At 27.2% G+C, this 57,671-nt stretch carries 70 protein-coding genes and 3 tRNA genes (2 of these 73 only partly in view); 15 read left to right on the forward strand and 58 right to left on the reverse strand.

Translation table 4 applies throughout. The features are described 5' to 3' along the window. A protein-coding gene (locus AXW82_RS02605) for an IS30 family transposase (RefSeq protein ID WP_052746216.1) crosses the window boundary here: on the reverse strand, positions 1-456 show its start. Its footprint begins 717 nt before the window's first position; 456 of the gene's 1,173 nt are visible here — the first part of the coding sequence; it begins with the start codon at positions 454-456; the stop codon falls past the left edge of the window. Positions 457-665: 209 nt separating this feature from the next. On the opposite strand from AXW82_RS02605, the gene AXW82_RS03640 reads away from it, so the two are divergent. The 3 genes from AXW82_RS03640 to AXW82_RS03755 all read left to right on the forward strand — a co-directional run bounded on the left by AXW82_RS03640 (position 666) and on the right by AXW82_RS03755 (position 4,246). Continuing rightward, a complete protein-coding gene (locus tag AXW82_RS03640) occupies positions 666-2,195 on the forward strand; it encodes a DDE-type integrase/transposase/recombinase (RefSeq protein WP_060913339.1) in 1,530 nt (509 codons plus the stop codon). Between the two features lie 362 nt (positions 2,196-2,557). After that, on the forward strand, positions 2,558-3,784 hold the full coding sequence (locus AXW82_RS02615; RefSeq protein ID WP_004795437.1) for a hypothetical protein: 1,227 nt from the start codon (positions 2,558-2,560) through the stop codon (positions 3,782-3,784). Between the two features lie 165 nt (positions 3,785-3,949). Then, entirely contained in the window at positions 3,950-4,246 is a 297-nt protein-coding gene (locus AXW82_RS03755) for a hypothetical protein (protein ID WP_044084316.1), read from the forward strand. Between the two features lie 28 nt (positions 4,247-4,274). Here the strand turns inward: AXW82_RS03755 and rpmB are convergent, their stop codons facing one another. The 5 genes from rpmB to truB all read right to left on the reverse strand — a co-directional run bounded on the left by rpmB (position 4,275) and on the right by truB (position 7,386). Next, positions 4,275-4,466, reverse strand: a complete 192-nt coding sequence (gene rpmB, locus AXW82_RS02625; RefSeq protein ID WP_004795432.1) for a 50S ribosomal protein L28 — start codon at positions 4,464-4,466, stop codon at positions 4,275-4,277. Between the two features lie 20 nt (positions 4,467-4,486). Next, on the reverse strand, positions 4,487-4,753 hold the full coding sequence (gene rpsO / locus AXW82_RS02630; protein ID WP_004795431.1) for a 30S ribosomal protein S15: 267 nt from the start codon (positions 4,751-4,753) through the stop codon (positions 4,487-4,489). Positions 4,754-4,852: 99 nt separating this feature from the next. Continuing rightward, entirely contained in the window at positions 4,853-5,725 is an 873-nt protein-coding gene (locus AXW82_RS02635; protein WP_004795429.1) for an FAD synthase, read from the reverse strand. 1 nt (position 5,726) lies between these two features. After that, positions 5,727-6,542: a YcsE-related riboflavin metabolism phosphatase gene (locus AXW82_RS02640; RefSeq protein ID WP_004795428.1), complete on the reverse strand. Its 816-nt coding sequence runs from the start codon at positions 6,540-6,542 to the stop codon at positions 5,727-5,729. A 1-nt stretch (position 6,543) separates the two neighbouring features. Next, positions 6,544-7,386: a tRNA pseudouridine(55) synthase TruB gene (gene truB / locus AXW82_RS02645; protein ID WP_004795426.1), complete on the reverse strand. Its 843-nt coding sequence runs from the start codon at positions 7,384-7,386 to the stop codon at positions 6,544-6,546. An 86-nt stretch (positions 7,387-7,472) separates the two neighbouring features. Here truB and gmk point away from each other — a divergent pair, with 86 nt between their 5' ends. Genes gmk through AXW82_RS02670 form a run of 5 tightly spaced genes read left to right on the forward strand, consistent with a single transcriptional unit; the run spans position 7,473 to position 11,372 of the window. Next, positions 7,473-8,126 (forward strand): guanylate kinase, encoded by a 654-nt coding sequence (gene gmk, locus AXW82_RS02650; RefSeq protein ID WP_004795424.1) that lies wholly within the window; start codon positions 7,473-7,475, stop codon positions 8,124-8,126. Further along, positions 8,110-8,862 carry a PP2C family protein-serine/threonine phosphatase gene (locus tag AXW82_RS02655; protein ID WP_004795422.1) on the forward strand — a complete coding sequence of 251 codons (753 nt, stop codon included), beginning with the start codon at positions 8,110-8,112 and terminating at the stop codon, positions 8,860-8,862. Before gmk ends, AXW82_RS02655 begins: the two co-directional genes overlap by 17 nt. Beyond that, entirely contained in the window at positions 8,855-9,856 is a 1,002-nt protein-coding gene (locus tag AXW82_RS02660; RefSeq protein WP_004795420.1) for a serine/threonine-protein kinase, read from the forward strand. The genes AXW82_RS02655 and AXW82_RS02660 overlap by 8 nt, the downstream gene beginning before the upstream one ends. Further along, positions 9,856-10,707, forward strand: coding sequence for a ribosome small subunit-dependent GTPase A (rsgA, locus tag AXW82_RS02665; protein ID WP_004795418.1), 852 nt, complete (start codon positions 9,856-9,858; stop codon positions 10,705-10,707). The genes AXW82_RS02660 and rsgA overlap by 1 nt, the downstream gene beginning before the upstream one ends. Before the next feature lie 2 nt (positions 10,708-10,709). Further along, positions 10,710-11,372, forward strand: coding sequence for a ribulose-phosphate 3-epimerase (locus tag AXW82_RS02670; protein ID WP_004795415.1), 663 nt, complete (start codon positions 10,710-10,712; stop codon positions 11,370-11,372). A gap of 54 nt (positions 11,373-11,426) precedes the next feature. Here AXW82_RS02670 and AXW82_RS02675 read toward each other — a convergent pair whose 3' ends face one another. From AXW82_RS02675 to AXW82_RS02705, 7 genes are all read right to left on the reverse strand, one after another. Next, complete coding sequence (locus tag AXW82_RS02675) at positions 11,427-11,648, reverse strand: phosphopantetheine-binding protein (RefSeq protein ID WP_004795413.1); 222 nt, start codon at positions 11,646-11,648, stop codon at positions 11,427-11,429. Between the two features lie 16 nt (positions 11,649-11,664). Beyond that, positions 11,665-12,075, reverse strand: coding sequence for an MHO_1590 family protein (locus AXW82_RS02680; protein ID WP_004795411.1), 411 nt, complete (start codon positions 12,073-12,075; stop codon positions 11,665-11,667). After that, positions 12,065-13,165, reverse strand: a complete 1,101-nt coding sequence (locus AXW82_RS02685) for a hypothetical protein (protein WP_004795409.1) — start codon at positions 13,163-13,165, stop codon at positions 12,065-12,067. Before AXW82_RS02685 ends, AXW82_RS02680 begins: the two co-directional genes overlap by 11 nt. Beyond that, on the reverse strand, positions 13,152-13,574 hold the full coding sequence (locus AXW82_RS02690; RefSeq protein WP_004795407.1) for an MG284/MPN403 family protein: 423 nt from the start codon (positions 13,572-13,574) through the stop codon (positions 13,152-13,154). Before AXW82_RS02690 ends, AXW82_RS02685 begins: the two co-directional genes overlap by 14 nt. A 103-nt stretch (positions 13,575-13,677) precedes the next feature. Continuing rightward, a complete protein-coding gene (proS, locus tag AXW82_RS02695; protein ID WP_004795405.1) occupies positions 13,678-15,126 on the reverse strand; it encodes a proline--tRNA ligase in 1,449 nt (482 codons plus the stop codon). A 78-nt stretch (positions 15,127-15,204) separates the two neighbouring features. Next, positions 15,205-15,279: transfer RNA gene (locus tag AXW82_RS02700), tRNA-Gln, on the reverse strand. Positions 15,280-15,283: 4 nt separating this feature from the next. Continuing rightward, positions 15,284-15,367: transfer RNA gene (locus AXW82_RS02705), tRNA-Tyr, on the reverse strand. A gap of 88 nt (positions 15,368-15,455) precedes the next feature. Here AXW82_RS02705 and AXW82_RS02710 point away from each other — a divergent pair. From AXW82_RS02710 to tig, 3 genes are all read left to right on the forward strand, one after another. Beyond that, positions 15,456-15,530 (forward strand) — tRNA-Trp (locus AXW82_RS02710). A gap of 75 nt (positions 15,531-15,605) precedes the next feature. Next, positions 15,606-16,601, forward strand: a complete 996-nt coding sequence (locus tag AXW82_RS02715) for an NAD(P)H-dependent glycerol-3-phosphate dehydrogenase (RefSeq protein ID WP_004795403.1) — start codon at positions 15,606-15,608, stop codon at positions 16,599-16,601. Between the two features lie 99 nt (positions 16,602-16,700). Continuing rightward, entirely contained in the window at positions 16,701-18,017 is a 1,317-nt protein-coding gene (tig, locus tag AXW82_RS02720; RefSeq protein ID WP_004795401.1) for a trigger factor, read from the forward strand. A 92-nt stretch (positions 18,018-18,109) separates the two neighbouring features. Here tig and rplO read toward each other — a convergent pair whose 3' ends face one another. The 26 genes from rplO to AXW82_RS02850 all read right to left on the reverse strand — a co-directional run bounded on the left by rplO (position 18,110) and on the right by AXW82_RS02850 (position 34,215). Beyond that, the gene (gene rplO / locus AXW82_RS02725) at positions 18,110-18,550 is read right to left on the reverse strand and encodes a 50S ribosomal protein L15 (protein WP_004795398.1); all 441 of its coding nucleotides are present in this window, start codon (positions 18,548-18,550) and stop codon (positions 18,110-18,112) included. 2 nt (positions 18,551-18,552) lie between these two features. Then, a complete protein-coding gene (gene rpsE / locus AXW82_RS02730; protein WP_408633544.1) occupies positions 18,553-19,209 on the reverse strand; it encodes a 30S ribosomal protein S5 in 657 nt (218 codons plus the stop codon). Positions 19,210-19,214: 5 nt separating this feature from the next. Then, positions 19,215-19,565 (reverse strand): 50S ribosomal protein L18, encoded by a 351-nt coding sequence (gene rplR, locus AXW82_RS02735; RefSeq protein WP_004795394.1) that lies wholly within the window; start codon positions 19,563-19,565, stop codon positions 19,215-19,217. An 18-nt stretch (positions 19,566-19,583) separates the two neighbouring features. Then, positions 19,584-20,126: a 50S ribosomal protein L6 gene (rplF, locus tag AXW82_RS02740; RefSeq protein ID WP_004795392.1), complete on the reverse strand. Its 543-nt coding sequence runs from the start codon at positions 20,124-20,126 to the stop codon at positions 19,584-19,586. A 10-nt stretch (positions 20,127-20,136) separates the two neighbouring features. Next, entirely contained in the window at positions 20,137-20,532 is a 396-nt protein-coding gene (gene rpsH, locus AXW82_RS02745) for a 30S ribosomal protein S8 (RefSeq protein ID WP_004795390.1), read from the reverse strand. Positions 20,533-20,534: 2 nt separating this feature from the next. Continuing rightward, the gene (locus AXW82_RS02750) at positions 20,535-20,720 is read right to left on the reverse strand and encodes a type Z 30S ribosomal protein S14 (protein ID WP_004795389.1); all 186 of its coding nucleotides are present in this window, start codon (positions 20,718-20,720) and stop codon (positions 20,535-20,537) included. After that, positions 20,720-21,265 (reverse strand): 50S ribosomal protein L5, encoded by a 546-nt coding sequence (rplE, locus tag AXW82_RS02755; protein ID WP_004795387.1) that lies wholly within the window; start codon positions 21,263-21,265, stop codon positions 20,720-20,722. Before rplE ends, AXW82_RS02750 begins: the two co-directional genes overlap by 1 nt. 4 nt (positions 21,266-21,269) lie before the next feature. Then, complete coding sequence (gene rplX / locus AXW82_RS02760) at positions 21,270-21,602, reverse strand: 50S ribosomal protein L24 (protein WP_004795385.1); 333 nt, start codon at positions 21,600-21,602, stop codon at positions 21,270-21,272. Between the two features lie 9 nt (positions 21,603-21,611). Then, the gene (gene rplN / locus AXW82_RS02765) at positions 21,612-21,977 is read right to left on the reverse strand and encodes a 50S ribosomal protein L14 (RefSeq protein ID WP_004795381.1); all 366 of its coding nucleotides are present in this window, start codon (positions 21,975-21,977) and stop codon (positions 21,612-21,614) included. After that, a complete protein-coding gene (rpsQ, locus tag AXW82_RS02770) occupies positions 21,977-22,243 on the reverse strand; it encodes a 30S ribosomal protein S17 (protein WP_004795379.1) in 267 nt (88 codons plus the stop codon). The genes rplN and rpsQ overlap by 1 nt, the downstream gene beginning before the upstream one ends. A gap of 2 nt (positions 22,244-22,245) precedes the next feature. Continuing rightward, positions 22,246-22,440 (reverse strand): 50S ribosomal protein L29, encoded by a 195-nt coding sequence (gene rpmC / locus AXW82_RS02775; protein ID WP_004795377.1) that lies wholly within the window; start codon positions 22,438-22,440, stop codon positions 22,246-22,248. Positions 22,441-22,442: 2 nt separating this feature from the next. After that, positions 22,443-22,859 (reverse strand): 50S ribosomal protein L16, encoded by a 417-nt coding sequence (rplP, locus tag AXW82_RS02780; RefSeq protein ID WP_004795375.1) that lies wholly within the window; start codon positions 22,857-22,859, stop codon positions 22,443-22,445. Beyond that, on the reverse strand, positions 22,859-23,509 hold the full coding sequence (gene rpsC, locus AXW82_RS02785; protein WP_004795373.1) for a 30S ribosomal protein S3: 651 nt from the start codon (positions 23,507-23,509) through the stop codon (positions 22,859-22,861). The genes rplP and rpsC overlap by 1 nt, the downstream gene beginning before the upstream one ends. Continuing rightward, entirely contained in the window at positions 23,509-23,853 is a 345-nt protein-coding gene (gene rplV / locus AXW82_RS02790; RefSeq protein ID WP_004795370.1) for a 50S ribosomal protein L22, read from the reverse strand. Before rplV ends, rpsC begins: the two co-directional genes overlap by 1 nt. Next, entirely contained in the window at positions 23,853-24,131 is a 279-nt protein-coding gene (rpsS, locus tag AXW82_RS02795) for a 30S ribosomal protein S19 (RefSeq protein ID WP_004795368.1), read from the reverse strand. The genes rplV and rpsS overlap by 1 nt, the downstream gene beginning before the upstream one ends. After that, positions 24,131-24,976 carry a 50S ribosomal protein L2 gene (gene rplB, locus AXW82_RS02800; protein ID WP_004795366.1) on the reverse strand — a complete coding sequence of 282 codons (846 nt, stop codon included), beginning with the start codon at positions 24,974-24,976 and terminating at the stop codon, positions 24,131-24,133. Before rplB ends, rpsS begins: the two co-directional genes overlap by 1 nt. 98 nt (positions 24,977-25,074) lie before the next feature. Beyond that, positions 25,075-25,545 carry a 50S ribosomal protein L23 gene (rplW, locus tag AXW82_RS02805; RefSeq protein ID WP_004795364.1) on the reverse strand — a complete coding sequence of 157 codons (471 nt, stop codon included), beginning with the start codon at positions 25,543-25,545 and terminating at the stop codon, positions 25,075-25,077. Positions 25,546-25,547: 2 nt separating this feature from the next. Beyond that, on the reverse strand, positions 25,548-26,324 hold the full coding sequence (gene rplD, locus AXW82_RS02810) for a 50S ribosomal protein L4 (RefSeq protein ID WP_004795360.1): 777 nt from the start codon (positions 26,322-26,324) through the stop codon (positions 25,548-25,550). Between the two features lie 2 nt (positions 26,325-26,326). Next, on the reverse strand, positions 26,327-27,124 hold the full coding sequence (rplC, locus tag AXW82_RS02815; RefSeq protein ID WP_004795358.1) for a 50S ribosomal protein L3: 798 nt from the start codon (positions 27,122-27,124) through the stop codon (positions 26,327-26,329). 20 nt (positions 27,125-27,144) lie between these two features. Then, positions 27,145-27,450, reverse strand: a complete 306-nt coding sequence (gene rpsJ / locus AXW82_RS02820) for a 30S ribosomal protein S10 (protein WP_004795357.1) — start codon at positions 27,448-27,450, stop codon at positions 27,145-27,147. A 193-nt stretch (positions 27,451-27,643) separates the two neighbouring features. After that, the gene (locus tag AXW82_RS02825; protein ID WP_004795356.1) at positions 27,644-27,985 is read right to left on the reverse strand and encodes a thioredoxin family protein; all 342 of its coding nucleotides are present in this window, start codon (positions 27,983-27,985) and stop codon (positions 27,644-27,646) included. A gap of 11 nt (positions 27,986-27,996) precedes the next feature. Continuing rightward, a complete protein-coding gene (locus tag AXW82_RS02830; protein WP_235732113.1) occupies positions 27,997-28,857 on the reverse strand; it encodes a hypothetical protein in 861 nt (286 codons plus the stop codon). Between the two features lie 283 nt (positions 28,858-29,140). Continuing rightward, complete coding sequence (locus tag AXW82_RS02835; RefSeq protein WP_004795354.1) at positions 29,141-30,802, reverse strand: ribonuclease J; 1,662 nt, start codon at positions 30,800-30,802, stop codon at positions 29,141-29,143. Positions 30,803-30,915: 113 nt separating this feature from the next. Then, positions 30,916-31,299, reverse strand: coding sequence for a hypothetical protein (locus AXW82_RS02840; protein ID WP_004795353.1), 384 nt, complete (start codon positions 31,297-31,299; stop codon positions 30,916-30,918). A 1-nt stretch (position 31,300) separates the two neighbouring features. Next, on the reverse strand, positions 31,301-32,701 hold the full coding sequence (gene gltX / locus AXW82_RS02845; RefSeq protein ID WP_004795351.1) for a glutamate--tRNA ligase: 1,401 nt from the start codon (positions 32,699-32,701) through the stop codon (positions 31,301-31,303). A 92-nt stretch (positions 32,702-32,793) separates the two neighbouring features. Beyond that, positions 32,794-34,215, reverse strand: coding sequence for an APC family permease (locus tag AXW82_RS02850; protein ID WP_004795348.1), 1,422 nt, complete (start codon positions 34,213-34,215; stop codon positions 32,794-32,796). A gap of 151 nt (positions 34,216-34,366) precedes the next feature. Between AXW82_RS02850 and AXW82_RS03645 the strand changes: the two genes are divergently transcribed. Beyond that, positions 34,367-35,896: a DDE-type integrase/transposase/recombinase gene (locus AXW82_RS03645; RefSeq protein WP_060913308.1), complete on the forward strand. Its 1,530-nt coding sequence runs from the start codon at positions 34,367-34,369 to the stop codon at positions 35,894-35,896. Between the two features lie 469 nt (positions 35,897-36,365). Here AXW82_RS03645 and AXW82_RS02860 read toward each other — a convergent pair whose 3' ends face one another. From AXW82_RS02860 to AXW82_RS02910, 11 genes are all read right to left on the reverse strand, one after another. Further along, positions 36,366-37,538, reverse strand: coding sequence for an IS30 family transposase (locus AXW82_RS02860; protein ID WP_052746216.1), 1,173 nt, complete (start codon positions 37,536-37,538; stop codon positions 36,366-36,368). A 165-nt stretch (positions 37,539-37,703) separates the two neighbouring features. Beyond that, a complete protein-coding gene (locus AXW82_RS02865; RefSeq protein WP_004795342.1) occupies positions 37,704-38,123 on the reverse strand; it encodes a large conductance mechanosensitive channel protein MscL in 420 nt (139 codons plus the stop codon). Positions 38,124-38,223: 100 nt separating this feature from the next. Further along, a complete protein-coding gene (locus AXW82_RS02870) occupies positions 38,224-38,970 on the reverse strand; it encodes a pseudouridine synthase (protein WP_004795339.1) in 747 nt (248 codons plus the stop codon). Continuing rightward, positions 38,970-40,043, reverse strand: a complete 1,074-nt coding sequence (locus AXW82_RS02875) for a nicotinate-nucleotide adenylyltransferase (protein WP_004795337.1) — start codon at positions 40,041-40,043, stop codon at positions 38,970-38,972. Before AXW82_RS02875 ends, AXW82_RS02870 begins: the two co-directional genes overlap by 1 nt. Before the next feature lie 8 nt (positions 40,044-40,051). After that, positions 40,052-41,302 (reverse strand): Y-family DNA polymerase, encoded by a 1,251-nt coding sequence (locus AXW82_RS02880; protein WP_004795335.1) that lies wholly within the window; start codon positions 41,300-41,302, stop codon positions 40,052-40,054. Further along, positions 41,289-41,708 (reverse strand): iron-sulfur cluster assembly scaffold protein, encoded by a 420-nt coding sequence (locus AXW82_RS02885; RefSeq protein WP_004795333.1) that lies wholly within the window; start codon positions 41,706-41,708, stop codon positions 41,289-41,291. The genes AXW82_RS02880 and AXW82_RS02885 overlap by 14 nt, the downstream gene beginning before the upstream one ends. After that, complete coding sequence (locus tag AXW82_RS02890; protein WP_004795331.1) at positions 41,698-42,855, reverse strand: aminotransferase class V-fold PLP-dependent enzyme; 1,158 nt, start codon at positions 42,853-42,855, stop codon at positions 41,698-41,700. Before AXW82_RS02890 ends, AXW82_RS02885 begins: the two co-directional genes overlap by 11 nt. A gap of 1 nt (position 42,856) precedes the next feature. Beyond that, the gene (locus AXW82_RS02895) at positions 42,857-43,288 is read right to left on the reverse strand and encodes a hypothetical protein (protein WP_004795330.1); all 432 of its coding nucleotides are present in this window, start codon (positions 43,286-43,288) and stop codon (positions 42,857-42,859) included. Next, positions 43,289-43,741 (reverse strand): transcription antitermination factor NusB, encoded by a 453-nt coding sequence (locus AXW82_RS02900; protein WP_004795324.1) that lies wholly within the window; start codon positions 43,739-43,741, stop codon positions 43,289-43,291. It lies immediately after the preceding gene. A 113-nt stretch (positions 43,742-43,854) separates the two neighbouring features. Beyond that, positions 43,855-46,416 carry a UU173 family protein gene (locus AXW82_RS02905; protein ID WP_004795320.1) on the reverse strand — a complete coding sequence of 854 codons (2,562 nt, stop codon included), beginning with the start codon at positions 46,414-46,416 and terminating at the stop codon, positions 43,855-43,857. Between the two features lie 272 nt (positions 46,417-46,688). Further along, positions 46,689-47,156: an L-threonylcarbamoyladenylate synthase gene (locus AXW82_RS02910; protein WP_004795318.1), complete on the reverse strand. Its 468-nt coding sequence runs from the start codon at positions 47,154-47,156 to the stop codon at positions 46,689-46,691. A gap of 57 nt (positions 47,157-47,213) precedes the next feature. On the opposite strand from AXW82_RS02910, the gene AXW82_RS02915 reads away from it, so the two are divergent. The 3 genes from AXW82_RS02915 to AXW82_RS02925 are packed head-to-tail and all read left to right on the forward strand — an operon-like array spanning position 47,214 to position 49,543. Continuing rightward, positions 47,214-48,263: a DUF3137 domain-containing protein gene (locus tag AXW82_RS02915; RefSeq protein ID WP_004795316.1), complete on the forward strand. Its 1,050-nt coding sequence runs from the start codon at positions 47,214-47,216 to the stop codon at positions 48,261-48,263. Between the two features lie 36 nt (positions 48,264-48,299). After that, complete coding sequence (locus AXW82_RS02920) at positions 48,300-48,878, forward strand: chromate transporter (protein WP_004795315.1); 579 nt, start codon at positions 48,300-48,302, stop codon at positions 48,876-48,878. Next, positions 48,878-49,543, forward strand: coding sequence for a chromate transporter (locus AXW82_RS02925; protein WP_004795313.1), 666 nt, complete (start codon positions 48,878-48,880; stop codon positions 49,541-49,543). Before AXW82_RS02920 ends, AXW82_RS02925 begins: the two co-directional genes overlap by 1 nt. Positions 49,544-49,581: 38 nt before the next feature. Here the strand turns inward: AXW82_RS02925 and AXW82_RS02930 are convergent, their stop codons facing one another. The 8 genes from AXW82_RS02930 to mnmA all read right to left on the reverse strand — a co-directional run. Further along, positions 49,582-50,100, reverse strand: a complete 519-nt coding sequence (locus AXW82_RS02930) for a hypothetical protein (protein WP_004795311.1) — start codon at positions 50,098-50,100, stop codon at positions 49,582-49,584. 92 nt (positions 50,101-50,192) lie between these two features. Then, positions 50,193-51,701 carry an APC family permease gene (locus AXW82_RS02935; protein WP_004795308.1) on the reverse strand — a complete coding sequence of 503 codons (1,509 nt, stop codon included), beginning with the start codon at positions 51,699-51,701 and terminating at the stop codon, positions 50,193-50,195. Positions 51,702-51,798: 97 nt separating this feature from the next. After that, on the reverse strand, positions 51,799-52,341 hold the full coding sequence (gene hpt / locus AXW82_RS02940; RefSeq protein ID WP_004795307.1) for a hypoxanthine phosphoribosyltransferase: 543 nt from the start codon (positions 52,339-52,341) through the stop codon (positions 51,799-51,801). A 60-nt stretch (positions 52,342-52,401) separates the two neighbouring features. Further along, positions 52,402-52,890 carry a transcription elongation factor GreA gene (gene greA / locus AXW82_RS02945; RefSeq protein WP_004795304.1) on the reverse strand — a complete coding sequence of 163 codons (489 nt, stop codon included), beginning with the start codon at positions 52,888-52,890 and terminating at the stop codon, positions 52,402-52,404. Between the two features lie 41 nt (positions 52,891-52,931). Then, a complete protein-coding gene (locus AXW82_RS02950) occupies positions 52,932-53,570 on the reverse strand; it encodes a BC85_0335 family putative methyltransferase (protein WP_237076667.1) in 639 nt (212 codons plus the stop codon). Between the two features lie 20 nt (positions 53,571-53,590). Further along, a complete protein-coding gene (gene ruvX / locus AXW82_RS02955) occupies positions 53,591-54,022 on the reverse strand; it encodes a Holliday junction resolvase RuvX (RefSeq protein WP_004795295.1) in 432 nt (143 codons plus the stop codon). Then, positions 54,010-56,634, reverse strand: coding sequence for an alanine--tRNA ligase (gene alaS, locus AXW82_RS02960; protein ID WP_004795292.1), 2,625 nt, complete (start codon positions 56,632-56,634; stop codon positions 54,010-54,012). The genes ruvX and alaS overlap by 13 nt, the downstream gene beginning before the upstream one ends. 9 nt (positions 56,635-56,643) lie before the next feature. Beyond that, positions 56,644-57,671 carry the 3' portion of a tRNA 2-thiouridine(34) synthase MnmA gene (gene mnmA, locus AXW82_RS02965; protein ID WP_004795289.1) on the reverse strand. 97 nt of this gene lie beyond the right edge of the window, so 1,028 of the gene's 1,125 nt are visible here — the last part of the coding sequence; the start codon falls outside the window, past its right edge — the gene reads right to left on this strand; the stop codon is at positions 56,644-56,646.

The raw sequence follows: 57,671 nt of genomic DNA on the forward strand, positions 1-57,671 counted from the left end.
ATACTCTTTAAATGGTTCTCATTTTTCTTGTAACTTAGTATTTCTGAAAAACAATCTTGAGTATCTATAATCCAATAAATGATCGTATATTTTAGAAAAATGAATAACTTTAACCTTAGTGACTCTTTTAAAACAATTGTTACATTGAAATCTTTGATATTTTAATAAATCTTTAGAATGTTTACTAGTCATAAGATCAATTTTGTTTTTTATTGTTCTCACATCTCTTTTTATTTTTCTAGAGGCTTTTTGAATTGATATACCTTGGCTAATTTCAAATAAAGCATTATAAATTGAATCAATATCCATTTGTTTTTTCTGTAAATTTCTAGTTAGTTCTAATTTTCCTTGAAACTTTCAAATAGTATCAATATTTTCTGCAATTTCATAATGAGTATATTTATTTTCTTTCTTTGATTGATCAAAAATACAAATTCATTTTCCTAAATTTTTCATTATAATATTAATGTATCCTTTCTTGTTTTTGCACATTTATTTTATTACAGGATACATAAAAACAAAGTCATATGCATGTTCAACTTGCATATGACTTTTCTAATTAATATTTATTTTTTTAAAAAAGTGTGTAATAACATATATTTTGAGCCACATATTAATCTCATATAAAATGAGCCTATTTAACAGGAAAGTGGTATAAATTATTTATGAAAATAACACACAACTTATTTAAGTATAAAAATTTAACAAAATTTGAAATAAAAAAACAACAATCTTTAAAATTGATTGCTGAAAATATCGAAAAATCTTTATCTTATCTTAGCTTGATTACAAACCTTAGTTTATCAACTGTAAAAAGATATAAAAAAGTTATTAAAAGCAAAAAAGAAATTGTTGTCTCACATAAAAATAAATATCATCAAAGAAATTACAAAATAACTGATGCAGAAATAGAATTAGTCTTTAAAAATTATTTAGAAACATGTCAGTTTATTTTGAATAGAGATCTAACAAATAATCAACTTTCAATTAAAACATACTTTAATTCTGAGTATGGTTCTTTTATAAGAGAAAAAATTTCTTACAAAACTTTAGTTAAGAGATTTAATCAATTAGGTTTATTTAATATACATACAACCAAAAGAGGAAGAAAGATTGCAAGATTATCAAAGAAAAAAACCTCAGAAGATATAACATTGATATTAAAAAATTATTATCAACAGATTAAACAAAATGAAAAACAAAGACAAGTTTTAAATCTAAAGAAAAATCTAAAATTCGGCGAAATTGTTGAGATTGATGCACAACTTGAACCATACTTAAAAAATGATAAACCATTATATCTTTATCATGCAATAGATGTAGCAACAGGAACATTGTTAGCGGTATGATTTGAAGAACAAGAAACAACATTAGGATATCAAAGACTACTAGAAATTGTATTTAAAAAGTATGGATTCCCAAAGAAAATCTATACTGATAAAAGAAGAAGTTTTTGAGGAAACGAAAACACACAAACAGTCTTTGAAAAAGTTTTAAATAAAAAGGGAATAGAAGTACTAAGTTCATCAAATCCAAAACATAAACCACATGTTGAAAGATCTTTTAGGACATCACTAGACCAATATCCGTTACTTATTCACAAAAACGGATATAAAAATATTGATGATTTGAAGAAAAATAATGAAGTATTTCAAAATTATTACAATATCAGGAATAAAAAAATAATTTCTAAACAAAATGTTTTTCAAAAAGAGGGAAAGAAAAACGGCAATTGAGCCGTTGATTTAGAGATTAATAGAAAAGTTTTAAATGGTGTTGTTAGATACCAAGGTAAAAATTACGCAGCCTTTGATATGTATAACAAAAGAATTATCTTCCCTTATAATTCTGACGTTTTATTAGTGCATTCTTCGGATGATAATTTGTATTTTAAATATAATGATAAAAAATACTTTGCTAAGGAACCTAACGGAAAATATCTAAGTTTAACAGAAATGTGAGCTTTAGAGAAAGGATTAGATTACTCTATTCCAGCCGTAGGGAAACTAGCATTTATCTATAATAAAACAAATTCGTTTTTTAAAACTCTTGAATTATATATCTCAAAATTTAATAGTATTTCCGTGAATGCCCAAGATAGTAATCTTGAAGCTAATAAAATCATGTCCGAATACTTAAGCATACTCCGAGCATTGCACAGAAGCATCAATGATGATATAAGAATTGATGCATAATAATTTTAATATTTTTTATGAAAATTTTAAAAATAAAAATTGCTCTTTTGATGTAGGGAAATTTAGAAAAAATGCGTAAATTTATAAATTTAAAAAAGCAAAAAATAAAAAAATTTTTTTGCATAAGTTTTTTGCCACTTTTTTTAAAAAAAGTGCACACCTCTATAAATAAAAAATGAAAAAACATTTAACTCCTAAATAAGGAGTTAAATGTTCAAAAAATAAGCTCAAAATACATGTTATTCTACAAAAATATCAAAGAAATAATTTTATTTTTTTAAAAAAGATATTTGCTCAAAAAATAATTTAAAAAATATAAAAAAGAAGTTTAATAAAATATTTTTTAAGTTAATATTCTATATATGAAAAATAAATTTAAAAAAGTTATGGTTTCTTTAGTATTAGTTGGTGTTATATCGAGTTTATTGACTACTTCTATTTATTATTATATTAAATATAAGAAGACACTAAATCAAATTAATGAAAGTCACGAAAATGTTTTAACAGAATATAAGGACTCAAATAAAACAAATATTTTAGATATTCAAGATGAATCTGATGTTAACTTATATTTCTCATCATATGGTGTACAAACCTTTTATAACTTAATTAGAATGTCGATGCTTTCAAAAAAAGAAGTACATTTTTATAGATCAAAAAAATTAGTAAGTTTTCACGAAGATTTAAATACTATTGAATTAGAAAATTTTTTAAAAAATAATAGAAAAGTTGATGATTTATCTTTTTTAGAAAATTCTAAAGTACATGAATTAGGCGATGTTAAAGACGAATCTTTATTTTTTGATAAAGCTTTAGAGTTTGTGAAAAATAACCCAAATAAAAAAATTGGAATTTGAACTAATTCAGATCACTTCGTCGTCAATGCAGATAAACTTTCTAGGCTCGCTAAATTTGATAATGTTCAAATTTTTGGAATTGAAGATTCTAACTTATTAGGTCAGTATATTATTGATAATTATTATAAAGATGAAGACTTTGTTAAAGAAAATAAGAATGAAAAATTAGAAAGTTGAAAAAATCCAATAATTAACTCAAAGGTGACTAGATGGAATCAATATTTGATACCTATGTTTTATAAAAATATAAAAGTTTATTGAACTGATCCGCAACAATCTAAAAATTTTGAAATTCTCGGAATTAAAAATCATTTTTCATTTTTTAATGAAGAAGGATTTCAAAAACTTAAAGATGAAATTTTTCAAAGAAGAGATAAGTACAATAAGAGGTATTCTAATTATTGAGCCAAAATAACTAGCTACAATTGAGAAAAAGAACGAGATAAGGTAAATAAGATTCAAAACGAAAACAATAAAGAAAGCTTAATTATTTTAGGAACTAATAGTACTAATGATCAAGATTCTATTTCGAAAATATTATTTGAATATGGTGAGCAATATAACATTTATTACAAAGGACATCCTGGAATGAATGCTAATGCGAGTTTTATAATTAATAAATTAAAACCGGGAGAACAAATATCTTTCTTTGATTATGAAATTAATCAAAAAAGGAACTTTATAATTAAGGATTCGTGAAAAATTCTTGCCTTAGAAACGCAAATCCCATAAGAGGAACTAACATCTGATCACGCTAATGAAGAAAATGGAATATGGTTTAATAAATGAATAGGATTAGATGGAATATCTAGTGCACTTTATGGTATATTAAATAAGAAAAATACTTATTCGGACATTTTGTTTCTAGGTGATTCATTCAATAAAAAACTATTCAAAATGGGGTCAAAAGAATTTGATTCCTTCTTAAGTAAAATTGCTACAAAAGGAGCTTCTAACTCGATTATCATTTCTAAAATTAATGACAAAATGCCAGAGAATTTAGAAATAGATGATTTTAAATTCGAAACATCTATTAATTCTGGCTTTAACATTATTAAACCAATCAAAATATTGAGCAAAACAAAAAATAACAAAAATGCTTATATTTTTGAATTCGAAATTGAAGTTTCTTACCAATTAAACGATAAAACTCCTATTGAACATTTTATAATTAAAGTTAATAAGAATATTTAAAAAAGTTAGCCACGCTAACTTTTTTAAATTATACTAAACCTTTTGTTTTTAAAGTTTTTAAAGTTTTTGCACTAACACGTAAAGTCATTCTTTGTCCATCAATTGTAACTCTAACTTTTTGTAAGTTTACATTGAATTTTCTTTTAGAAGCATTCATAGCATGTGAACGTGTATTTCCTGATAATGGTCCTACACCTGATAATTGACATCTTCTTGCCATAATTTGTTCTCCTTGCTTTCTTATTTACGAATGTTTAAAGCTTCGATAACTTTGTTGTATTCTTCTAAATTTGCTTCTTTAAGGTGTTTTAATAAAACTTTACGTTGTGAAATTTTTGCTAAGAAACCTCTACGTGAGTGATTATCTTTTGGGTTATTTAAAAAGTGTGGTTTTAATGATTCGATATCTTCTGTTAAAATAGCAATTTGAACTGCTGTATTTCCTGTATCTTTTTCATTTTTACCAAATTTTTTGATTAATTCAGCTTTTTTTGCCTTTGAAACCATAATATTTTCTCCTAAAATTAAATGTATATTATGTTTTAAACCTAGATAGAACTCATTATAAATTAGGTTAAACCCAAGTCTAAAATTTATGTTTGCTTTTTAAAGCTGTTTTATTATATCATTTAAATTGTTTTTTTCATTGACTAAAATAATTTTTTTAGCGATTGCTTTATACTCTTCTTTTAAGATATCATCAAACTTAGAAGTTACTAAGTAAATCTTGTCAATAAATTCAATATAACAATTAGTGTTGTTAATTTTATTTAAAAATTCAAATTCCTTATCAATCGAATATCAACGAATTTCTTTATTTGCATTAATATGAATCAGTGAAAAATAAATTAAATTATTAATGTACAACTTCGCTACATAAAAACCTTTATGAGGCAATAATTGTTTAGCATTAAATAAGATTTTTCCTTCTTCAAAAATCCCGTTAATAGTGAAATTAAAAACTAATAATTCATTTGCTGTTTTCACATCCCCAAATTCAATCATTTCTTTAAGAAATCTTGTTGAAATTTTGGTGTTATTGACTTTAAATATTGGAACAGTAATACAACTTATATTCAAATCTTCAAGATTTATTTCCTTTAATTTTAAGAGATCATTTCCCAACTTAAAATCTTCACCTGCAAAGATTTTTACATTTTCGTTATGTGAGATTTTTTTTATGAATTCAAATGCACTTAAATTTTTTATACTACGAAAATCAATCTCCACAATTAAATCTAAATTCAATTGAGCTAAATTAAAATAACTCGCTATATTACTTTGAAAAAATTCTCCTTTATTTTTGAATTCAAATGTTTCTTGATTAAAAACAAATAAAATTTTTCTGCCTGAATATTGAAGAGTTTCTTCGAATACTTTAAAATGCCCTATATGAAATGATTCAAAACTACCCAAAATTATATTATCATCATTTTTAGCTATAAAATTTTCTAAAGTATAAATTTCTAAAGACTTCATTTTAAATTAAATACAACTCTTTCAATTTAAGATAACAACCTTCATATTCGCAATCTAAAGCTACGTCTTTTGCAACTGACTTTAATTTATCATTAGCTCTTTGCATCGCAACTCCGTAATGAGCATCTCTAAGCATTTCATAGTCATTTGAACTGTCACCGAAAGCAATAAGATTTTCCATAGAATAACCTAAATGTTTACACAAAATTTCTAATGTATGACTTTTTGTAACGTTCTTTGGACTTATTCAAAAGCCTCTTGATCATCTAGAAGATACTTCAACGTTAAAATCATTTTCTTTTATATATTGCTCAACTTTATCAGAAAGATTTTTAGGATCATCTGTGCTAAAAGTTATCAAATATAAATCCGTTTCCCTAAGAGAAGCATCTTCGTAATCATGATAATTTTGCATAAATGGCTTAATAAACCATGTATCAGTTTTTAAGTTTGGTGATTTATACACTCTATCAAAATCTGTGACAGCCATTGCAACTTGTTCATCTTTAAATTTGTTGAATATTTTTTTTACAACTTCTTTATCAATTGATGCCTTAAAAATAAAATCTCGTTTTTGGACATCTCAAATAAAAGAACCATTTGCTCCAATGAAATAATCAACTGGGTGCAACTGATCTAAAAAATCACCAATTGTTGCAAATTCTCTAGCACTTGCAACTACAGTTTTGATTCCGTTATTTTTAAGTTGCGAGAACATTTTTTTCGTGTTTTCTTCAAACTTTGTATGTCCATTTGGTAATAATGTACCATCAACATCGAAAGCCGCTATTTTAATAATATCTTTTAATTGTTTCATTTTAACCTCTTATTCTTTTTGGAAAAACTTTTTTAGGATAAAAAATCCCTTTATCTACATCTCCAACCGCACAAATTTCTTTAGTGTGTTTACTTAATATGAATAATTTGCCATTTTTCTTATTCAAATAAATGTTTCTTCCGTGAGAAATATCTTCTAAATCAGAATCTTCCACTTCTACTAATTCTAGTGTAAAAAGATTTTTAAAATCTATTTCTTGAAACTCATTTGGTTGAATGTTTCCTAAATCAACATTACCAACCTTAGTTCTTTTTAAGTAAGTCATAGCACATGATGTTCCTAAAATATGCGCAATATCAACTAGTAAAGTTCTTATATATGTGCCCTCAGAAACGGTTGTTAAAATACTGAATTCATTGTTTTCTTCATCAAAACTTACTAATTCAATTTTTTTCACTTCAATATTTTGGGAAGGAACCTCTACCTTTTCACCTGATCTTGCATAATCATAGGCTTTTTTTCCTTTTATTTTTTTAGCACTAAAAACGGGTGGTATTTGAGTTTTAAATAAACTAGCCTTTTCAATCGCTTCCTTTAGTTCACTTAGTGATATATCTTTTTTTTCTAAAAAATTAAGATTTCCAGTTATATCTTGTGTATCACTGCTTACAAATAATTTTGCTTTCGCCAAATAAGTTTTGTCTTTATTTGATATATATTGAAAAAGTTTTGTATCATCATTAGTTGCGATAATCATCAAACCTTCAGCTAGCGGGTCTAAAATTCCTGTATGTCCAATTTTATAAGCATTTAATTTTGAACTTAATTTTCTAATTGTTTTATTTGAAAAATCACCTTTTTCTTTATAAAATTTTAAAAACATTATCGCCTTTCATCTTACTTAAAAATATTTAAATTTATTTTACCATATTGGTAGGCCAAAACATAAAATATATAGATATTTTTTAAGTGAAAAAATATAGAAAAAATGGTAAAATTACAAATATGAAAAGTATAGTGAATTCAAAAGAACCAATTATTATTTTTACTGGACCAAGCGGAGTTGGTAAAGGGACAATCGAAAGATTGCTTTTTGAGTTTGAAGAATTAAATTTATCCCTTTCTTGCTCTGCCACAACAAGGAAACCTAGAAATGGTGAATTAAATGGAATTCATTACTACTTTATCGATATAGATAGCTTCAGAGATAAAATGAAACATAGAAAATTTTTAGAATTTTCTTATCATTTAAATAATTATTATGGAACGTTATATTCAGAGTTAAAAAAGATTCATGAAAAGAAAATGGTTCCTATGCTCGAAATTGAAACTAATGGTGTAAAAAAAGTAATAGAAAGATTTAAAAAAGAAAACCTTAATGATAAGTATAATCTTATCACCATTTTTTTAGCTCCGCCTTCAATTGATGATTTAAGAAAACGTATAATTTCAAGAGGTTCCGAGAATAATCAAACACTAAAGGATAGATTAAAGAAAGCAGAAGACGAAATTAAAGATTCTTCAATTTTCAAATACAAAATAATCAACGACATCCCAGAAAGAGCAGCAAATGAAATTAGGGAAATTTTACACAAGGAGTTAGGGATTGATCAAACTAAGTAGTATAAGTGAAAAGGGTAATGTAAGATCCAACAACGAAGATCGTGTTGGATATTTTATTAATAAAAACATATATTTAGGAATTCTATGTGATGGAATGGGCGGTCATAAAAATGGTGATATTGCAGCAAATACTGCTTTAAACATGCTTGCAATAGATTTCATGAACAGTTTTAAATATATAAATAAAGATAGCGTAAAAGAGTTTGTTCATAGTTCTTTTTCCAATATTAAGAATGAGCTAAAAAAAATTTCTAGCATGAACCCAGATAAAAAAAACATGGGTACAACTGTTGTTGCTTTTATATATAATGAAAAAGAAAAGCAGCTTAATGTTTTTTATAGTGGTGATTCTAGATGTTACATTTTAAAGAGAAACAATGAATTAATCCAAGTAACTAGAGACCATAACTTGATGAATAGATGAATAGACGAAGGGATTGATCCTAAAATTGATGAATCAATGCCAATTTACAGATTTTTAACTAGTGCTGTAGGAGCTAATCTTGAAACACGAGTAGATTTTATAACTATTGATGATGTTGAAAAAAATGAATTACATAAAGTTTTACTAACATCTGACGGTATTCACGAATTTTTGAGTAATGATGATATACATTTTATTTTATCAAGAAACGAAGAACCAAATTATATTATGCAAAAATTTATTGAAAAAGCTATTATAATGGAATCTACAGACAACATGAGCGCTGTTTTAATGGAGATAAATAATGAATAGTAATAATTCAATTTCGATACCGGAATCCTCAAAAGTTCATGAAAAATATAAAGTAGGTAGAATACTTGGCAATGGTGGGATGGGAGTTGTTTGCTCTGTAGTGCCAAAAAATAATCCAAATGTTGAATATGCTTTAAAATATAGGTACAACGATTTTAATGAAACCTCAAAAAGAAGGTTTTTGGATGAAATAAAATTATTATCAAAAATCAATTCCGAGCATTTCCCTAAATTGATTGATTCATACAGTGATAAAAATGAACAATTTTATATCATGGAACTTGTTACTGGCGAGACATTAAAAGATTTGTTGCGAAAAAATAGACAGTTAAATGTTGCGACAGCCAATAACTACATCAGGCAAATCGCGGACGCATTGGGTGAATTACATTCTAATGGAATTATTCATAGAGACATTAAATCCCAAAATATAATGGTTCAAAATGATTTTTATATAAAAATCCTGGACTTAGGAATATCTGTTTCGGAAGATTCTCATAGATACACAAAAACAAACGCAATAGTTTGTTCACCACACTATGTTGCACCAGAATACTTAATAAAAAATAGCAAGATAACAAAAGCTGTTGATATATATTCTTTAGGTATTTTATATTACGAAATGCTTATTGGCGATTATCCTTTTGAAGGAAAAAACGAAACAGACACTATATTAATGCACAAAAATAACGAATTTCCCAATCCGAAAAATTATAGAGATTTACCTCAATCAATTGCTAATATAATTATAAAAGCAACTGCAAAGAACCCTTCCCATAGGCATCAAACTGTTTGAGAATTTAAAGAAGATGTTAAAACATCATTAAAGGATTATAGAAAATTAGAAAAACCAATTTCGCAAAAAACTATGAAGTCTAAGAAAACAATTGCTGATATAATAAATTCTATTTGATTTATGGTTGGCGTTTTAGGATTTTTAGTTATTATTGTTATTTCTATAATAATTATTGGATTTACTTTGGGGGTTTTATAATGCAAAATTGAAAAATATTTTCACTAGTTGCTGGTGATTTTGAAATTTGTAATATAAAATCCAAAGAATGCAAAATTTTGAAAGCAGCCGGAAAATTAAGATATAATAATATTTCGCCTATTGTCGGCGATTTTGTTGAGATTCAAAACAATATGATAAAAAGTGTTTTTGAAAGAAAAAATGAGTTTATTAGGCCTAAAGTATCAAATATAGATCAAGTTATTATATTCATGTCTATTGAACAACCTAAATTTAGTTCGTTCTTAATCGACAAATACATGAGTATAATCGAAAAAAAAAGTATAAAACCTATTTTATTTATAACTAAAAGTGATTTAAATCCTAGCGAAACAGAAATGTGAAAAAAACAATATTCTAATATGGGATATGAAGTCTATTCAATAAATAACAAAAAATTATTTGATGATGATCTAAAGAAAATTTTTCAAAATAAGTTTTCTGTTTTTATGGGGCAAAGCGGAGTAGGTAAGACCACAACACTAAACAACATTACAAATCTTTCGTTTAAAACACAAGAAATTTCAAAGGCCTTAGGAAGAGGAAAACACACCACTAGAGTAGTTAAAATTATCCCGGTTTTTGATGGGTATTTAATTGACACACCAGGATTTTCTTCTCTTGAAATAGAACTTAATAGCGTTGAACTATCTAAAAGTTTTAAAATGTTTAAGGAACTTTCTGAGACATGCAAGTTTAGAGATTGTTTGCATATAAATGAAAAAGATGCAGATTGCGCTATTAAATTAGCTATCAAAAATAACAATATTCCGTTATTTAGATATGAAAACTACTTAAAATTGCAAAAAGAATTACAAGAGAAAAGGAAATAATTATGACAAAATATGTTACACCAAGTTTATTAAATGTTGACGCCGAAAAAAGATTAGACATGGCTAATACACTCATTAGTAATGGAATAAAATGAATTCATTATGATGTGATGGATGGTAATTTTGTACCGAATACAGCAATAGAAGTTTCTGAAATTAAAAATATTGACGAAAAATCTTTAAAACATATAAAAGATGCACATTTAATGGTAGTTAATCCTTATGAATATGTTGATCAATTAAAAAACCATGTTGATATTTTAACATTCCATTTTGAAGCTATAGAAAATGATTTAGATAAGTTTGAAGAATTTTTGGAAAAAAATAAACATGAACTAAAGATCGGTTTAGCAATTAAACCAAATACTAAAGTATCTTCAATTAAATCATTTTTAGACAAATTATCATTAGTTCTTGTTATGTCAGTAGAACCTGGAAAAGGTGGACAAAAATTTATGGAATCTTCACTAGACAAAATTAAGGAATTATATTCAATTAGAAATAATAATTCATACGACTACTTAATACAAGTAGATGGTGGTATAAACTCAGAAACAGGCCCAATGTGCCTTAAAAGTGGTGCTGATGCTGTTGTTGCAGGTACTTTTCTTGTTGTAGAACCTACAAAAGAGAGAATAAATAGTATACTTGGTAAATTTAAATAATTAAAAATTCTCATGTTTATTGCATGAGAATTTTTAATTCAACAAAAAACAAAATTATACTTTACTAAGCACTAAATCAACAACATCTTGTACTGTAACAATTTGCATTAATTCTTGATCAGAAATAGAAATGTTAAACTCTTCTTCTGCTAAAACTATAATTTCGGCTAAATCTAATGAGTCTATCTTTAAATCTTTAACTACATCAGTTTCTACAACTTTTTTTCTTGCTAATCTTGTGAAATTTTCAATAATTTTTGCTTTTACATTTTCCATAAAATAATTATACAAATTAAAATCTTATTTCATAGCTTTTTAATTCTTTGATTTCGTTATTTTCAATATGTTTAAAATATATAGTGAGCATTAAATCATTATAGTTAATTTCATAGTCGAAATATATTTCTCCCCTAAAGCTATTGAGCCTCGAAAGAATTGACTTAACTATCTTATCTATTAATTTATCATTAAGTACAGAAACACCAAATACATCCTTCTCTACAATAGCTTCTAAAAACTTTTCATCAATTGATGGAAAAATCGAAATTTTATCAAGACTATCAAATTTTTCGTTCTGAGTATTTTCTTCTTTTTTAAAGTTGTCAATTTTAACGTTTTTAATAACTAAATATAACAAGCCTCCAACAAATAATGCTGAACTTGTGAAAAATAGAATCTTTCATTTAGATATTCTAATACTCATTTCTTCTTTTAATTAAGTAATCATTAATTGTTCAATTAGTTTCACCACTAAACAAAATATTATTTAACTGTAGGTCTGATATTTTGAATGAATATGCTTTATCTAAAAGTTTGTTGCTCTCTTTTATAAAATATTTTTTAGGCTTTAAGTAAAAATGCTTTAAGTCTTGTGTCAAACTATTCTTAAAAACAATATTAGTTCCTAACGCTTCGAAATTTAAAGAATATTCGATGTAAGGTAAGCTTGTTATGGGTATTTCTAAAACTTTTTTAGAATTATAGTTATCAGCTTTCAATACTTCTCCTGTCTCATTATTCGTAATCAGATCTTCATTTATAACAAACTTTGACTTTCAAAACTGATTTTCTTTCTTTTTTTCTTCTTTTAATTTTATTCCGTTTTTATCCTTTATAAAGTGCGGTATTTTAAAAGATATGTTACTAATAATGTTGTACTGATTAGTTGGATCAAACATCTTTTTTAGATCATTATTAAAAAAATCAAAATAATAAATAATATTTGCTAGTTCATAAACTTTTTGACCAGCTTTTATATCATTTCAACTAAAATATATGTTTAAAAATCGGTGATTCTTTGTTTCTATCCCATCTTTAATATTGAAAATTGATGAATAACTTAATTTAATTCTGTGATTTTTGTTATTACTTTTAATAACTATTGAATTTGGGTCTTTTTCCTTTAAATATATTTCATATTTACCTAAATATTTATTGCTTATATCAAAAAATTGTAGTTCGATATAATCTAATTTCTCACCATCTTTCAATAACTCATTTAAATTAACAATCAATTTATCTTCTCTTTTGACTCTTCTTGCATGACTTTTGTTTATTTTAAGAACAAAATGCGATATATATCTCGCTTTGTTATGAATAACTTTATCAATTTTTAAAAACAAATAAGGTTTTCTTGAATTTGCTGTATTAAATAATTCTATATTAAAGTTTAGTTCCTCATTAATGTCTTTAGGTGTATCACTTTCTAAAATAAAATTTGAAGTTTCATCATTTTTAATATAACTATAATTCCTGTGATATGATGAATTAATTTCTTCATTAAAATAATGCAAGGTAAAAACTTGTAAACTCTAAAATAGCAGCTTTCTTCTTTTTATAAAACGTTGTTTTTGAAAAGTGTTTTAAATATCATTCATTCACATCTCTAGTTTCTTCATTTAAATAACAATTCTCAATCATTCATGCACCTTCAGGACTCATTTGTGACAAAATAAATCTTATTGTGTTATTTGCATCGTTGTAAATTTCTTTTTCTAAATTGTCTATTGTTTTAATTAATTCTTGATCATTAGGAAAAAACCTTGATCTTAATTTTAATTTTGCAATTTGTTTTTGTAAGATCTTTTTAAATTCAAAATGAGATATAAATATTTGACTTATTAATTTACACATTTTGGCATAAAAATCTTTTTTATCTGTTTCTTTTACAATATTAGAAATTTCTTCTAAATTTTTAATCATTTTTCCCTCCAATTATAGTTTATACCTTTTTATTTTTTTTGTCAAGTAAGTTTATAAAAAAAGGAAAAACCATAAGGTTTTTCCGTACTATTTTTTTAAAAAATTAATATGCTTTAGCAAACACAACATAACGTTTTGTGCCATTTTTGCATTCTGGAATGATGCATGATTCTTGATTTTCTGGTTTAAATAAATCTTTAATTGGAATGCATCTAGCTGTTGCTCCTGTCTCTTCTTTAATTCTTTCTTCAGCTTCATCAGAACAACAAAAAGGAGCAACTACAAAATTACTTTTTTCAATTTCTTTCTTGAAATCATCGTAATAATTTACGCTAACAGTTCTATTTTTTAATCTTTCTTTTGCTGACTCATATAAATTATTATGTATATCTTCTAAAAGAATACCAACCCTATCTTTAACATCCTTAAGACCTACTAATTCTTTTTCAAGAGTATCTCTTCTAACTATTGTTACTTTGTTCTCTTGTAAATCTCTTGGGCCAATTTCGATTCTAAGTGGAACACCTTGAATTTCACTATTAGATGCTTTGAAACCAGGGTTCTTTTCACTTGAGTCTAAATTCACTCTAAATTTTCTTCCTAAATCAATAAATAATTTTTTAGCAACTTTTGAAACTTTTTCATCCTTATTAGCAAATAATTCCAAAATATCTACTTGGGTAGGAGCAATTCTAGGAGGAATAATTATACCTCTATTATCTCCATGGGTCATTATAAGGGCACCAATTAATCTTGTTGTAACACCTCAAGATGTTTGATAAACAAAATCTTCCTTATTTTCTTTATTTTTAAATTTAATTTCATAGGGTTTAGAAAAGTTTTGCGCTAAATAGTGACTTGTTCCTGATTGTAGCGCCTTCCCATCTTTCATCATGGCTTCTATAGTATAAGTTGAACAAGCGCCAGCAAACTTCTCACGAGGTGTTTTTCTACCGACTATAGTAGGAATTGCTAAAAAGTTTTTTAAAAATTTAGCATATGTATTTATCATTTCTCTTGTAAATCTTCTTGCTTCTGTAGGATCAGAATGAGATGTATGACCTTCCTGTCATAAAAATTCTCTAGAACGTAAGAATGGGTTAGTTGTTTTTTCTCACCTAAGTACATTTGCCCACTGATTGTAGATCATTGGTAAATCATTGTATGAGTTAATTGATTTTTTAAATAAATCAGCAAATAAAACTTCGGATGTTGGTCTTATATATAATTTTTCACTTAATTCCTTGTTACCAACATGAGTTACGGTTGCTAATTCTGGATTAAAGCCAGCAATATGTTCTTTTTCTAATGCAAAAAGACTTTCAGGTATCAATAAAGGCATATAAACATTTTGAATACCTTTCGATTTAAAGATACTATTCAATTCTTTTTGAATCATTTCTCATATACCGTAAGAATTAGGTTTAAAAATTAATGAACCTTTTGTTGGTCCATAAGCAATTAAATTTCCATTCTTAACAACATCAGTATATCATTTCGCAAAATCTACTTCCATTGGTGTAATTTTATCTAATTCTTTTTTGTTTGTCATTATATGCTTATTATACTTTTTTATTTAAAAATAAAAAGTATAAAAAAGTATAAAAAAACACCGCTTTTGGCGATGATATGGCTGCCCCAGTTAGATTCGAACTAACGCGTGTCGGAACCAAAACCCGATGCCTTACCGCTTGGCTATGGGGCAAAAATGGTGGGGGGAGAGGGATTCGAACCCCCGAATCCTAAGAAAGTGGGTTACAGCCACCCGCATTTGGCCGCTTTGCTATCCCCCCGGGATTGCTAATATATTATACACAAAACTTTTTAAAAAATAAAAATTTTTTTTAATAAATTTTATTGTATAATTGGTTTACAAGAATTAGGAGTATAGTTCAACGGTAGAACAACGGGCTTCAACCCCGTGTGTTGTGGGTTCGAATCCTGCTACTCCTGCCAAAAGACACTTATTAAATGATTAAGCACTAATCATTTAATAAGTGTTTTCTTTATATTTTGTTATATAATTTTAATATGAATAAAATTTATAAATTCGGATTTATCGGAACTGGGGCATACGGTTCTGCATTGGCAAATATTTTGACTCATAATAATTTAAAAACTATTATGTATGGCATTAATGATGATGAAATAAATGATATAAATAATGGTTATAACAAAAAGTTTTTTGGAGAAAAAAAGTTTGATAACAATCATTTAATTACTGCAACTAAAGACTTAGAATATGTTCTTGACAATTCAGAAAACATTGTTTTAGCTGTACCATCATTTGTTTTGAGTAGCACTTTAAGTAAAATGAAAGAATTAAGACCTCAAGTAAAATGAAACATAATAAATATAGCTAAAGGTTTTGAAACACAAACTAGAACATTTTTTTCAGAATTTATAAAGAAAGAGATGAAAGAATCATTAAATAATTTATCTACATTATTAGGTCCTTCATTTGCAATAGAACTTTTCGAAAAAAATAAGACTATTATTAATATTTTTGGTGATTCTAAAAAATACAATAACGAGGTAATAAGTTATTTTAATAATGATTACTTTAAGATTTACCCAATTGACGACCCTTTTTCAGCAGAATTATTTGCTGCGTTAAAAAACGTATTAGCTATTGGTTGTGGTATTTTATCAGAGGTATCTAACTCAAAAAATACATTTGCAGCTTTTTTGACAACTGGTGTTAAAGAAATATTAATGATTTATGGAAAAATAGCAAAAAAGAAAAAATATAAATTGGTTTTTGATTATGCCACATTTGGGGATACTGTTTTAACTTGCTCCAATGATAAGAGCAGAAATTTTTCATACGGTAAATTTATCGCTAAGAACGGAATAGAAAGTGCTAACAAAGAATTTCAAGGCACAATCGAAGGAAAAGAAGCGGCAAAAGTATTGGTAGAAATTTTAAATATATATAGAATTAAAACTAAGGTTTTTAAAGGAATTATTTCTGTTCTAGCTAATAAAATATCACCAAAGGAAATTGACTTATATATAACTAAATAAAGGTTTATTTTTAAGCCTTTATTTTAATTATAATGTTTAAAATATTAGTCAAATAGTGTAAAATTATATTATTATATATTTTATAGAAATGGAGATAAAATGTTTAAACACAAACATGACAAAAAACATAGTGTAGTTGTAGTTTCAGCAATATACAAATATGATGAATTTAAAACTGAATTTGATAAATTAGTTAGTCAAGCAAGTTCAAAAATTAAAGTTCCAGGATATAGACCAGGTAAAGCACCAAAAGAACAATTACTTGCTAGAATAGATTATCATTCAATTGAAAATAAAATTTTCTCAAATTTTTTAGATAAAAATAAAAATGAAATTTTCAAATATTTAGATGATAAGAAAATTAAGTTTCTTCCAGTATTTTCTAATGTAGATATCAAAGATAAAAAAGATAAGGAAAATAAAGATTTAGAAATTGAAGTAAGTTTACCTACTATTCCTGATTTTGAAAACATTAAATTTGATGATGTTAAGGTTAAATTTGAATTACCAAAGATAACAAAAGAAGATATTGAAGTTGAAATGAGTCATTTTACAAGTCACCTTACAAAGAAAACAGAAGTAAAAGAAAAAGATGCTAAGTCTCAATTACACGACACTGTTAACATTGACTTTAAAGGTTTCATTAATAATGAACCATTCGAAGGTGGTGAGGCTAGTGGATATGATCTTGAATTAGGTTCAAATAGCTTTATAGCAGGATTCGAAGATCAATTACTTAATAAAAAAGTTGGATATAAAGGAGATGTTAAAGTTAAGTTTCCTAAAAACTATTTTGTTAAAGAATACGCAGATAAAGATGCTGTTTTTGAAGTAAAAATTAATAAGATTTTTAGACAAGATTCTGTAAAAGTTGATGATGAAATGATCAAAAATATCGGAATTAAAAATGTTAGTTCTTTAAAAGATTTTGAAAAATACACTTCATTAAAATTAAATCTTGAACAACTTTCTAGACAACTTACAAATTATGTTAATGAAGTTATTTTTGAAGGATATTCTAAGTTTGATACTAAATTAAATGAAATATTTTTCAAAGAAAGAGTGAATGCATTAAGAAAAGATTTTGAAAAAAGATTAGAATCTTTCGGTATTAAAAAACGTGAATATATAACAATGTTAAAATCTTCTGAAGAAGAGATTGAAAAAGAGTTCGTTACTTTAGCTGAAAAAGAAGTTGCGATTGAATTTGTTCGTGAAGCAATAATGAAAGACGTTAAAAAATCAAATGATTGAGAAACTAAATATGCAAAAGAATTTGAAATTTTAACAAATGAAGACGAAGCTAAGAATATTTCATTATTTTTATCAATGAATGAATCATTATTGACAAAAATAGGAAAAGATAAAGAATCTAAAGAATTAGTAACATTTATATCTAAAAAATTAAAATTTTAAATAATAAAATAAAATCGAAGTAATTTCGATTTTTCTTTACAAACTTTTAAAAGAATCAAAAAAAATAAGCCAAATAGGCTTATTTTTATATTCTATAATTCAATAACTTTTCCACCAGCTGCTTCAACTGCTTTTTTAGCTGATTCACTAGCTTTATTTACTGTAATAACAACTTTTTTTGTTAAAGTACCATTTCCAAGTAATTTAATAGGTAAACTTCTTTTAACTAATCCTGCTTCAAATAATTTTTCAATAGTAATTTGTGAGTTATTTTCAAATCTAAGTTCAATATCTTTTAAGTTAACAACTTGATATTCAACATGGTTAACGTTTGTAAATCCACGTTTTCCAATACGACGGAATCAAGGAGTTTGTCCTCCTTCAAATCCTAATCTGTGTCCTTTACGTTTGTTTTGTCCTGATTGTCCTTTACCTGCTTGTTTCCCTTTACCTGCTGCGTGTCCACGACCTTTACGGTGTTTTTCAGGTCTAGAACCTTCTGTAAATTGTAAATTGTGTAATTTGATAGCCATAATTATTTAAGATCCTTTACATCTTTGTCTCTAATATCAGCAATTTGTTCAGGAGTTCTTAAAGCTTGTAATGCTTTAACTGTTGCTTTAACAGTATTTGCTTTTGAACGTGAACCGTATGTCTTGGTAACAATATCAGAATATCCTGCTAATTCAACAACAGCACGAACTGTTCCTGAAGCAATAAGTCCCTTTCCTTTTGAAGCTGGTTTCAACATAACTCTTGATGATAAGAATTTTGCATTTACTTCATGAGGAATTGTTCCTGTTTTTTCATTTAAAGGAACATTTACTAAATTATTCTTAGCGTCTTTTACTGCCTTTTTAATAGCATCTGGAACTTCATTGGCTTTACCATGTCCATATCCAACACTACCTTTTTTATTACCTATAACAACGAATGCAGAGAAACTGAATCTTCTTCCACCTTTAACAACTTTTGTAACACGTGCTACATCAATAAGTTTTTCTGTGTATTCTGATTCAACTTTTGGACGACGTTCTCTTGGTTGAGAATTTTTTCTTGGACGACGTTCGAATTGTTGTTTTTCACCATTTGCTGATTCTTCAACATTTTTAGCGCTTCTTGGAGCTCTTTTAGCAATAACTTCTTTTGTTCCTGCTTCTTCTTTAACTAATTTCTTGTCTTTTTCATTAATCATAATTAGAATTTAACTCCTTTTTCTCTAACTGCTTCAGCAAAAGCTTTAACACGACCATGGAAAATGTAACCACCACGGTCAAAAACAACTTCAGTAATACCTAATTTGTTAATTTTATCTCCCATTAATGAACCTAATTTTTTAGCAGCTTCAATATTACCGCTATATTCTTTTGATGATAAAGAAGAAACGCTAGCTATTGTAACCCCTTTAACATCATCAATTAATTGAGCATAAAAGTTTTGGTGTGATTTAAAAACATTTAGACGAGGTTTTGATGCTGTACCATTAATACGATAACGAGCACGTGAGTGTTTTTGTTTTCTAGCTTCATTTCTTGATAATTTTGCCATAATTCTAACCTAAGCTCCTTATTTTTTAGAAGCTGTTTTCCCTTCTTTACGTCTAATTTGTTCACCTTTATATGAAATACCTTTACCTGAGTATACACTTGGTCTTCTAACATCACGAATTATAGATGCAAAGTGTCCTACACTTTGTTTGTTTGTTCCTGTAACTGAAACTTCAGTTGGTTTAGCAACTGTAACTTTAACATCACTAGGAACATCTAAAGTAACATTGTGGCTGTACCCTGCTGAAATAACAAGTTGTGACCCTGTTAAAACTGCTTTGTACCCAACCCCTTTAATTTCTAAATCTTTACGGAAACCTTTTGAAACTCCTGTAATCATATTTGAAATATGTGAGTTTGTTGTTCCGTGTAATTGTTTTGTGACTTTTTCATCGTTTGCACGAACTGTAGTAACTTGATTACCTTCTACAACAACAGAGATTAATGGACTGAATTCTCTTTCTAATGTTCCTAAAGCACCTTTAACAGTAACTTTTGAACCTTCTACTGAAACGGTTGTACCAGCAGGAATTATTAAAACACGATTACCAACACGTGACATAAATACCTACCTATCAAATGTAAGCGATAATTTCACCACCTACATTTTCCTTTCTAGCTTCTGATCCTGTCATTAATCCTTTTGATGTAGAGATAATTACTGTTCCGTAACCTGAAAGAATTGATGGAATTTCTTCTGATTTAACATAAACTCTTAATCCAGGTTTTGAAACTCTTTTAATTCCCACTATTGCAGCTTGTCCTTTTTTGTATTTTAAATTGATTAGAAGTGATTTTTGTGTTCCTTCACCTTCTATTGAATATGAAGAAATGTACCCTTGACTTTCGATTAACTTAACAATAGCTTCTTTCTTAACAGAATATGGAATTGAAACTGTTTTGTGTTTTCTAGCGTTTGCATTTTTAATACGAACAACTAAATCTGAAATTGGATCTGTAATAAACATAATTATCAACTCGCTTTCTTAACACCAGGTATTTTTCCTTCGTGTGCTAAATTTCTGAAACAAATACGGCAAACTTTGTATTTTCTTAAAACTGAATGTGGTCTACCACATAATTCGCAACGTGTATAAGCACGTGTAGAAAATTTAGGATGACGTTTTGCTTTTTCTATTAACGCTTTTCTTGCCATTATTTAGCTCCTTTTTTTTCGAATGGTACACCTAAAAGTTCTAATAAACTTCTAGCTTCTTCATCACTTTTTGCTGTTGTAACAACAAGTACATCTAATCCTTTAATACGACGAATTTTGTCGAATTCAATTTCTGGGAAAATGATTTGTTCTTTAATACCTAAAGCAAAGTTACCTCTACCGTCAAATGCTTTTGGATTAACACCACGAAAGTCACGAACACGTGGTAATGAAATATTAATTAATTTTTCTAAGAAATCTCACATTCTATCTCTACGTAATGTAACTTTTCCACCCATAGGCATTCCTTCACGTAATTTTCATGAAGCATTTGATTTCTTAGCTTTTGTTTCGAATGGTTTTTGTCCTGAAATAAGTGTTAATTCATGAAGAACTTCTTCAATCGCTTTTGAATTTGAAACTTCTTTACCAGCTGTCATATTTAAAACAACTTTCTCAATTCTTGGAACTTGCATTGATGATGAGTAATTGTATTTTTCTTTAAGAGCAGGAACTGCTTTTTCTAAGTATCTTTGTTTTAACATAATATTAGATTTCCTTTTGTGTTTTTCTTACAACTCTCACTTTTTTTCCATCTTTATTCACTTTGTATCCAAGTTTAGAGAATTGATTTCCTTGAGATTTTGAAGCTTTTTTAACTAAGTATGCAACATTTGAAACATGAATTGGTGCAGCAAATTCTGTAATTGAACCATCTTGATTTTGTTGTGTAGGTTTGTTGTGTTTTTTAACAATGTTAACATCTTTAATAACGACTCTTTGCTTATCGTGTAATACTTTTTCGATTGTTCCTATTTTTCCTTTTTCTTTTCCAGAAATAACTATAACTTCGTCATTTTTCTTAAATTTAATTTTTGACATAAATATCTCCTATAAAACTTCTGGTGCTAAAGAAACAATTTTAGGGAATTTTTCACGTAATTCACGAGCAACTGGCCCGAAAACACGTGTTCCACGTGGTGTTAAATCTTCTTTAAGTATTACAACTGCGTTGTCATCAAAACGAATGTATGTACCATTGTTACGGTGAATTCCGTATGATGAACGCACAACAACTGCTTTAACAACTTGACCTTCTTTAACAATACCATTTGGAATGGCTTTTTTAACTGAACATACAATAATATCACCTATATTAGCAACTTTCTTTTTAGAACCACCTAAAATACGAATAACTCCGATTTCTTTTGCTCCTGAGTTATCAGCAACGTTTGCTCTTGATAATTCTAATAACATTAGTTTTTACCTTCTTTTGAAGTCGAAATTGATACTAATCTAAAACGTTTTGTTTTTGAAAGTGGTCTTGTTTCCATGATTACAACGATATCATCTAATTTTGCTTCTTGATTTTCATCATGAACTGCAAATCTTTTTGTTGATTTGAAACGTTTTGCATATAGAGGGTGTTTTTTGTATGTGTCAACTGCAACAATAATTGTTTTAGCTGATTTTCCAGCTGAAACAACTGTACCAGTTAAGGTTTTTCTTGTGTTTCTTTCCATAATTATTTAGCTCCTTTTCTTTCGTTTAATGCTGTAAGGGCTTTTGCGATGTTGTTTCTTAGTTCTTTTATTTTATGTGTTTCTTTTAAATCACCAATTGAATTTTTGTATTTTAAAGAGAATAATTCTGCTTTAAGTTGTAAAACTAATAATTCTAGTTCTTCAACAGTTTTTTTCTTTAAATCTGCGTAAGACATAATTAATTATCTCCTTTTTTAATAATTTTTCATTTAACTGGTAATTTGTGTCCTGCTAAACGAAGAGCATCACGAGCTACATCTTCAGCAACTCCACCTACTTCAAACATCATTGTATTTACTTTAACGGCTGTGTATCATAATTCAGGTGTACCTTTTCCTGATCCCATACGCACACCGATTGGTTTAGAAGTTTTTGCGAAGTGAGGGAAAATTCTAATTATAACTTGTCCTTCACGACCCATTCTACGAGTAGCAGCTATACGTGCTGACTCAATTTGACGAGCTGTTACTCAAGCAGATGTAACCGCTTGAAGTCCGAACTCACCAAATGAAACTGTATTTCCTTTTGTAGCTTTACGTTTATCGTGTTTAACTAAAAAAGGTTTTCTGTATTTGGTTCTTTTAGGTTGTAACATTATTTATCACCTCCTAAAATTTCTCCTAATGAAACTCAAACCTTAATACCGATAGCACCATATGTAGTTCTAGCTGTAGCTGTTGCATAATCAACATCTTGTCTTAAAGTATGTAATTTCATTTCTCCTTCAGAATAACCTTCTGAACGAGCCATATCAACTCCGTTTAAACGTCCACTAACCATAGTTTTAATACCTTTGGCTCCAGCTTTCATAGCTAATCTAATAGCTATTTTTTGTGCTGAACGGAAGCTTTCACGATTTTCTAATTTTGCAGCAATCATTTCTGCTAATAATTTTGCATTTAAATCAGGTTTCTTTAATTCTAAAACTTGTAAATTAACATTTAAATGTCTATTTTTTACAAATTTTTGTAATTTTGTTGTTAATTCTTGGATATTTTTACCTTCTTGTCCTAAAACAGCAGCCGGTTTGACAGTGTGTATTAAAACAGTAACTTTATTATCCTTATTTCTTTTTACTTCTAATTTTCCAATTTGGTATTGACGTACTAATTTATCGAAGAATTTGTAAATTTTAGCGTCTTCAACTAAAAATTTACCAAAATTATCTTTGTCAGCAAATCATTTTGAATTGTGTTCTTTTGAAACTCCGTAACGGAATCCATTTGGATTAACTTTTTGTCCCATTAGTTTCTCTCCTCTAATACTACTGATAAATTAGATGTACGTTTGAAAATCGAATAAGCATTACCTCTACTTCTTGGTTGAAATCTTTTAAGAGTAGGACCTTCATTTACATAAACTTCTTTAACGAATAATTTTGATGCGTTCATTCCGTGGTTATTTGTTGCATTTGCTATTGCTGAATTTAATAATTTAATGAAAATTGGTGATGATTTTTTTGATGTGTTGTGTAAGATACCTAATGCAACGTCAACGTTTTTACCTCTAAATAAGTTTGCAACTAATTTAGCTTTAGAAACGCTAACTCTTTGTAACTTAACGTGAGCTTTTGCTTGTTGTTTATTCATTATTTTTTCTTACCTTTATCAGCACCATGTCCAGAGAATGTTCTAGTTGGTGAAAATTCTCCTAATTTGTGACCAACCATGTCATCTGTAACATAAACTTCATTAAATTGTTTACCATTGTGAACTGCAAATGTTAATCCAACAAAACTTGGGAAAATTGTTGAACGTCTTGATCAAGTTTTAATTGGTTTTTTAGGGGCTTTACCTTCTACTATAGCATCTACTTTTTTAAGTAAGTGTTCGTCGGCAAATGGACCTTTTTTCAAACTACGAGCCATTATTTAGCATCCTTTCTTCTTCTTAAAATAAGTTTATTTGAAGATTTTTTAGTTTTTCTTGTTTTAACACCAAGAGCTTTTTTACCTCACGGAGTAAGAGGGGCTTTACGACCAACTGGTTGTTTTCCTTCCCCTCCACCATGTGGGTGGTCTACTGGGTTCATAACTGAACCACGAACTGTAGGTCTAATACCTTTGTGTCTGTTAATACCAGCCTTACCAACATTAACTAATAAGTGTTCTTCATTACCAACAACACCAATTGTTGCACGGCAACGAGCTAAAACACGACGTGTTTCACCTGATTTAAGTCTTAAAACAACATATTTACCGTTGTCATCTTTACCAAGAATTTGAGCTGAAACTCCAGCACTACGTGCTATAATTCCACCACCACCTGGTTGCATTTCAATATTGTGAACAAATGTACCTTCAGGGATAAATGTTAAAGGTAATGCATTACCAACAACAATGTCAGCTTTTTCTCCTGATACAACTGTTTGCCCAACTTTAATACCTTTAGGAGCTAAAATATATCTTTTTTCTCCATCAGCATATGCTAATAAACAAATATTTGCTGATCTGTTTGGATCATATTCGATTGATTTAACAATAGCTGGAATATCGTCTTTATTACGTTTGAAATCTACTAATCTGTAGAAACGTTTAACACGTCCTCCGTGATGTCTAACTGTAATTTTACCTTGGTTGTTACGACCAGCATGGTTTTTTAAATTAACCAATAATGATTTTTCTGGTGCGTGTCCTGATAAATTTTGTTTGAAATCTAGAGAAGACATATTTCTACGACCGTTAGTAGTTGGCTTATGATATTTCATTGCCATAATTATGTTCTCCTTTGCTTAAAAATAGTTGCGGATCTGTCTTTTAAGCACTTATTTCCGCTTAATTTCTTTTTTATTTTATTATGATTGGTGAAATCCTATTCTCCACCAACTTTTCTCTTTGTAGTTGCTTGTTTTTTAACTGCAGTTTGTTTTGTAGCAACTGTTTTCTTTGTTGCAAGTTTTTTAGCAACTTTTGCTTCAACGTCTGAAACTTTTTTAGCTTTTTGTTCTTTTTTCTCAACAGCTTTTTCGTCTGAAACTATTTGTGCTTCAGTTTCATTGCTTGGTAAATAGTTTAAGCTTCCTTCAGCTAAAGTTACCATAGCTTTTTTGTAACGATTTGTAAATCCGTGGAAACGACCAACATTTTTAGGTTTTTTATTAACTTTAATTGTGTTAACTGAAGAAACTTTTACATTAAAAATAGTTTCAACAGCTTCTTTAATTTGATATTTGTTAGCGGCAAAATCAACTTTAAATGTGAAAACTTGGTTCTTTTCATTAGATCTTAATCTATCTGATTTTTCTGTAAGAATAGGTGATTTAATAACTTTTGTTAATTCCATAATTATCTACCTCTTTCTTTTAAAATTTCAAGACTTTCATTTGAAATAATCATAACATCTGCGCCAATTAAGTTTTCAACTGTTACTGAATTTGCTTTAACCACATTAACATTACCTAAGTTTTGTGATGATCTAAAAACAATTGGGTTTTCATTTACAACTAAAACGTGTCTTAAATCGTTAACTTTTAACTCAACAAGTTTTTGAACTAAATCTTTTGTTTTAATTTGACTTAGTGATAAGTCATTAACCAAAACCGCTTTATCGTTAGCTAATAATGTTAAAGCTGAAACAAATGCAGCATATTTAACTTTTTTATTAACTTTAAGTGAGTAGTTTTTGTTTGATTGAGGACCAAATGCTCTACCACCACCTACTCAAATAGGTGAACGCATTGAGCTATGACGTGCTCTACCTGTTCCTTTTTGTCTTCATGGTTTTTTACCACTTCCTGAAACTTCAGCACGATTCTTAACTTGATGTGTACCTTGTCTTCTTGATGCTCTTTCAGATAAGATTGAGTCAAAAATAGCTTGTGTATAAATTTTTTCACTTCCAAAAAGATTTTTTGGTAAATCAGCTGAAAATTCAACCTTTTTCACTTTTGTATCTTTTTGAACATTTACTTTTACTGACTTCACTTCAGTTGCTTTCTTTGCAACTGGTTTAGCAGCAGGTTTAGAAGCTGGTTTCTTTACAGTCTTTGAAGAAGTTGGTTTTGAAGAAGTAGATTTAGCTGTTGATTTTGTTGCAACAGCTTTTTTCTTTGTTTCTGCCATTATTATTTATCTCCTTCCGCTTTTGCTTCAGCTTCTTTAATTAAAGCTTCTAATTCTGATGAATGCATACCAACCTTAACTTCAATTCCATATTTTTTGGCGTGTTCAACTAATTCATTCATTTTAAGAACTTCAGCTATATCAACAAGCTTAATTTGTTCACGGTTAGGCAATCCTTTAACTGCTTGTTTAACCATAACAAATGATTTTTTAGGACCAGGAATTGATCCTTTAATTAAAACTAAATTGTTTTCAACATCAACTTTTACAATTTCAAGGTTTTGAACTGTTGTTTTAACATTTCCTAAATGACCAGGCATTGTCATTCCCTTGAAAACTCTGTTACCTGAAATATCTCCAAGTGATCCTGTTTGTCTAACTGGTTGTGAACCACCACCACCACCATGTGATTTAGGTCCTATGTGTTGATTGTATCTTTTAATAGTTCCGGCAAAACCCTTACCTTTTGATACACCAGTTACATCAACTAGTTCTCCTGCTGAAAAAATATCAGCTTTAATAATTTGTCCAAGTTCGAAACCTGACATGTCACGAACTTCTTTTACGTAGCGCTTAGGTGTTGTATTAGCTTTTTTAAAGTGACCTTTTTCTGGGTTATTTGATCTATTTTCTTTTTTATCAAATGAAGCTAATTGAGTAGCTGTATAACCATTTTTATCATTTGTTAAAACTTTAGATACAACATTTGGTTGTACTTCTATTACAGTAACAGGTATTCTGGCACCAGTTTCGCTGTAAATTTGAGTCATACCAACTTTACGTCCTAAGATTCCTTTCATATTTTCTCCTTAAATGGTATTTATTTAACTTTTATTTGAATACCAACACCAACTGGTAATTCTAGTCTTTCAATTTTGTCTTTTGTTTTAGCAGAAGCATCAGTAATAACAACTAATCTTTGGTGTGTTCTGCTTTCGAATTGCTCACGAGATTTTTTGTTTACGTGAACAGATCTTAAAATAGTAATTTCATCTCTTTTTGTTGGTAAAGGAACTGGTCCACTTACTTTTGCACCTTCTTCTTTAGCTGCTAAAAAGATTTTTTTTGCAGCTTGGTCAACAGTAACATGGTCAAAACCTTTTACTTTGATGCTTAATTTACTCATTTTGGTTGTCTCCTTTGTTCTATTTTTGAACATAACTCCCTATAAAAACTCAGCGCGTCCTCAACAACATTTGGCGGGCTAACAACCTTATAGTTCATAGTTATAGTTGCTTATGAATTATAATAAAAAAAAGAGAAAACGAAAACATTTTTTCTCTTTTATTTTTTTAACAACTCTTTTTGGTGTATCAAGGTTATAAAACCTTCTTTTCAACTCAATTAACTAAAACCTCTTCTGGAACATATTCGAATGCTTTTTCGATGATTTCTTCACCTTCTAAAAGCATCATAGTTGGTACTTTTAAAACCTTTCACTTAGTATCTGGATTTCTAAATAAATTAGCTTCTTCAGCGTCTACAGTTATAAAGTTAATCTCGCTATTGTTTTTAAATTTGGATGCAACATTATCAAATGTTCTTTTCATCATTTTACAATCGCCACATCACTCTGTTGTAAATGTAATAAACGTTAAGTCATTTTTATTTGTGTTGTTAATGTAGTTTTCAGCATCTTTTCAAGCCATTTTTTTAAACATAATGCTCCTATCTAACTAATTGGCGATATATCATCCAACCAATTGCTTTCTTTTTTAATCTTTTCATTATTTTTATCTGTGTTTAATGTGTTATTTTTTTCTTGATTGTTGTTTAGTTCATAACTATTTTCTTCATAATATAAGGCATCTATAGAATCAAATAATTCAAAATCTTCATTTTCTTTTGTTAATCTTTTTTCAGAATCTAAATTTTTTTGGTTTTGAAACTCATTAAGTATTTTTTTGGTTTCTTCGTAATTTATAGAACTAAGGATAGTCTTTAATCTTTCTGATCTCATTTTTTTCTTATCAATAAGATAAAGCATAAAATTGTAAAAAAATTCTGTTTGCTTTGTAAATGAATAAAATTTTTTGCTTTTCTCTTGAAGCATTTTTTCATCAAAAAAGTTATGTTTGAATGCAAAAATATATTTTCCTTTAAGTTTAATGTATAAAACTGGGTAGAAAATTAGTTTGATAATTCATAAAATTATAAATAAAATAACAAATAAAGGTATTAAGAATGAAACAGAAATTAGATAAAGAACATTAAAAATAGAATCCAAGAAAAAACCAATATTGTTAAAAAGTGAATACTTATTAACTAAATTACTTAATATCAAATCACCTTCATTGTTAGAAGTAATAACTTTATAAAATTTATCTCATCAACCAAACACAAATAAGTTCGCTACTTTGCTAGAATTAAAATCTGATGATCTCAGATTAGTATCTTGAAAGTGTAAAACAAAATGAAATAATAGAATGAACACTATAGCTAACAAAGTAGAAATTCATAAAATTTGTTTTCTGAAATTTCATCATGTTACTTTGAATCTTCTCGATAACCAAAATATATTTTTATTTTCCATTTTTCTATTAATAGTAAAGATTACTAATACCAAAAAGAAATATGGCAACAAAATTCATATCGAACCACCAAATAACAATCCATATGTAAAAATATAAAATATTTTAAAACCATTAGATGAACTCGGTATTAAATAAAAAACAGAAAAAACTAACGAACATAAAAATAATAATCACAAAAACAAATTACAAATAAGTGCTTTTGTAGTCATTTTTCTTGAAAATGTTACTTCAGTTTCTTGCTTAGTCATATTAAGCAAATTATAAATCTGCATTAGTTTCATTTTATACCTGTGTAAGAGTTAAGGCCACTAAAGGGTCTTTATCTGTCAACTTAAATATTTTTTTTCTTATTGTTTTTCTTACTTTTTCATTTAATTCAAACATTGATCCGTAAACTCTTCCTGAGATTAATTCAATTATAATTCCTTTAATTAGATTATTCATTCATTCTTGCTCATTTTCATCAATTACACCTATGTAATTTATATGTAGTTGCCCAACTATTTTTTTAGTTTTAGGATTATATAAAGAATTAATAATTATCACGCCTTCTCTTCCTAAAACTTCTCTTTCCGCTATAACTTCTGATGAAATATCACCAACACCAAACCCATCCACAATAACGTCACCTATTTCTTTTATTTTCGCACTTTGTGACATTTTTTTACCATCTACAAAATGCAATACTTTTCCATTTAACAGAACAATAGATTGAGTGCTATTAATTTCTTCGTTATCACTAACATAATTAGCGGAATCAGTTAGATATCTAAAAAGTCCTTGAGCAGGAATGAAGAAATCAGGTTTTAAATTTTTTATTAAATTTAAAATATCATCTTTATATGGTCTACAATAAAAATATTCTGAATCTGATATATCAATTAAATTAGGACTAATTCTCGCTATTTCATCCAATGTATATGCAGCTTGTGATTCAAGACCATTAACCTGAGGGGCCAACATAATTACTCTATCATTTGAATTAAGTTTTAAATAAACATCTTCTCCTGAAGTAATTCTTAAAAATCTTGAAAATAGCCTTTCTACAGCACCGGTTACAAGAATAACAGCATTATTATGCTTTGAAATTTGTTTATAATCAACAATTTCAGGAAGTTCAAGGTTTTTGTCATTTTCTAAAATTATTTTTTTTGTAATTTCAAGTAAATCAGCATATGTTTTACCATATGTGATTACAGGTCTTTTATACTTCATTGACAATTTTAAAATTTTGTGTAAAGAAACCATATCTTCACTAAATGCGCCAATAATAATTCTTTCGTTATTCTTAGCATTTTCAAAAACATTCAAAATTGAATCAGGTAATTTATTTTTTTCAATTGCTCTACCAGAAAAGTTTGTTTTTCCAGAATCGGATATAAGTGCAATAACTTTTCTATTACCAAATAATTTAGGCAAATGTAAAAATCAAGTTCTTCCAAAAATATCAAGATCACCTTCAACAAAGTTGAACATAAAAACATAATCACCAGATTTTGTTATAAAATCAAAACCTAAATTGCCTGGAACACTTCCTGGAAGTGAAATTGGTTGCACAAATAATGAACCAACTTTTTTTCTTTCATTTAATACGATAACTTTATAAGTTTCTTTTTTAATATTATACTTAGACAATCTATCAATAATTATTTCTTTACTTAATTGAGAAGTATAAATCTTTAGTCCAGGGATTTTCATTACTAATCAAGGTAATGCTGAAAAACTTTCGTTTCTAATGTCGCTTATAAAAATACCTTTAATATTATTCTTATTTTTTTCTAAATAACTAAAATCCGGGATTATAGTATCAACACCGTTTTGTGAATTTATCGGAACTTTAACTCCTGCATTTATAATAAATAAATCCTCATTGTGCGCAAGAACATAGCTATTTTTTCCATTTTCATCCTGGCCACCTAGGGCAAAAATTCTTATATTTTCCATTTTTCTCCTTTTTTTTATTTAAGAACTTTAAGCTTTAATAAATATTATTTATTAATGTTTTCATTATATCATTTTTTAAAGTGAGCAAGATTAAAAAAAATAAACTATTTAGTTTATTCTTCAATTATTAAAGTTATTTCAAAATCACCAATTTTTATTCCGTTAGATTGAATTCAGTACGAAAAAACATATGTGTTATCAAAAAAATCTTTTTTATCTCAAAAAGTTTTTCAAGGAACTGCAAATTCTTTACCATTATTTTGAAAATAAAAATTAAACATATATTCTTTTTGGTGTTTTAGAAAAATTGTTGATGTATTTGTATGAATATTTATTTCATCATCAGAAATCTCTATCATACTTTTTAAGTTAGTGTTTGGTTCATCAAAGACAAAAACTTTAAAACTGTCTTCATCATATACCATAACCGGAACTGTAAATTCAATTGTTTTTAAGTCATCATTTTGATTTATAAGAGATTTAAATTTCAACTTCATCTTAATACTGTTCTAATGACTTAAAAACTTCTTCTTTTCCAAATAAATAAATAGCTTTAGCTAGTTCTGGTCCATGTTCATGAGAAGTTGTAGCCATTCTTATTGGCATAAACAGTTTTTTTCCTTTTACATTTAGTTCTGATGATGTCTTATTAATACATTCTTGTATGCTTTCAACATTAAAGTCATAATTAAAAAGCAATTGCTTAAATTTCTTAACAACTGAAATTTCTTCATCAGTAAATTCAAATTTCTTTATACTTGCGTTTAAAAATGTTTTTAGATTTTCGTTTAATTCCGTAAAAGTTGCAACACTAGGTTTGTATGTTTCTACAAACAAGTTAATTCATTCTTTGCTTTTTGAATCTATTAATGAATTTAACTTACTTAAAATTAAGTCGTTTGATAAATTTTTGAAATATTGTTTTGAGAACCAAATCATTTTTGAAATATCAAATTTTGAAGGACTCTTACTCAATCTTTCTGGATCGAATTTTGCAATAATTTCTTCTTTAGTCATTAATTCAGAAGCATCCTCCGCTGTTCAACCTAAAAGGGTCAAAAAGTTAAAAATAGCTTCTGGAATATATCCTTCATTTTTATAATCTTCAATAAATTGTTTTAAACTTGTATCTCTTTTAGAAAGTTTTTTACCTTCCATGTTTGTTATTATTGTTAAATGACCAAACTTAGGTGATTCCCACCCTAATGCATTATAAATAGCCAATTGTTTTGGTGTATTACCTATATGTTCTTCACCCCTTAAAACGTGTGTTATTTGCATATCAAAATCATCAATTACAACAGCAAAATTGTATGTTGGAAATCCGTCAGATTTATAAATAACTCAATCAGCAATATCACTAGAATTAAACGAAATTTCCCCTCTAACAATATCATTTCAAGATAGTTCTGTGTTTTCCGGCATTTTAAATCTGATCGAATATTCTCCTGCTTGGTCTCTTTTTAACTTTTCTTCATCAGAAATATTTAATCAATTCGGATTATATCTAAAGCTAGGGATTCCTTTAGCATCACTTTCTTCCTTTTGTTTCTCAAGTTCCTCAGAGTTGTCATATGCCTTATAAGCAAAACCCTTTTCAATTAATTGATTAGCAACTTCTAAATATCTATCCAATTTTTCGCTTTGTCTATATTTACCATAAATAGGATTAGGATTTAATGGTGATTCATCAGGTACAATACCTAATCATGCCAAATTGTTGAGTTGTGATTCTTCGCCACCTTCAACATTTCTTTTAATATCGGTGTCTTCGAGTCTAAAAATAAAATCACCACCAAAATGTTTTGCAAATAAATAAGAAAATAAAGCTGTTCTAGCTCCCCCGATATGTAAATAACCAGTAGGGCTTGGTGCATAACGTGTTCTAATTTTTTTCATGATTTCTCCTAAAATATCGTTGTTTAAATTTTACTAAAATTTTAAACTTATGGTTAATAAAAAATATTTGGAATATTTAATCCCAAATAAGTTTATCTGTGATTTTTTGAATACACAAAAATAGGTTTTTCTTCATTATATATAGATGATGAATTATTTTTTGAATTGATTTTTTGAATTAAGTATCAAACACCTCAAATTGCATAACCTAAAATCATTACACCTAAATAACTAGGCATCAAAATAGCGCTTTCAACCGTATAGCTTGTTCCGACAATTGGTGGTATTAATGATACAAGCACAATAAAACCAATTAGTAAAATCGCTAGTACATAAATCATTTTTTCTCATAATGGAATTTTAAATGTTTTGTCTTTATAAGATATAAACAATATAGTAAAAATTGTCATTAGATATTGCATTAAGAAAACAATATTACCAGCGTTCAATACTGCAGCGAATTGATCTCTTATCCCTAGAAAATAAGGTACTATAGTAAAAATTAACATTGAAATAATAGAAAATACACTTGAAAATATTATTGCATTTCTATATTCGCCAGTTTTTTCTGATTTTTTAGCAAAAAAGCTTGGGATAAAATTGTCTTGAGCTAATGGAACTACGGTTCTTGCGTAATAAATTATGGAACTAATAGATGAACCTACTCTATTAAAGAAAGTACCAATCGTAAACATTATCACACCTGATAGCCCCATTGAAACTCTGAATATTCTCGCAAAGTTAACTGAACTTTTCTCAGTTCCTAAAAAAGCTGTTTTATCTAACCCTAAATATATCATGTAAAATACAAAATAAAATGTTAGTACTATCATAAAAATTAACATTAAAACTTTTTTAAATCTCTTAGATTCAACATCTGCTGAAATTCCTGCAAGTCCTTCGCCACCTGCAAAAGCATAAATAAATGATAAAACAGATGTTACAATAATGCTAATATCAATTGTTGGGTTACTACTGAAGTTATTTCCGAATTGGAAACTAGCAAACGAATATCAAACAACAATAGAAAGACCCATACCTATTGTTATTCATTTAATTATGGCAGAAAATAAAATAAATCATTTTGATGTCCTTAACCCAAACGAACTAATAATATTTAAAATAATAAAGAATGCGACTGCTGAAAATTGATAAATAACTTGGTTCCCTTTATCAAACTCGCCAATTAAGTTAATGAAAAATAATGGTGTTGTTGCTGAAAACAAAGGAACTTGAGCAAATTGGTTTCAACCTTGTAAAAATAGGATTGCTCTTTTATTGTGAAACGCTTTTTTAGCGTATGCGTATGTTCCGCCGACCTCTTTACCGAAGTTTTGACTCCCTCTCGCAAAAGCCAACATAACTGACATAGAAATAAAGGCGGTTAATACAAAAATAAGGATTCCTCATAAACCCTTGCTTACGACAGATGATATTGTAGCTATAAAACCAAAACCGATAATATAGTTAAGGCCGTAAAATATAAATTGTTTTTCTGTTAATTTGTTTTTCATGATTTCTCCGGCGAAATTATAATCTAATTATTCAGAACTATAAATATTTTTTTACAAAAAGTTGATTTGTGTGTAATAACATATATTTTGAGCCACATATTAATCTCATATAAAATGAGCCTATTTAACAAGAAAGTGGTATAAGTTATTTATGAAAATAACACACAACTTATTTAAGTATAAAAATTTAACAAAATTTGAAATAAAAAAACAACAATCTTTAAAATTGATTGCTGAAAATATCGAAAAATCTTTATCTTATCTTAGCTTGATTACAAACCTTAGTTTATCAACTGTAAAAAGATATAAAAAAGTTATTAAAAGCAAAAAAGAAATTGTTGTCTCACATAAAAATAAATATCATCAAAGAAATTACAAAATAACTGATGCAGAAATAGAATTAGTCTTTAAAAATTATTTAGAAACATGTCAGTTTATTTTGAATAGAGATCTAACAAATAATCAACTTTCAATTAAAACATACTTCAATTCTGAGTATGGTTCTTTTATAAGAGAAAAAATTTCTTACAAAACTTTAGTTAAGAGATTTAATCAATTAGGTTTATTTAATATACATACAACCAAGAGAGGAAGAAGGGTTGCAAGATTATCAAAGAAAAAAACCTCAGAAGATATAACATTGATATTAAAAAATTATTATCAACAGATTAAACAAAACGAAAAACAAAGACAAGTTTTAAATCTAAAGAAAAATCTAAAATTCGGCGAAATTGTTGAGATTGATGCACAACTTGAACCATACTTGAAAAATGATAAACCATTATATCTTTATCATGCAATAGATGTAGCAACAGGAACATTGTTAGCAGCATGATTCGAAGAACAAGAAACAACATTAGGATATCAAAGACTACTAGAAATTGTATTTAAAAAGTATGGATTCCCAAAGAAAATCTATACTGATAAAAGAAGAAGTTTTTGAGGAAGCGAAAACACACAAACAGTCTTTGAAAAAGTTTTAAATAAAAAGGGAATAGAAGTACTAAGTTCATCAAATCCAAAACATAAACCACATGTTGAAAGATCTTTTAGGACATCACTAGACCAATATCCGTTACTTATTCACGAAAACGGATATAAAAATATTGATGATTTGAAGAAAAATAATGAAGTATTTCAAAATTATTACAATATCAGGAATAAAAAAATAATTTCTAAACAAAATGTTTTTCAAAAAGAGGGAAAGAAAAACGGCAATTGAGCCGTTGATTTAGAGATTAATAGAAAAGTTTTAAATGGTGTTGTTAGATACCAAGGTAAAAATTACGCAGCCTTTGATATGTATAACAAAAGAATTATCTTCCCTTATAATTCTGACGTTTTATTAGTGCATTCTTCGGATGATAATTTGTATTTTAAATATAATGATAAAAAATACTTTGCTAAGGAACCTAACGGAAAATATCTAAGTTTAACAGAAATGTGAGCTTTAGAGAAAGGATTAGATTACTCTATTCCAGCCGTAGGGAAACTAGCATTTATCTATAATAAAACAAATTCATTTTTTAAAACTCTTGAATTATATATCTCAAAATTTAATAGTATTTCCGTGAATGCGCAAGATAGTAATCTTGAAGCTAATAAAATCATGTCCGAATACTTAAGCATACTCCGAGCATTGCACAGAAGCATCAATGATGATATAAGAATTGATGCATAATAATTTTAATATTTTTTATGAAAATTTTAAAAATAAAAATTGCTCTTTTGATGTAGGGAAATTTAGAAAAAATGCGTAAATTTATAAATTTAAAAAAGCAAAAAAATAAAAAAATTTTTTTGCTTAAGTTTTTTGCCACTTTTTTTCAAAAAAGTGCAGACTTCTATAAATAAAAAATGAAAAAACATTTAACTCCTAAATAAGGAGTTAAATGTTCAAAAATAAGCTCAAAATACATGTTATTCTACACAGAACTATAAATATTTTTTTACAAAAAGTTGATTTGAATATTCTAAAAGTCATTTGCAAGGATGTAATAAAAAAACTGTAAAATAATTTTATCAAATTTTAAATTTACAAAAAGGTATAGGAAAATAGAAAACTTTAAAAGTTTTCTCGCCGCTTTTGCTTACTTTTTCAAAAAGTAAGGCTCCCTTGTCTGAAATCAAGGGCGGGGGGTTAAAATAATCTAAGGTTGATTAATAATTTTTCTATAGTTATTTATTCATTCCATCATAAAATCAATTTCTTCTTGAGTATAATTGTCAAGACTTTTACCTTTAGGAATAAAATACCTTATTAATCTATGCATATTTTCAATGGAGCCTTTTTGCCATGAACTATATGGAAGACATTTGAACAATCTGTCTTTAGGAATGATTTTGTGTAATAAAACATTTTCCTTACCATTATCGACAGTTAAGGATTTAATATTTAAACCAAACTTTTTAATCATATTATTTAAAGCTTGATGAATATATTTTGAACCTCTTTTGGTTATTGTAGCATATGACTTTCTAGTTTGTCTTTCTAACAAAGTTACTAAACACTTTTTATCATCAATTTTGCCCATTACAGTATCAAGTTCGTAATGGCCCATTTCTGATCTATCGTTAATATAATTTGGTCTCTTAGTTATTTCGGTAGCGTTATTCAATGTTACTAATTTAGTCTTCTTGGTTGTTTTCCTAATATATTTACCTTCTGATTTTCTAATTATATGTTCATAATCTAGATAAAATGGTAAGGATTGCATCTTTTTATACACTGAACTAACAGAAGGGCTAAAGCCAATGTGAGATTTCTTAAAAGAATTTACCAAAAACTTTACAGAAGTTTTTGGCATCTTTTCTTTAATATTTCTTTTGATTTTGTATTTATTATATTTATGTCTAATATCATTTCAATACTCTTTAAATGGTTCTCATTTTTCTTGTAACTTAGTATTTCTGAAAAACAATCTTGAGTATCTATAATCCAATAAATGATCGTATATTTTAGAAAAATGAATAACTTTAACCTTAGTGACTCTTTTAAAACAATTGTTACATTGAAATCTTTGATATTTTAATAAATCTTTAGAATGTTTACTAGTCATAAGATCAATTTTGTTTTTTATTGTTCTCACATCTCTTTTTATTTTTCTAGAGGCTTTTTGAATTGATATACCTTGGCTAATTTCAAATAAAGCATTATAAATTGAATCAATATCCATTTGTTTTTTCTGTAAATTTCTAGTTAGTTCTAATTTTCCTTGAAACTTTCAAATAGTATCAATATTTTCTGCAATTTCATAATGAGTATATTTATTTTCTTTCTTTGATTGATCAAAAATACAAATTCATTTTCCTAAATTTTTCATTATAATATTAATGTATCCTTTCTTGTTTTTGCACATTTATTTTATTACAGGATACATAAAAACAAAGTCATATGCATGTTCAACTTGCATATGACTTTTCTAATTAATACAAAAAGTTGATTTTTTGAATTAAAAAAATAAAAAAACACGTTTTTTACGTGTTTTCTACTTTTGAAGTTTTTCGTTAATTGATTGTAATTGTTCTAACATCAACTCTTCAACTGTTGGTTTTGCTGGCTCAACAACTGGTGCTGGTGCATTTTTTTCTTTTTTTGCTATTCTGATGTTTCTAATTAAGAAGTATGTAAATAATAAAATAAATAATAATGCTGTAACAATAACAAAGTTAATTACTGTTCCTAAGAATTTACCTACTAGCATACCTCCAACTTTTCACTCATTTAATGATTTACCACCAATTAATTCAGCAATCGCGCTCATAATAATGTCGTTTGCTAAAGAAGCAACAACAGCATTAAATACGGCTCCTGCTAAAAATGCAATAGCCAATAAAAGAATGTTGCCTTTTTTAAAGAAATTTAAAGCATCTTTAAAAGTTGATTTTGTTATATTTTTTTTGTTCATATTTTCTCCTATATATTTGTCACCATATTATATTGTAAAAAATAAAAAATATATACCAAAAAATAAAAAACAAAAAAACTTGCTTTTTTTACGCAAGTCATTAACTTTTTTTATCTAGTTTTTTTAATTCTTCTTCTTGTATTCTCACTAAATGTTTGAGATTTTTAACTTCTTTAAAAGTTAATTTTCTATAACTTCCTAAAGGCATTTTTTCAACTGTTATACCAGCGTATTCAATTCGTTTTAAATTTAAAACTGTTTTATTAACGGTTTTAAATAATTCCTTGACGTGGTGATATGTACCCATTGATAATACAACTAAATATGATTTAGGACTGTCTTCACCAGCCGGAATAACATCTTGATGACTTTCTACATTATTAACAACAACAACTCCGTTAAGCGCTTTTAATTCATTTTTACTTAAGGGCTCGTTCAATCTTGCTCTATAAACTCTAAATATTTTATACTTAGGATGAAGAAGCTTATTAGAAAGATCACCATCATTAGTTAATATCAAGACACCGGTAGTATCATAATCCAATCTACCTACAGGAAATATTTTAAATGGAGTTGAAATTAAATCAGTTACAAGCGTTCTTCCTAAGTGGTCCTTTAATGAGCAAATTGTCTTTGGAGGTTTATTTAATACGAAATAAACTTTTTCTTCCTCAGGGTTAATTGGTTTATTATCAAACAATATTTCATCACTATAACTTGCCTTATCACCTAATTTAGCAACTACCCCATTAACTTTAACCCTGCCTTGCAATATAAAGGACTCAGCCTCTCTTCTAGAAGCTACACCAGACATTGATAGAAGTTTTTGAATTCTTTCTTTTTCCATTATTTCTCCATATATTTATTGTATATTTTTAAAGTTTCGTCACTAAATTTAACACCTTTAGACAAATTTCATTCATATGTTATTCTAACAACTTTAGCAAAACCCTTATCTAGGTTAGCAAAACATAACTCCCTTACTTTTTGGATTCCAGGAAATCTTCTGCCTTCACATATCTTGTCAGAAATAAATAAAATTTTGTCTAGTTTTGTCATTTCACTTCTCATACCCGTATGACAATTTATTGCATCAATAATTTCTTGATTTTCTAACAAATATCCATGTTTAACTAATGCTGCTCCACAATGTTGATGTAAAAAATGTTTTGGTACATCTTTATAACTTGGTTCAAAATCATTGAGAAAGGCTCTCGACTCTTCTTCATCCCATTCTTTTGCAATATCATGCAATATTCCTGCAATATATGCATTTTTAGCAGAGTAACCGTGTACCTTTGCTAAATTAGCGGCTAATGTTCCGCAAGAAATGCTATGTTTTGCTCTTAAAGCACTAAGTAAATTGTGAATAATTTCTTCTAAATATAAACCCTTGCTTTGAATATATTGAGCGACCTTGGGGTCTACCATGTGAAAATAACCTTTTTTGTATTCGGATGAAGAAAAATCAAAATATGAATTTTTCAAAAGTATTCCATTATATTTTTTTAAATTTGTTTTATTTATTATTGAACTTCTTCTTAAAGCAACGATTTTAGTTAAATTAGCAATTTCATCAATATCTTTTCACTTATGTAGTTTGCTTAAATTATCAGAACCGATAATTAAAAATAATTCATCGTTCTTGTACTTGTTTTTGATGTATTTAACTGTATCGATTGTGTAGCTAATAGTATTTCTTTTTGCTTCAAACAAACATAATTCCATTTTTTCTTCCAAGACTAGATTTATCATATTGATTTTATCTTCAATTGATATACTCTTCTTTTTAAAAGGCGAAACATATGTAGGAACAATTAATAATTTATCTAAATTTAGCTCCTTTATAACATATTTAGCTATTTCTATATGCCCCTTGTGAATTGGATCAAACGATCCTCCATAAATTCCTATTTTCATTTTTCTCCTTATTTCTTAAATAATCCTGTTGTTATTATACCTTTTCCATACCTATTTTCACGATCTTGCTTCTTTTGAAGATCACTAAGCGTATATATATTCTTACTTCTTGATCTACTTTTGACTTCTGAAATTATATTATCTATTAAAGATATATTTTTCTTATTTTCGCTTAGTAAAGAAACTTTTTCGAAATTATTATAACTATCAATCAAACCAGTTATACGGACACCTACACCTAAAATTTCTTTATCTAAAAAATGTTGTTCAAACTTTTTAAATATGATACGACTAATGTCTTCATAAGATTGAACATTTCTATCCAGTATCGTTTGTTTAGATATCCATTTTTTTGAAGGTGTTCTAACAACTAAAGTGACAATATTACCCATTTTTTCATAAAGTTTTAATCTGGATGAAACTTTATGAATCATTTCGTTTAGAGCTTCATCAATTAAGACTTCATCCTTTGTCGATGATTTAAAGGAAACTTCATTACCTATACCCTTCATGTCTTCTTCATAATTATAATCATCTTGCAAGTCAATATCTAAAGCATTTATATATTTATATGCTGTTGTTCCAAAAATATCTCTTAAAGTTTTGCTAGATAAATCGTGTTTTAACAAGTCGCCAATCTTGAATATTCCATTTTCTTTCATTTTATTAGCTAACTTACTGCCTATACCGTGAAATTTTTCGATATCTAAATTAAAAAAACGTTCTTTATAATTTTCACGGTTTGTTAAACCAACTCCAAAAGGTTTTGATATATTTGTTGTCATTTTTGCATAAAATTTATTTTTTGAAATACCAACTGTAAGCGGTATTCTAAATTTATCCATAACTTCCTTTTGTAATTTAAAAGCTGTCATTAAAGCTTCTTCATCGTTATGAATTTCATTATTGTCAAAAAATAAGAAACATTCATCAATTGACGAAATTTCTATTTTTTTTGAGAATCTTGATTTTAAATATTTAAAAATTTCACTAGAGATTGTTGAATATAAATCATGTCTTGACTCAACAACTACTGTTCTTGGTTCTGTTTTTTTTATTTCATATACTTTATCGCCTGCAGAATGACCAAGTTCTTTAATTTCATAACTCACAGAAATAGCTATTGCGTGCACGGTATTTCTCGCAACTACAACAGGCTTATCAATTAATTCTGGTCGTATTGATCTTATTGCACTAACAAAATAACTATCAAAATCAATGTGAAATATATAACTAAAATCTTTGCTATTTGATTTCATTTTTAATTGTATTTGATGTTAATAGAGCACAAGACATTCTGCTTAAATGTTTTTTTACATTAAAGAAAACTCATAAATCTTGCAATCTATCAATTTCCTCATTAGAAAGTTCTTGCTCATCTAAAAATTTTTCGTATATATCTAAAATTAATTTGACTTCCTCTTTTGTTTTTCCTCTTAAAACATTTAGCAAGATATCTGTTGATGACAAAAAAACCGCACAACCAATACCGTTAAATGTTGCATTAGCAAGAATATTATTATCAAACTCTAACTTTAATTCAAGTTTGTCGGCGCATGTATTACTAAAACTAGTTATAGATTCTCCTTCTATAACTTGCTTATTATCAGGGTATCTATAGTGCTTCATAATTAATTCTCTAGCTTCATTTGGATTAAAATGCATAAAAGTCGCCTCCATTTTCTAATTCTTCGACAAGTTTGTCTATGTCTTGATAATTGTTGTATATTCCTAGAGAAATCCTTAAATATGAATGCTCTGAATGTAGATTTCTTAAGTATTGGGCGCAAAAAATTCCTGAAATTGTGTAAATATTTTTTGACCCTAAATAAGTAGCTACATCTTGTGGATGTATCCCCTTAACATTAAGTAAACAAATAAAATCACCAGGCCTAGAAAAAACTTCAACATTTTTTAATTTTGATAATTTTTCATGTAGATAATAAGAAAGATCTCTAAGAATTTGTTGTGTTTTATCGTAACCTATTGAATTAAAAAAATCTAATGACTTATCAAACATATAAATTCCCGCTAGATCAGGAGTGCCTGGTTCAAATGCTCTTATATTAGTCTTGGCAGTTCAAGCTAAATTTTTATTAATTTCATTAACGGTTCCCCCGCCAAATTTTGCAGGAGATAATTTTTTTAATAAATCTTTTTGAATAACTAAAGCACCAAGGCCTGTTGGACCATAAAATTTATTTGTACTAAATGCGATACCATGCGAATTAGTTAAAGAAACTTTGTGATGTGAAATAGCTTGTGCAGCATCATTAAAAACATATATGCCTTTTTTTGATGCCTCTTGATAAATTTCGTTTAGGTTAAAATCTTGTGCAAAATTATTTGTTTCTTGACTTAAGGAAACGATTTTAATGTTGTTAAGAGTTCTGATATCTGATACTAAATTTTCGCTCATTTTAACTATAGCTTTTGTTTCTTTTGCTATTTCAATTCATGGAATAATGTTAGATGAATGATTATACGAATTTAATAAAATAACGTCATTTTCCTTTAATAATTTGCCAAACATTTTAACAAATAAATTAATAGATTCTGTTGTTCCGCTTGTAAAAATAACTTCATTAGCATCCGCATCTAATAAAGAAGCTATTTTAGATCTAACAGAATCGATTTTACTATTTATTAAACTCCCAATAGGTGTATCTGCAGTTCTAGTAGAAATAGATTTTGAAGTGTAAAATTCACTTATAGCATCTACTGCTATTTTAGGCTTCAAAACTAAAGCAGCGCTATCGAAATAAGTAATTTCATTAAGTATAGGAAATTGTTCTCTAATTTTATTATTCATGTTATAAAACCTTTTTTAATATTTTTCTTAGATAAATATTGTAATTATTTATATGTTGAAATTCACTCAAAAAATTATAATAATATGATCTTTTCTTACTATTAAAAGGTATTGAATGAATTTTGCTCTTTAAATTAAGGTTATTTTGTTTTTTTGTTCAATATAACCTTCTTTTAAAAATTTGGTGATAAAAGAAAAATAGAAAGAAGTTATTAATAATATTCCTATTGGTTTCCAAATTTTTTTCATTATAAGAAAAATTATCACAAAATTCATAAATAAATTCATCAATATAGAACATTTCTTTCATCTTTTTTTCAATGTTAATATTATTTTTATAATTTTCTAATATTTTTAATTCTACAAATATTTTTGTTACAAAATCAATCTTTTTTTGAATTTTATTAAAGTAAATTGTGTCAAAAAAACTCATCTATCTTGATTCTGACTCTAATTTTAGAAGAATTTTGTAAAAGTTTTGTAGCAGCGCATTTACATATTTGTACAATCTATTTTCTATTGTTTCACGACCATCTTCTTCAGGTGTACCAAAAAACATTTTGGTTATTTCTACAGCTTCATTTATCACTATTTTTGGTTCAAGATATCAAAACTCATTTGCTGCATTAATTAATATAGCTCTTATTAGTGGACTCATTCTTTCTCAAGGTCAGTCATTATTAATTAACTTTAAGAATATTCTTTGAATAAAATCTAACCTTTTTTCAATTTGACTTAATTTTAGAATTTGTTCAGAATTTAATTCAGGGTTATTTTCAGCAATTTGTTTATAACTCAATTTTTCGTCAAGCAACTGTGTTGTATATATTTCAGAAATTATTTCTATTCTCTGTATTCTCATTGGTTTCTTTTTTTTGTTTGTCATCATAACTCCTATTGAATATTTAATATTATATATTAAAAATGTGAGCATTTAACTTTTTATAACTTTTTTGAATAAAAAAATCGCAACAAAAGTTACAATTTCTTAATTTAATTTTATTCCCCAAATTTTAATTCGTTATTTACAACTTTATATTCATTATTTGCAACGTAATTATTTGTATCAATCAATTTATATTCAAACTCGCTTAAATTCGAAAATATTTGTCTTGCTGCATGCATAATTAAATCATAAACCATTATCATTGCTCTAACATCGTTTTCACAATATTTCTTTAATTCGGGAACAACATTTGTTTCTCATACAGCATCGTTAGTAGCTTCAAGAAATCTATTAACTGCCTCACTCATTGCCATAGTACCCTTTTGAATTTTTAATGACGAATAAGGAGTTATCATGTGTGGTAAATGAATGTTGTTTTCTGTAATATATTTTTCTATTTTTTTTATTGAATAAAAGAATTTTAAATATGAAATCTGAAAATATGCAACTTTTTTTATTTTCAAAAAATCTTCATTAGCTTTTTTGAAAATAAACTTAGAATCTTTCAATTCAAATTCATAAATGTTGTCAATACTTCTGTTTTGCATTTTTTCTGTTGATTTAGGAGTAAAAACTTCCGCTAGGTCAATAGTGTTTTCATTTATTCATTTTATTCTTTGCTCTACTATCAAGAAAGCTTCTTGTTTATCTTTGGCAGAATATCTATTTTTGAGTCATTCTATAAAGGCCTCATCATTTTCTGTAAAGATTTTATTTTTTATCATTCTTAACATTTCAGAGTTACGAGTATTTTCATATCCTTTATTAAAAACAACGAAATAATCCGCTCCATTAGCATATATTGAATCTATAATCTCCACATAATCATTATAAGTAAAGTGCTTTGGATCTTTAACAATATTTTCTACTGATTTTTCAACACCGTTTTGCGTAATTATAACTGAAACTTGATAAACGGTTTGATTATAACTATCTACACCATCAATTGGCGGAAAAATATCAGATAAACCTTCGTAATCATATCAAGATATTCTTTTATCTTTTATGTGCAATTTTTTAATAACGTTTAAAGCATTTATGTCGAAAGTGTTGGGAATCATTTTAAATTCATCCATACTTTCTTTTAATGCAACAATTTCTCTAACGTTTTTTACTTTTTTGAAATTTCCTGAATAATTGATAAATTCAAGATTTTCTCTTTTCAAAATAAGTTCCCTTAATAAAAAAGTTAGTTGTTTGTTTTCTTTAATGAAATCTTTAGATATTTCAAATCTATCGATATTGATTTTGTAATTGATTTTTTCATTTTCCAATCAGTAATTTATTTGATGAATTGAATTGGTCAGTTCTCCATCAGAATTAAACCAATATCCAAAAAATAATAAAGCATCAATATTTAATTCCTTACTAAACTCTTTATAAGCTTTTCTTATGACACTTGTATATCATTTGAAGTCTTGAAAAATATAATGCTCTTTTAAAGAGCTTTTTGTTTCTTCTTTTAATGATGGTACTGAAACCTGTTTATTTCAAAGATTACCACTTTCAAAACTTAAATATAGATTTTTTCATCTATCGGAACCACTATACTTAGTATTGTTTAAGTCGTCTTTTACCTTATCATAAAAAATGTTTAAATCATCTATTTGATTTTCGTTATAAAGAATTTTATTAATACTTAGTTCATTTAATAATATCTTCTTATTTATAGCACAGTGAACAAAACTATTTTCACAGGAAGTTTCTCTTAATGAGATTGGTCAGTTATATGAATCTTTGTTTATAAATTTTTCATTATTAACAAGTAAGTTTCATCCAGTTTTTTTCATAACAAATTCAATATCGTTTATGTAGTCTATGTATCCCTTTGATTTGCTTTTTGAAACTGTAGAGCTCATATTTGCGGATTCTGTTATAACAAAATTTAATTGCCCTTTTTTTACACTATTAAAAATTTTTGTTCTTGGATCTATAATAATATTTTTTATTCTATTGATTTCTACCCCAATGTTTTTTAATAATCAATATAAATAAAATGATTGGAAATATGTCTCACCTTTTGATTTAGAGGTATATGAAAGTAAGTATAAGTCTATTTTGCCATTATTTACATGCACGCCAAACGGGCTAGCTATGAATTTAAATTCGGTTTGTTCATCCTTTTCGTTATAAGAAAAAACAGGATTTAATATAAAAATATTTTTCTTATTAATTATTGCATCTTCTAAATGTTTGTTTGTTTGTTCAATTTTTAATTCTTGCTTTAAGGTTGCTGACACAACCTTTAAGTTTTGTTGTTCAATTTTTAATTCATTAATAATAAAGTCTTCAGCTTTGTTTTTGTACTGAAAAAAATTAGATGCAAAGATTTCAATATAAGTTTCTATTTCTTCCTTTGAATTTATAAGATTTAACTCATGTAATTGCTTAGAAATACTCTCTATCCCTAATTCATCTATTAAAGCATAATTGATAATAGAAGAAGAGTCTTCAAGGTCTTCATCTATGTCTTCTTCATAATCATTTTTGTTGTTTAAGTATTTCTCCAAGTATTCTACGATTTTTTCCCCATTAAAAATTATAGAAGGATTTAACCCAAAAACTCTTTTAAAAATGCTTCATGTAATTGGGACAACGTTTTTCGATTCTTTCATAATAGCTCCTTAATTATTTTTGACTTTAAAGGCACCACTTTGATTGTTCAGCATTTAGTTAAATGCTGCGAATAATGCTCTTTTTCAGCATTATCTTGTTGAAAATCACAAAACTAGACAAAATCTCTTTTTATAATTTTCATGAAAATTATACTTTTTTATTTTTCCAAATCAAGTGTATTTTTTAAATTTTTTACTTTTTTCTTTAAAAATACTTTTAACACTATATACAAGCGTTATAAGTAAAAAATAATAAGAAAAAAAGAAAGAATTTAACTTCTTTCTATAATCTCGTTTGTGTCTAAATTTATTATTTTGCTAGGTTTTCCTGAAGGCATACCAAAATTATAGACTTTAGTAATAAAAGGGAAAACACTTTTTGAATCTTCTATTTTAATAACTGGTTGTCCAGATAAATTTGCACTTGACATATAAATAGGGCCTATCTCATCAATTAACTCTAGTAATCCCTTTTGATTAGGCATTCTAAATCCCTGATTATTAACTATAATACTAACTGCTCCTGGCCACACTTTTTTTGCAAGTTCGTTTGCTTCGTCTGTCCACTCTTTAAAAGATCTGGCTTGTTCTAATGAAGAAACCAAAATAATTATTTTTTTATTCCTTTCTCTCTTTTTTACCTTGTATATAGCATCCAAGGTTTCATCACTCACTATACCACCTATACCAACAACTGTATCCGTTGTAGAAATAAATAGTATATCTTCTATTTTTTTCATAAATAAATTATATTATTTTTTTGATGTATAATTAAAATATATATAAAAGGAGAAGAAATGAGAATAGTAAAAGATTATAAAAGTTTTTCTCAATATAAAGAAGAGATAGATAAAATAGCAATTCCATATTTTAAAAACATTGTTGAAAAAGCTTTTTCTTCAAGTGATTTTAAAAAGGTTAAATTATATAGAGCATTAGGGTGATCAGCCGTTGCATCATCAATTTTATTTGTAGTTCTTATGATTGTTCTTTTTATGGCACAGGTTGAAAAAGGCGCAGCGTATCTTGCATTACTTATTTTTTTAGTTATATCAATAATTGTAGGAATAGTATTTTTTGTTTTGTTATCAAAAATAAAGTCAGACATATTTGGTGTTGTTAATTCAAGCGTTGATGAAGAGCAGTTTTATAAAAAGGCCTTTAATGTTCTTGATCCTAATTTTAATTACTTAGGATTTAACCATGAAACCAAAAATAGTCATCTAGGAATTAATAAAAAAGAACTTTCAGTATATAGAACAAGTATGCCAGCTGAAGCTTTTTTAATAGATGTATCAAAAGAAACAGAATGATTTATAGATAATAAATATCCAACTTTTTTAGTTAATAGTTTATGAAAACATGTTAAAGTTGACAGAAAAGGTAATACTCACGAAACTTTTTACAATAGTTCATTATTAAAAATTAATACTCACGCTCTTGGTGATAAAGGATTTGCTTTCACTTTATTTAATGGTACATTTGACAATTGATTTTCAAGTTTAAAGAAAATTCAGTTTGAAAATAAAGAATTTAATAAAATATTTAAAATGCATTCTGATAATGAAATAAAATCAAGAATGATGTATACTCCTCTTTCTATGGAGTTATCACTTAAAAGGTTAAGAGATAATATTAATTCAAAGGTCAAAAATTTCAAAGTATATTCAACAGGTGAAGAAATATATTTTTCATTTAGTACAGATATGGGCTTTATGTTTATGGACATACCAAGAAGCTTAAATAAAGAAAAAGTTATTAGAAAAATGTATAATGATTTTATGCTTGATACATATACTCTATACTATCTATTATCAATTATTTATACACCATTATATTTAGATTAATTATTAGCCACTGGCTAATATTTTTTTGAGGTAATTATGAAAAAAGAAGTTAGTTTTTGAAAATTATTTTGATTTATAATAAAAATAACCTTTATTGGTTTTGGTGGTGGAAATGCATTAATGCCAGTTATAAAAAAAGAAGTTGTAGATAAAAACAGCTGGATAACACCAAATGAATTTGATGAGATTGTGATCGTGACTAACATGCTACCAGGAGCTTCTGTTATACAAACAATATCATATATATCAATAAAATTATTAGGTAAATTAAAAGGAACTTTAGTCACTCTAGTAGCAATATTCCCTCACGTAATGATGGCTTTTGGTTTATTACTTTTATTTAACAAAATTCCAACTCAATATATAAAAATTATTTCAGTAGGTGTTTTGGTTTCCATTATTGCTTTTTTAATAGATTTTGGTTATAGATTCATAAAACAATCTAAAGATACTTTTAAAACACCTATTTGAATTCTTATATTTTTATTCTCTTTTTCTTATTCGTTATTTATACCCAGCCCATACAATATACCGATTGTTGCAATTTTAGTTGTAATATCAATATATACAATTATTTATTTTATTTTGAAAAATAAAAAGGGTGGTGATAAATAATGATTTTAGCGTTAATTTTATCCATACCACTACTTATTATAATTTCGCTTTCAGTTTTCGGTGGCGGACAAGTATTCATGCCGGTTTTTGAATGGTTATGAAAATTTTTAAACAGTTTGTTCAATCTCAATATTGATGATCAAGTTATTTACAAAGTATTTACCGTTTCTAACGCAACACCAGGCGTTGTGTCTACTAAATTCGGGTTTTTAACTGGTTATTTAGTTTCGAAAGGTGAATGATGAGGCTTTATTGCTGTATTTTTGACTTATTTAGTATTCTGTATACCAGCAATTATAGTAATGGTCCTAGCTATGAAATATATTACCAAATTCAAGTCAAACTCATACGTTAAGAATATGATAATAGTAATGAAACCTATTGTAGCAGGAATCATGCTTTCTCTAGCTGTGCAATTATTTTTAAGTGTTATCTTACCAGAAATAGGATTTAACAAAGGTACTGGTGTTGATTATATAAAAATAAATGATTCATCAAAAAACTTCTTTGTTGGATATAGAAATATATTGTTGAAAGTGTATGTTGTATTAGGCATAAGTTTTTCTTTTTACTTGGCCAGAAAGAAAAAGTCACTTTTCATGATTATTATCATAAATGTTTTAATTTCTTTATTCTTATTTGCTATACCTTTTAGTGGTTATTAAAAACAAAAAAATATCAGTAAAACTGATATTTTTTATAATTATTTTGCTCTTAAAATATTAATAAATTTAAATCAACAATAAAAATATTGAACACCTATTACAATGAAAAAGGAAAAATAAACAAAAAAAGCTCAAGGAACAAAATTAAATGAAACACTTAGTCAAATAGCTATAATAGACAAAGAAAAGATGATTAAACTAAGTATTAAACTGTTTCTTTCTTTTACTTTATTTTCATTATGTAAAATAATGTTATTTTTCTTTCAAAACAAGATAGGAAATAAACTTTTTAAAATTCCGTTTTTATTTCTTAGAAGAATAAATACTTGTGTTATTCAAACAAGAAATAACGAAACATAGATTAATAAAAAAGAAATTAAGTAAGATATACTTGAATCTACTCTCGATTTTAATGCCTCAGGTGTGTTTTCAGTAAATTGCAAATTATAGTTATGCGCTCAATTAACGTATAAAGGTATCATTATTAATAAACTTAACAAAATGCCTAAAAATGCTATATTAAAAAATATAAAAAAATCTTTTTCTTTTATTTTCATTTTCACCTCAAATATAATTATATATTATTTTTTGTCGAATTACTTTTATAGATAACAAGCAAAAAAATAACAACCAAAAAAGGTCGTTAATTTTACTCATGGCTAAAGTAAGTATACTCTTCATTTTGATTTAATAAATCTTTGATAATATCTCTTTTAAAAACTATTTTTTCCATAGCATAATTTAATCAAGGCATCGAAATTAAAAATGTTAAAGTAACTAAATACACAACTAGAGGAACATAATTTTTAATTAAGCTTCCCTTTTCATTATCCCAAAACACTCCTCAACCAGAAGGGTTAGTTTTATCGCTTGAAAGATTTTCAAATTGTAAATATAAATACGAAACCTCTACAAATAAAATACCAAAAATCGAAATAATAGCACCTGCATAGAATAAAATATTATTTATTTTTTTAGTTTCATTATGCTTGTTTCTTTTTATTGTATAACCAAAAATCACAAGTCCATAAACTACAAAGAAAAATAATGTTGTAAAGTTCGAAATACCATCTATCAGAATATCCGTGTCTAAAACAATGCTTGGTAGAATAAATGTTAAGAGATAAAAACTTTCCACTGTAATAATATAAAAAATAGTTGTTTTTCATTCACTAAATTTCTTTAATAAAGCTTTAGATCCAAAAAGTAATCTGTTTTTTACTAACATGTGCATTTCATTTACAAATGCAGAAGAAATACCATTAACTACACCTAAAGAAGATAAAAAGACGAAAAATATAATAATAGCAGCAATTTGGTCTTTTAATCTTGATGGTAAAGCATCGGCTATAAGTCCATGTATTGTTCCAGATGAGTGTAAAATTGAAGAAATTGCAATTAATGAATAAAGAATTACAATAAAAATCATTCCAATCAATATTGCTTTAGGTAGTGTTCTAGTAGGGTTTTCTGTTTTTTTAGAAATAGAACTAGAAACCAAGAAAGCATCATACGCAAATAAAACAGCTGGTAAAGCCACAATAATACCCTTAATACTAAATGCTTGTTTTAAAAAAGCATTAGAACCATTGTTATTGTGTGTCTCAGGAAAAATAATACCTATTAATAAAGCAAAAAATAGAGGTAAAAATTTAATAATTGTTATGATAAATTGAAATTTTCCAGAAACTCTTGCTGACATAATATTCATAGTAACAAAGAATGCTGTAAAAATAAGTCCTACAAGTACATGAGTTCAAACTGTAACTAAACTACCTAAAGCCACTCCCGTTAATTTTAAGAAAAAGAAAAAAGCTTCAGAGGAAAAAATACCAATAACTGTATTTAATATACCCCAATAAAATATTGCATACCCTAAGGCATTGTGATAAGCTAATTTCTCGCTTTTTGTAACCTTATAAACTCAATTACTAAGTCCAGATAATTTTCCGTCTTTAAAAGAGCCTATTTCAGAAAAACTTAGTGCAGTACCAATTGATATTATACCCCCTAATATTCAAGCTATTAATCAACTTGCTCCATCACCATCCACGGCACGTGAAATAGATCCGTTTTTAAAAAAAATACCAATACCAACAACAGATCCGATAATCATTGCTATTGATAATCAAAAACCAATTTTTTTATGTGTTTCCATTTTCTTCCTTTCATTATTGGAAAATAATACCATAAAATTAAAAAATAAATAAAAAAGTGTAAAAATTTCACATTTTTACACAATTTCATAACTTTTATTATAAGTATTTTTTATCAAAAATTCCAATATATGGTAAATTTCTTAATTTTTCTTTATAATCTAAACCAAAACCTACTAGAAATTCATCTGCTACTAGAAAACCAGAATAATCAGCTTTAAGTGCGACTTTTCTATTATGCGGTTTATCCATCAATGTAAGAATCTTAAAACTATTGGGTTTTCTGCTCATTAATAAATCTTTAATTTTGGCTAAAGTAATTCCACTATCTATGATATCTTCCACAATTAATACATCTTTATTCTCTATATCTTGTGCTAAATCCATAATAATTTTAACACTTCCGCTCGTTGCATGTGAACCGGAATAACTACTTGCTGTAATAAAATCAATTGAGTGATCAACTTCCACTGATTTTATTAATTGAGCAAGAAAAGGAATAGATCCCTTTAGTAAAGCAACAATGACCAATTCGTTCGATTCTTTGTATGTTTCATTTACTCAGTTAGCGCATTCTTTTATCTTTTCTTCAATAAATTCTTGTGAATATAATATTTCTTTAATCATTTTATGTTTTTTCATAGTTAACCTTCTTTAGTTTTTATAAAAAACCGCATAGTAAAATACGGTTATTTATAATTATTATAAGTGTTCAACAGATAAAATTCTGATCATAAATTTCTTTTGAGCTTCTACTTCGACTTCATCTCCAACTCTCTTTCCGAGCATTGCGGAAGCTAAAGGACTGTTTGTTGATATTTTTGACTCAAAAGGATCAGCATCATGTGAACCAGTAATTTGTACTATTTTCTTTTCGTTTTTATCAATATCTAAAAATTCAACACGAGTGTTTATTCCAACTGTTTCATCATTTCTGTGAGCGTTTGATTCAATGATTACTGCTTGATCCAAAATAGATTCAAGCTCTTTAATACGCCCTTCAACGATACCTTGCTTTTCACGAGCGGCATCATATTCAGCATTTTCAGATAAGTCACCTTGTGCACGAGCTTCTTTAAGAGCTTCCTGTACTGCTGGACGTTCTACATTTATTAAACGATCGTACTCTTTTTTGTACTCGTTAAATTTTTCTTGAGATAAAATTATTTTCTTTGTATTTAATTCACTCATATTTACTCCAATTAATCTATATTTACCTATTTTACTATAAATTATGATTTTTTATTAGTAATAAATAAAAATCTTGTAGAAAAATAAGATATTTCATGGTTTATTTTTTTATATTTTAACGTTTCTAAAAGATTGTTAACATCTTTTCTGGAAACTTTATTTAAAGAAACACAAATCATTCCATTTTCATTTAATTTATCAAAAAAACTTTCAAAAATTTCCTCTAAACTAAAATTAGAATTAAAAACACCTATGAAATCTATTTTTTGATTACTATATAACTCTATATCGTTTGGAAATAGCTCTGGTTTTTCCATTCTTGCTGAGTTATATTTTTCAAAATCAAAATCCTTTAAATGATAAAAGGTTTTACCTTGAGTTTTCATCGAAATTGAAGCAAAGGCAAATTCTTCGTTTTTTGATAATATTAATTTATCTTGATATTTATTAAGATAAATAGTGTTGATCATGCCCTCAATATCATAAGGATTAACCTTAGATTTAAAATAATTTTCTAATTCAAAAGGCAAACTGCCAATATCATTACGCATGGTTCTGATTTGTTCAATTGCCTCTCTTTGAGCTTTTTCTACATATTTTTTTGTGTATTTTTTAGTTCAATATATGATTCCAAAGTATATTGCGAAACCGATGATTACGGCAATAATAGCAGAAATCATTAATGGCGTCTTTCATCCCATTATTTACCTCATTTATTTCTATAATATTCTAAATAATCTTGCAAAATTAATTGAGCAGCTAATTTATCTTTTTGAAGTTTTCTTTTTTGTCTAGAAACACCTGCACTTATCATTACTTCGTGAGCCTTTTTAGTTGAATACTGTTCATTAATAAATAAGATAGGTAGATCAAATCTTTTTTTAATTTCTTTAGCAACATCCTCGACCATTAAAGTAGTTGAACTTTTAGTCCCATCTATTTTTAAAGGGTAGCCAATTACAAAACCATCAATTTTATATTCATCTAAATATTTCTGAATTTGATTATAAATTTGATCAAAATCAAATTCGATAAATTTTAAATTAACCAATGATGAAGAGATAATTTCTGATTCATCAGTAATTGCAAAACCACATGATGCAGAACCAATATCTAGACCTAATTTTCTCATTTCGCTTCTTTTTCTAAGAAATCAATAATTCCTTCTGAAGTTGCGATTTTACCCATTGATAAAATCGCATTTCCTCCACCTCTACCGTTGAATTTAGCAAAAATTTGTTGAGCTAATTTATTTGAATCTAAAATTTTTGAAGCAATAACTAACATTGGGTTCTCATCATTTGAGACTAAAATAAATGTTGTATCTAAGAATTTTTCTCTAAGTGTTGTAGCTACAGTTTTAATATTTTCTTTATTAAGATTACTTGAAAAATATAATTTATTCCCTTTTATATTTTGTGTAACAATATTTTCATAATCAAAAGTGAAATTATTCTCTTTTTCCTTCAATAATTTGACATAATCTTTTCTTACTTCTTCAATTAAATTTTTTAAATATTGAATTGCTTCTTCCTTATTTTCTGGAATATTTAATTCAAAATTATAATCACTTGATAATTTAGTGTTTCTCTCTAGCAATTTATCGAATTCAACTATTAATTTATCTAATTCATCACTCAAGTATTGATCTACTAAGTCATTAGAAGAAATTGCCCTAATTCTAAACACTCCGGCGGCTTTCTTTTCAACATTAGTTATTTTAAAGTTTTCTAGCTTATTAGAATTAGAAAGGTGTGTTCCACCACATAAATCGGCAGTAATATTATCAAATTTTACAATTCTTACTGCTTTAGGATCCATATATTCAGCTTCTTCAAGGGTCATTATAGCACCAATTTCCCTTGCTTCATCAGTAGTCATTATTAAATAATGTCTATCAGATTTTAATTTAATGTATTCTCTAACAAGATTTTCAATCTTAGCGATTTCATCGTCTGACGGTTTTTGATCAGCCGGGAAGTCGAATGTTAATCTTTCTTCATTGTTATCACTTCCTAATTGTTTTATTTGTGGCCCTAACACAGTTCTTAAAGCACTAAATAAAAAGTGTGTTCCTGAGTGATTTCTTTCAAGACCTAGCCTAATTGTTTTATCAACAAAACATTTTACGGGGTCATTTTTATTAATTCTTCCCTCAACCTTATGTATATGATTACCAAATTTATCTTTAAAAACATCAATTATGAACAATTTTTGGTCATTTTGTACGATATAACCTCTATCATGTTTTTGCCCACCGCTTGTTGCATAAAATGGAGTTTCTTTTAAAATTAAGTAAGAAATTCCTTTGTTTTCTTCTTTTTCGTTTTCAGAATCAAGGAGATGTAAAATTTTTGTCTCATTTTCAGTAAGTGAATACCCAACAAAAGTATCAACCTTTGATTTTATTAATGCTAAAGAATTTATTACTTTATCCATTCCAGAAACTTTATTTCCTCTACTTGCTTCAGCATGTTTTTCTCTAGCATCGTTGTATGCATCAAAATCAACTTTTATATTTTTTCTTGATAAAATTTCTTCAGTTAACTCAATTGGAAATCCATAAGTTTCAAAAAGTTTAAACGCTAGTGCTCCATCAAATACCTTTACATTATCGCTAATGTGTTCATTTAAAAGTTGTTTACCGTTTTCTACAGTTTTTGAGAAAGCTTCTTCTTCATCTATTATTGTTTTTACTATATTTTCAAGTTCATATTCATATGGTAATGTTGACTTAACAACCTCAACTAATTTGTGTAAAATTGATTCTTTAATATCTAAGAGCATTGCAACATATAAACTTCTTCTTATTAGTCTACGAATAATGTAACCTCTACCTACATTTGAAGGTTTAGCCCCGTCTGCCACTGCATTAACGACAGTTCTCATATGATCAGCAATTATCTTAAAATACGTATTAATTTCTGATTGTTTTTCATCTTTTTTAAAATAATTTTCAACATCATATCTATATGATGTATACTTTTCTATTTCATGAATTATTGGTAAAAATAAATCTGTATCAAAATTAGTGGGAGCATCTTGCATAATCGAAACAATTCTCTCAAGTCCTGATCCAGTATCAATATTTTTTTGTTTTAATTCAGTGTAATTTCCTTCACCATCTGAATTGAATGTTGAAAAAACAATATTTCAAATTTCGATATATCTATCGTTTTCTAAATCTTCTTTAAGTAGCTCGATACCTCTTTGATCATATTTTGATCCTCTATCATAAAAAATTTCTGTGTTAGGTCCACAAGGCCCTGAACCAACTTCTCAAAAGTTTGTTTTTTTGCCCCCTGGTATCATATGAGATTCATCAAAACCATTGTCAATTCACATTTGCTTAGTTTCTAAATCTTCAAAATAATATGTGAAATAAAGTTTTTCTTTTTCTAACTTGAGCTCATTAATTAAAAAATCAGCAGCAAAATCAATTGCTTCTTTTTTAAAATAATCACCTATAGAAAAGTTTCCTAACATTTCGAAAAAGGTATGGTGTCTTGCAGTAACACCTACATTTTCAATGTCATTTGTTCTAATAACTTTTTGTGAATTGGTTAATCTTCTTGAAGGAGGTATTTTTTTACCAGAAAAATAATCTTTCAGGGTAGCTACACCACTGTTTATCCATAATAAAGAAGGATCGTTTTGAGGGATTAAACTTTTTGAAGGAACTATAAAGTGATTATTTCTTTCAAAAAACTTTAATCACTTTTCTCTAATTAATTTTGAATTCATACATTTCTCCTATAAATAATCTATTTTTTTGTTATTCATAAATAATTCATCTATTGTAGCACCACCTATACATTTATCACCATCATAAAATACTATTTGTTGGCCAGGTGTTACGGCAGAAGAGGTTGAAGGATAAAATACTTTTATTTGATTTTCGTTCAAGAACTCTATCGTTACCGGAATGTCTTTTTGTCTGTATCTAAATTTGGCGCTTAAATTACTTTTATCAAATTCTGTATTGTTAAATGTATATCCAGAAGCAATTAAACTATCAGACAACAAGTATTCTGGCCTTGAACTTGGGGCAACATATAAAATATTTTTAACCACATCATGTCCACATACGTAATAAGGCTCACTCATTCCACCTAAATTTAATCCTTTTCTTTGACCAATTGTGTAATAGAATGTACCTACATGTGTACCAACTTTTTTGTTAGTGGTAATATCTATAATATCACCTTCTTGTGCTGGTATATAATTTTGTAAAAATTGACCAAAATTACGCTCTCCTATAAAACATATTCCTGTAGAATCTTTTTTGTTAGCTGTTACTAAACCAAGTTCTGTTGCTATTTGCCTTATTTCAGGTTTTTCTAAATCAGCTAATGGCATAATAACTCTCTTAAGTTGTTCATTAGTTAATTGAGCTAAAAAGTATGTTTGATCTTTATTATCATCTTTTGCTCTATATAAATGACCATTTTCAACTTTAGCATAATGCCCCATCGCTATGTAGTCTGCTTCCAATTGATCAAACGCATAATTTGCAAATGAATTAAATTTTATATATTTATTACACAAAATGTCTGGGTTTGGAGTTCTTCCTTTTTTATATTCTTCAATAAAATTTTGAAATACATTGTCTCAATATTCATGAACAAAATCTACTCTATGAAGAGGAATATTTAATTTTTTAGCTACCTCTTTAGCATCATTATAATCTAATTCTTGTGTACATACATTTAAATCAAGAGTATTATTACCTAAAATATCATTATTAGCTAAACTATCTCAATTTCGCATAAAAAGTCCAA

The organism is Mycoplasmopsis canis PG 14 (assembly GCF_001553195.1).
Lineage (GTDB): Bacteria > Bacillota_I > Bacilli_A > Mycoplasmatales > Metamycoplasmataceae > Mycoplasmopsis > Mycoplasmopsis canis.